Consider the following 54,642-nt stretch of genomic DNA (forward strand, 5'->3'; position numbering starts at 1 on the left):
CGCGGTTTCCGGCTGCTCGTGGCACAACGCGCCAATCAGCATCGCCCGGGTGTAATCGTATTCGAGCCAGCTCGGATCAGCCGTGAACACGCAGCTCTGTTCGATGGCATCACCGAACTCGAGAAAACGGTAATCGGCCACTTCCAGCACGCGAATCACGCCGAACTCATCCTGTACCTCGGCGAGCAGATGCTCGACGCGCTCCTCAGTCATTTCGTCTCCTGATCGTCGCCGTACCCGGCAACGTACTAAAACCGCGGAGTGGCGCGGCAAAAGCGCGATTGTCCGCGAAGCGACGGGAACAGGTCACGCACTAATTGCTGATAACATGACCGTCCGAGCGTAAAACACTAGAGACCGTGATGAGCCAACCCTGGAGCCCTGACAGCTGGCGCGCCCTGCCGATCCAGCAACAACCCCATTACCCCGACGCAGCGCATTTGCTGCACGTCGAGCAAACGCTGGCCAGTTATCCGCCGCTGGTGTTTGCCGGTGAAGCCCGGGAGTTGCGCCGTCAGTTTGCCGAAGTGACCCAGGGCCGCGCGTTTCTGCTGCAGGGCGGCGACTGCGCCGAAAGCTTCGCCGAGTTCTCCGCCGCGAAAATCCGCGACACTTTTAAAGTCCTGCTGCAAATGGCGATCGTCATGACCTTCGCCGCCGGTTGCCCGGTGGTCAAGGTCGGGCGCATGGCCGGGCAGTTCGCCAAGCCACGTTCGGCCAACGATGAAACCATCGACGGCGTCACCCTGCCGGCCTACCGTGGCGACATCGTCAACGGCATTGGCTTCGACGAAAAAAGCCGCGTGCCGGACCCGGAACGCCTGCTGCAGTCCTACCACCAGTCCACTGCAACCCTGAACCTGCTGCGCGCCTTCGCCCAAGGCGGTTTCGCCGACCTGCATCAGGTGCACAAGTGGAACCTGGACTTCATCGCCAACTCGGCGCTGGCGGAAAAATACAGCCACCTGGCCGATCGCATCGATGAAACCCTGGCGTTCATGCGCGCCTGCGGCATGGACAGTTCGCCGCAACTGCGCGAAACCAGTTTCTTCACCGCCCACGAAGCGCTGCTGCTGAACTACGAAGAAGCCTTTGTGCGTCGCGACAGCCTGACCAACGATTACTACGATTGCTCGGCGCACATGCTGTGGATCGGCGACCGCACCCGCCAGCTCGACGGCGCACACGTCGAGTTCCTGCGGGGCGTGAACAATCCAATCGGGGTCAAAGTCGGCCCCAGCATGAACCCCGAAGACCTGATTCGCCTGATCGACGTGCTCAACCCGGACAACGATCCGGGCCGTCTGAACCTGATTGCGCGGATGGGTGCGAACAAGGTCGGCGATCACCTGCCGCAACTGATCCGTGCTGTACAGCGCGAAGGCAAGCAAGTGCTGTGGAGTTGCGACCCGATGCACGGCAACACCATCAAGGCCAGCAGCGGCTACAAGACCCGCGACTTTGCGCAGATTCTTGGTGAGGTGAAGCAATTCTTCCAGGTTCACGAAGCCGAAGGCACGTATGCCGGCGGCATCCACATCGAGATGACCGGGCAGAATGTCACTGAGTGCATTGGTGGGGCGCGGCCGATTACCGAAGACGGGTTGTCGGATCGGTATCACACCCATTGCGACCCGCGGATGAATGCCGATCAGTCGCTGGAGTTGGCGTTTCTTATTGCCGAGACGCTGAAGCAAGTCCGACGCTAAATGATCGTTCCCACGCTCTGCGTGGGAATGCAGCCCGTGACGCTCCGCGCCACTGGACGCGGAGCGTCCCTAGAGGCATTCCCATGCAGAGCGTGGGAACGATCGGTGTTCAAAGCTGTGCCAATGCCACCCGCAACCGCGCCGCACTCGCCCGCGGACAATTCAACTGAACCTGCTCAAGCCCCAACCAATCCGCCATTCGCCGCAGATTGACCGCCAACGCCAGCATCCCCTCGTCATCCAGCCCCGGCTCTTCCTCATGCACCGCGTGCACCGCAAGCCTGCCCTGCGCCCGTTCGGCGCGCAGATCCACCCGCGCGGCAATCCGTTCATTGTGCAAAAACGGCAATACGTAGTAGCCGTAGACCCGCTTGTCCTGCGGCGTATAGATCTCCAACCGATAGCGAAAATCGAACAGGCGCTCGGTGCGACTGCGCTCCCAGATCAGTGAATCGAAGGGTGAAAGCAAGGCGCTGGCTTCGACCTTGCGCGGCACTTTCGGCTCAGGCAGACAATAGGCCGGTTGCCGCCAGCCCTGGACTTCACACGCCAGCAATTCACCCGCCTCCACCAGTTCCGCCAGGCGCGGACGGGCATCACCGGGACTCAGGCGAAAGTAATCGCGCAGGTCTTTTTCTGTTCCGACGCCCAACGCTGTCGCGGCATGCAGCAACAGGCCACGCTGGGCCTCGGCTTCACTCAGCAGCGGCTGCGCAAGAATCGCCGAAGGAATCACCCGCTCCGGCAGATCATAAAGCCGCTCGAACCCGCGCCGCCCGGCCACGGTCACTTCACCGGCGGCGAACAACCATTCCAGCGCATGCTTTTCCGCGCTCCAGTCCCACCAGGGCCCTGCCCGTTCCTGACGGGTCGACAGGCTGCCGGCCCCCAGCGCGCCAAGCTCCTGAACCGAGGCCAGAACCCGGCGAATCGTGTCCTGCCGCTCCTGACCGAAACGCACCAGTTGCTGATAGATATCTTCGCCACGGGTCGCGCGCAGCATGCGCCAGCGCATCAACGGGTACATCGCCAAGGGCAGCAACGAGGCTTCGTGCCCCCAATACTCGAAGAGCGTGCGCCGCCGGCCCGAACTCCAGGCAGCCTGGTCGAGCAAGTCGGATGAGTAATTGCCGAGGCGGGAAAACAAGGGAAGGTAGTGCGAACGCACCAATGCATTGACCGAATCGATCTGCAGAATGCCCAGCCGCTCGATCAGACGATTGAGCTGAACCGGTTTGATCGCCGCTGGCGGCTGGCGCCCGTTGAACCCTTGGGCGGCCAGCGCCAGACGTCGAGCCTGTTTGATGGAAAAGGACAGTGTTGCGCGCATGAGCATCTCCTTGTCTGCTCGCAACCTACCTCACCGGGAGACGGTTTGTGTAGTTGTGTATGACTCATTTGTGCATCGGGTCATCCCAGAATGGGCGGATGGCCTCGTGCTCGACATCCGCACGACTCAACCCGATGTCCTTCAACGCTTCATCACTCATGCCCGCCAACATTTCACGTTCACGGTGCAGTTCGTACCAGCGATTGAATTTGTGCAGCAAATCAGAGATCAGGTGCACCGAGTGTTTTTCTACGTCGACATAACCTTTTTGACCTTTCATCTTGTTGCCCTCCGTTTGGATGGCTCAAGTGTCGCGCCGGGACTAAGATCAATCCAACGAATGTTTCTGATGTAACACATCTCGGAGATTGATGAATGTCCGCCTTCCCAAGTATCGACACCGAAGTGCTGCGCACCTTTGTCGCCATCGCCGACCAGGGCGGTTTTACCCGCGCCGGCGAATTGGTCAATCGCACTCAGTCCGCCGTGAGCATGCAGATGAAGCGGCTGGAAGAGGATGTGTTGCAGCGTCAATTGTTCCAGCGCGACGGACGGCAGGTGCGGCTGACGGCTGAAGGTCAGGTGTTGCTGGGCTATGCCCGGCGCATCCTCAAACTGCACAGCGAGGTGTTCAATACGTTGCGCGAGCCGCACATGGTCGGCATGGTGCGCATCGGCACGCCGGACGATTACGTGATGCGTTTTTTGCCGGGGATTCTGCGGCGATTTGCCCAGACGTATCCGCTGATTCAGATCGAAGTGCACTGCGAATCATCAAAACAATTGCTGCTGCGCCAGGACCTCGACTTGACCATCGTCACCCGCGAGCCGGGCAACGAAATCGGCCAGTTACTGCGCAAGGAGCATTTTGTCTGGGCCGAGGCACAGTGTTTCAGCGCCCATGAGCAAACACCGTTGCCACTGGCGATGTTCAACAGTGATTGCTTCTGCCGCATATGGGCCTGCAATGCGCTGGACGCCATGGGTTGCGATTATCGCGTGGCGTACAACAGCGACAGCCTGTCGGCGATCATGGCGGTGGTCAGTGCCGGACTGGCTGTCACTGCGCAACTGGAAAGCCTGATCACGCCCGACATGCGCATTCTCGGTGAAGCCGAAGGCCTGCCCATACTGCCCGAAGCCAGCATCATGCTGGTGCGCAACCTGCACAACCCGTCGCCGATCACTGAGTGCCTGGCCGAACACATCGTCGAAGGTTTCAAACTTTAAGGGCGAGCATCACCGCACAGAACACCAGGAACCCACAGAACAACCCGCGCAGCAGTCGCTCTGGCAGTGCGTGGGCAATCCTCACGCCCCAACTGATGCTCATCAGACCGCCAACCGCCAAAGGCAGGCCGATCATCCAGTCCACCTGATGATGCACCGCGTAAGTCACCAGCGTGACGCCAGTACTGGGCAGCGCCAATGCCAGCGACAACCCCTGGGCAACCACCTGACTGGTGCCGAACAAACTGGTCAGCACTGGCGTTGCCACCACCGCCCCGCCCACGCCAAACAACCCGCCCATGGTGCCGGAGGCGGCGCCGAGCACGCCCAGCCATGGCCATGAGTAATTCATCTGCGCCGACACTGGCGCGTTGGCGCAGAACATTCGGATCAGGTTGTAGGCCGACAGAGCAATCAGGAACGCGACAAACCCGACGCGCATGGTTTGTGCATCGATGCCCACTGCCCAGATCGAACCGATCCAGGCAAAACAGAACCCCATCGAGGCCAATGGCAGCGCGTGGCGCAATTCAATGCGATTACGCTGGTGGTAACGCCACAGCGCCAGCATCACGTTGGGCACCACCATGACCAGCGCCGTGCCCTGGGCAATCTGCTGATCGAGGCCAAACAACACGCCCAGCAACGGGATCGCAATCAAACCACCGCCAATGCCGAACAACCCACCGAGGGTTCCCAGAGCGGCGCCAAACACCAGGTACATCAAAAACTCAATCACAGGCGATTTTCCCTTCACGTCAGGCTATTCATCCTACGCAGTCGGCACTGGCGGGGAAACGCACAGCAACGCACAATGGCTGTGCCAACTTCGCACAAGCGCTGACACCACCATGAACCCTGATCAATTGACCGAACAGCTGGGTCTGTTCCTCGACGTGCTGGAAACCGGCAGTTTTTCCGCCGCTTCCCGCCGTCATCCACTGACCCCTTCAGCCGTGGCCCGGCGCATCGACAGCCTGGAAAACGCCGTCGGCAGCCAGTTGTTCATTCGCAGCACCCACGCCGTGCGCGCCACCCCGGCGGGTTTGGCATTTGCCGAGCGCGCCCGACGGATCGTGGCTGAACTGCGGCTGGCTCGGGCTGAGGCGGTATCCTTGAGCAGCGCACCGGAGGGCTTGATTCGGATCGATGCACCGGCAGCCTTCGGACGGCGGCATCTGGCGCCGGTGATTGCCGACTTTCTGATGCTCTACCCCGGCCTCGACGTGCAGTTGCACCTGATCGACAGTTTCGTCGACATGCAGGGTTTGAATCTGGGCAAGGTCGATCTGGTGCTGCGCGCCGGGCAAATGGCCGATACCCGGCTGGTGGCCACGCCGCTGGCGAGCATGGTGCGCATCGCCTGCGCCAGCCCGGAGTATTTGCAACGGCGTGGTGTGCCGACCGATCCGGCGCAGTTGATTGAGCATGATGGCCTCGACTGGGATGGCCTGGCTCCTCCGTTCGCCTGGCGCTTCGAACGCAACGGGCAGATGCACTTGCACCGCCCGGCGCGCATCCGCATGGGTGCCAACAATGCCGAGGCGTTAGTCTGCGGCGCATTGGCCGGGCTGGGTATCGCACACTTGCCCACCTGGTTGACCAGCGAATACCTGTTACGCGGTGAATTGCTTCCGCTGTTCTGCGAACACGGCCTGCCACCACCGGAAACCACCGGCATTTATGCCTTGCGTCTTGAGCAACAACCCAATCCCCGTAGTCGCTTACTGCTGGAATACCTGAAAACCCGTTTCAGCCCGATCCCGCCGTGGGATCTGGCCCTGCAAAGCACCCTCGACCGGCACTAGGCTAGAATTATCTGGTGCATTAAAGATTCGCCCGCTAGATTTATGACGATCACTGATCAAGGCTTCGAAATGACCACCGAGCGCGACACCCCGGATAACTGCGACGACCTGCTGCTGGATAATCAGGCCTGCTTCGCCCTGCACTCCACCTCGCTGCTGATGACCAAGGTGTACAAGCCGCTGCTGCAAGCACTGGGCCTGACCTATCCGCAATACCTGGCGATGATGGTGTTGTGGGAACAGGACGGTTTGACCGTAGGCGAAATCAGCACGCGCCTGCTGACCGATCCAGGCTCACTGACGCCATTGCTCAAACGCCTGGAAGTCGAAGGTTTACTCAGCCGCACCCGCAGTCGTGAAGACGAACGGGTGGTGATTGTCGAACTTACCGAGCAGGGTCGTGCCTTGCGGGAACAAGCCCGCAGTATCCCCCGGTGCATCCTCGGCGCCAGCGGGATGACTCTGGAGCGGCTGCAGAAATTACAAGCGGAGCTGCAAGCGCTGCGCAGTAATCTGCAGAACAGTCTCTAACCTCCAAACCACCAAAATCCCCCTGTGGGAGCGGGCTTGCTCGCGAATGCGGTGTGTCAGACAACATTGATCTTGACTGACACACCGCATTCGCGAGCAAGCCCGCTCCCACAGGGGATGGATGGTGTGCCTTCTGCCTCATTTCCCCGTAAAAAAATTCCTCGCTGAAAAATCCTGCCGCGACCGCTCTAGCTCAACACATCCAATCAGCGCCCACTTCTTAAACCAACCTCTCTTCGAAAATATATCTTGCGCGATAAATATTTGCGCGATACATTCATCTCGCACTTACTTAGCGCGCAAACATTTAGCGCAAAACATCAAACCCGAATGAGGCTCACACCATGCAAACTCTCTACACCGCTATCGCAACTTCCACCGGCGGCCGTGACGGTCGTGCGGTTTCCAGCGACAACATCCTCGACGTCAAACTCGCCACGCCCAAAGAACTCGGTGGTGCCGGCGGTGCAGCGACCAACCCTGAGCAACTGTTCGCAGCCGGTTACTCCGCCTGCTTCATCGGCGCGCTGAAATTCGTCGCCAGCCAGACCAAACGCAAGATCCCGGACGACGCTTCGATCACCGCCCATGTCGGCATCGGCCAGATCCCTGGCGGTTTCGGCCTGGACATCGACCTGCACATCAGCTTGCCGGGGCTTGAACAAGCCGATGCACAAAGCCTTGTCGACGCTGCACACCAGGTCTGCCCGTACTCCAACGCCACCCGTGGCAACATCGATGTGCGTTTGCACGTCACCGTCTAACCGCTGATTCCCAGGCCCGAACCAGGAAACGAACATGCGCACTTTCAGTAAAGTCTTGACCGGCACCCTTCTCGCCTTGTCCATCCACAGCGCGTTCGCGGGCGACGGGGTTGAACACAACACCCAAGCGTTCCTCGATGTTCTGAACGCCGGCACCGGCAAACCGATGGAACAACTCACCCCTGAAGAAGCCCGCGCGGTGCTGGTCGGCGCGCAGGCTGGGGTGAAACTGACGCTGCCAAAAGCCGATGTCAGCGAGAAGACTATTCAAGTCAACGGCCAGCCGCTCAGCCTGACCATCGTTCGACCGGCCGGGGTCAAAGGTGAGCTGCCAGTGTTCATGTTCTTCCACGGCGGCGGCTGGGTGCTGGGGGATTTCCCGACCCACGAACGTCTGGTTCGGGACTTGGTCACCGGTTCGGGGGCGGCGGCGGTGTTCGTCAATTACACGCCTTCGCCGGAAGCGCATTACCCGGTGGCGATCAACCAGGCTTACGCCGCAACCCGATGGGTGGCTGAGCACGGTAAAGAGATCAACGTCGACGGCAAACGTCTGGCCGTGGTCGGTAACAGCGTCGGCGGCAACATGGCAGCGGTGGTTGCGCTGATGGCCAAAGACAAGGGCACGCCGGCGATCAGGTTCCAGGCGCTGCTGTGGCCGGTGACTGACGCCAGCTTCGAGACGGCGTCCTACAACCAGTTTGCCGAGGGGCACTTCCTCACCAAAAACATGATGAAGTGGTTCTGGGACAACTACACCACCGACGCCAAACAGCGTAACGAGATCTATGCCTCGCCGCTGCGGGCGACGACTGCTCAACTCAAGGGTCTGCCACCCGCGCTGGTGCAGACGGCGAGCGCCGATGTCCTGCGCGATGAGGGTGAAGCCTACGCTCGCAAACTCGACGAAGCCGGGGTGCCGGTTACCTCGGTTCGTTACAACGGCATGATCCACGACTACGGCTTGCTCAATGTGGTGAGCCAGGTGCCTGCGGTGCGTTCAGCGATGCTTCAAGCGTCCGAAGAGCTCAAGCAACACCTGAAGTAAGCGCATTTCAAATGGGTTCATTGTTGAACCTGAAATGCGCTCACAAAAAAGCCCGACTCAATGGTCGGGCTTTTCATTCCTGAAGCAGTGCTTACTTAGCACGGCCTTTGTAGGAACCGCCTTCGCGGGTATCGATTTCGATCCTGTCACCGATTTCGATGAAGTCAGCAACTTGCAGCTCAGTGCCGTTGCTCAGCTTGGCAGGCTTCATCACCTTGCCGGAAGTGTCACCGCGAGCCGAACCTTCGGTGTAGTCAACTACGCGCACGATGGTGGTCGGCAGTTCTACGGAAACCAGACGCTCTTCGAAGAAGATCGCTTCGCAAACATCGGTCATGCCTTCTTCAACGAAAGGCAGAACGGCTTCGATGTCTTCAGCGTTCAGCTCGTACATGGTGTAGTCGGTGGTGTCCATGAACGTGTAGGTGTCGCCGCTGATGAAGGACAGGGTCGCTTCTTTGCGGTCGAGGATTACGTCGTCCAGCTTGTCGTCAGCGCTGTAAACGATCTCGGTCTTGTAACCGGTCAGCAGGTTTTTCAGCTTGGTCTTCATGATCGCGCTGTTACGACCAGACTTGGTGAATTCAGCTTTCTGAACCAGCCAAGGATCGTTTTCGAGACGGATCACGGTACCGGGTTTCAGTTCTTTACCAGTTTTCATTGCGAATATCCGAATTTGGATGGGATTTACAAAAATCTAGGCCGCGTATCATATCCAATTTACATAAAACTGTACCAGCGCTGCGGCAAGATCTGCCTGCAAAGCTTGTTCCAGACACCACGCTTCGGCGTGTTTTTGCAGTTCGGGCCAGTGTTTGCGGGTCGATTGCCAGTGCACGGTCATATTGTCACCCGCATTCCACGCTCGCCAAAGACCGCTGATCGCCTCGCGGGCAGGCTCGGACAGGCCTTTGGTGTACAGCGCGAGGAAGGCGTCGAGCTTGTCCAGATGTATGTCTTCGTCCTGCTGATAGATGTGCCAGAGCAGTGGCCGGCCCGCCCATTGGGCGCGAACAAAAGAATCTTCACCGCGCACGGCATTGAAATCGCAGCACCAGAGCAGGTGATCGTATTGATCCTGTCGGACGAACGGCAGCACTTGCACGGTCAATTCACCACGCACATGCACCGCGCCGGCCACCAGACCGTCCACCCCGAGCCAACGTTCGACATCCCCAAGAATCCGGCCTTCGGGCACCAGCAGATGAGTGGGCGTCGAGTCGGCAACCATTGCCTCGAGCCAGCTGGCCAGCCCTTTATTTTCGTAGGCAAACAGCGAGATCAACTGCGCACCTTGCGCAGGATCGATCCCCAAGCCTTGGAGGAATTCTCGCTGAGCCTCGGGGTTTTGCTGAAACTGCTGACGACGCTCAAGCAATCCGCTTTCACGCAACAAGCCACCGGTGCCCTTTTGAAACCCCGGGAAGAAGAAGAATTTTTGTACGCTCTTGTACTTCACCGACGGCAAGCCGTGGCAGCCGACGACCCAGTCCTCGGCACTCAGGTAGTCGAGATTCATCCACAGCGGCGGTTTTTCCCGCTCGGCCATGGCCTCCATGTAGGCACTCGGCAACTGGCAGGCGAACGCTGCAATCACCACATCAGCGGCTTCAGTGGGCTGCCAGTCGGCCGTCCACTGACGCACTTCGACGCCCTGCTGCCATTGCTGTGAGGCATTGATGTCGATGTCCGGGCACAAACGCTCGAAGGCGCGCAAATCATCGACCCACAAGCGCACCGCCACCGAATGTTCGGCCACCAGTTGTCGGGCCAGACGCCAGGTCACGCCGATGTCACCAAAGTTGTCGACCACGGCGCAAAAAATATCCCAGCGCCAGCAGTTTTTTACTTGAGGCATTTCAGGCATTCCAGGCTCCCGTTGGCAAAGGCGCCGATTGTCCTCATAAATTACCCCGTGCAGAAGAGCCGACGGCGATTAATCTTCATGCGACAATCGCCACTCGCCCGCGACCACCCGCCAGGAGGCAGCCATGCCCAACCGTCCCAATCCGCGCCGCCCGCTGCTGATCCAGCTCAGCGCCTTGCAACTGACGGGCAGCATTGCCCTGGGAATGTGGCTGGGGTTTATCGCGATCGCGCTGACGTGCTGGCTCGCCTCTCGACTGTTGTTCAGCGAACAACTGGCGCCCGTGGCTGAAGCCGTGCAGCAACTGGCCAAACCACCGGTGGTGGCGCAACCGGTGCCGGACATTCCACCGCAGAGCCCATTATTCGATCAGTACGAAGAAAACCTGCGCAAGAACGAGCAGCAGCAACGTATGGATCAGGCTCGCAGCACCGGACGCAATCTGTCCAACCCAAAATGCCAGTTCTGGTTGCAACAAGACCAGACTGCGCCGAGCGAAAAAAGCCGCGCCAACGTCCTGCAGTTCTGCGATTGATCAAGAAGTCCTCTATGCACAAGCCGACCGTCCACCAACTGATTCTCGACAAGCTGCGGATCGACCTCGACATCGCCGAGCGCGCCGCACAAACCGCTTACGAAACCGCGACCCACGAAGAAAACATCGCTGAGAACAAGTACGACACGCTGGGTCTGGAGGCGTCTTACCTGGCAGCTGGGCAGGCCAAACGTGTGGAGGAAATCCGGCAGTCACTGACACTTTGCCAGAACCTGACGCTGCGACCTTACGACGATCAGCGTGGCATCGAAGTGGGCGCCCTGCTCGGTCTGGAAGATGAAAAGGGTCGTGAGCAATGGTTGTTTCTGGCACCTGACGCGGCCGGGCTGAAGGTTGATCTGGTGGGGCAATGGATTACCGTCATCACCCCTCGCTCACCGCTGGGCAAGAGTCTGCTGGGCAAGTTCGAAGGGGACGAGGTGGAGATTCTGGTGGCGGGTGCTCGGCAACAGTTTTCTGTTACCGAGGTGGTCTGACGCGGGAGATTAATGCACCGGCAATTCGACGCCGTCGAACAGCTCTTCCAGTTCCTGTTTGTTGTGGCACTGGATCGCCTTGGCCATGACTTCGCGGGTCAGGTGCGGGGCGAACTTCTCGATGAAGTCGCACATGAAGCCACGCAGGAACGTGCCGCGGCGGAAACCGATTTTAGTAATGCTGGATTCGAACAAGTCGCTGGCATCAAGCATGACCAGATCGCTATCGAGTTTGGCATCGACCGCCATCTTCGCCACGATACCCACGCCCAGCCCCAGGCGAACATACGTCTTGATCACGTCGGCGTCGGCGGCGGTAAACACCACTTTCGGTGTCAGGCCGCGATGGCTGAACGCTTCGTCGAGCTTCGAGCGACCGGTGAAACCGAATACGTACGTCACGATCGGGTATTCGGCCAAGGCTTCGAGGGTCAGCTTCGACAGCTTGGTCAGCGGGTGGCCCTGAGGCACGACCACGCAGCGGTTCCAGCGATAGCACGGCATCATCACCAGATCACCGAACAGCTCCAGCGCTTCGGTGGCGATGGCGAAATCGACGGTGCCGTCAGCGGCCATTTCAGCGATCTGCATCGGCGAACCCTGGTGCATGTGCAGGGCAACGTCCGGGTATTGCTTGATGAAATTACTGATCACCGGTGGCAACGCATAACGCGCCTGGGTGTGCGTGGTGGCGATCGACAGGGTGCCTTTCTTCTCGTTGGAGAATTCCTGGGCGATCTGCTTGATGCTTTCAACTTTGCGCAGGATCTCGCCGGCGGTGGTGATAATGCGCTCGCCGGCCGGGGTGACGCGGGTCAGGTGCTTGCCGCTGCGGGCGAAAACCTCAACCCCCAATTCGTCTTCCAGCAGACGGATCTGCTTACTGATGCCCGGTTGCGACGTGTAAAGGCTTTGGGCTGTAGCGGAAACGTTGAGGTCGTGGTGCGCCACTTCCCAGATGTAGCGCAGTTGTTGAAGCTTCATATGAATCCCTCAAAGCAGGTAGACGCCACGGGCATCAGCGACGGTATATAACTATATTAATGGTTTGAAGAATAAATCTAGAACTTTTTTATCAAACTGCCACTATTCGTGTTCTGGTGTCCTGCCCCGTGAATGCGAGGCAGGAACACTAACGATCCCCTTGCCGACGACGTTCCACCAGCGGCACCAGATAGACCGGTACCCGCGACAGTTGCAACACCCGCGCCGCAGTCCGCCCCAAAGGCGTTTCCGCGCCAGCACCATGGCTATGACTTCCTACGATCAACAAATCCACGGAGAGTTTCTGCGCCTGGTCGAGAATCACCTGGGACGGATCGCCCTGAAGCACCCGTACTGCTTTGATCCGCTCAAGGTCCTGCTCCCCTTCATCCCCCAACTCTTCACGAAAGCTATCGAGCACCCGATGCTCGATATTGGCGATCACCGTATTCAGGCCCTGACTGTGAAACTCGTTCAACGACTGCTCATCGAGGTAACTCTGAAGCACCGACTCGGCGAACAGCCCCATCGGTTCAACGGCATGCACTACGTAGAGATCGGCATTGAATGTGCGCGCCAGCGCCAAGGCATGCTGCATGACCAAAGGCGCGTACAAGCCGAGGTCAGTGGCGTACAGCATCGAATGAATCATATGACCTCCTCGAGTGCCGACATGGCGGAGATTGATTCAGCTTAGCAGTGCCTTGGCGAGTGCGGCGTTTCGCGCAACGCGTTGAAGCGTGGGCTTAAACCTTTTGCTCGTTGCTTATGCCGTGCGGCACATGTCCGGTGGCGACCACCTCGCGGGCCAACTCGCAATGACCCGCCTGATCGTCGAAAAACACGTCGGCGGCAAAGGCTTCGAGAAACGCCGACTTGGTCAGGCCGCCGAGAAACAGCGACTCGTCCAGACGAATGTCCCATTCGCGCAAGGTACGAATCACTCGCTCATGGGCCGGCGCCGACCGCGCGGTCACCAGTGCGGTGCGGATCGGACAGGCGTCTTCCGGGAACTCGCGTTGCAACAGATTGAGGGCGGCGAGGAAGCCTTTGAACGGCCCGCCGCGCAGGGGCTCGCGGGCAGCCTCACGCTCGCTGGCCTGAAACGCTTCCAGGCCGCCGGACTGATAGACGCGCTCCGATTCGTCGGAAAACAGCACCGCGTCACCATCGAAAGCAATGCGCAATTCATCACTGGCCGCACGGCTGGCGCCACCCGACAGAATGGTCGCCGCGGCGAACCCGGCATCCAGCGCACTGCGCACGTCTTCGGCATGCGTCGATAAAAACAGGTCACAGCCGAAGGCCTTGAGGTACGGATAAGGACTTCGTCCGCCGACAAACGCCGCGCGGGAAATCGCCAGGCCATAGTGGTGGATCGAATTGAAAACCCGCAGGCCGGTGTCGGCACTGTTGCGCGACACCAGGATCACCTCGACCCGGGCGCGGCCAAGGCTGGCGTTCAAGTTGAGGAGTTTCTGTACCAAGGGAAATGCATCACCGGGCTCGAGGATTTCGTCCTCGTGTTCGATCTGATATTGCCGATAGGCTTCGACGCCGCTCGACAGATAGACCTTGTGGCTTTCGCTCAGGTCGAACAGCGCACGCGAAGAAATCGCCAGCACCAGTTTGTCGTCGATAGTCTTTGCCATGCCCTTCCCCCTCAGGTTGATCGACTCAGGTGTTACGTCGATCGATAAAACTCAAACTGCGATACAAGGCTTCGATTCGCGGCAACTCGCACCCTGCGGCCTTCGCTGCCGCCAGCGGCCGGGCGTAAATGGCCTCCAGCTCAAGCGGTCGTTTGTGCAGAAAGTCGTGGTACATGCTCGGCCAATAGTCCGGCATTTTCTCGGTCATCATGAACAGATGATCGGCATAACCGGCCGGTACGTCGTGACCACAGGCGATTGCGCCCTGAACCACTTCAGCCATCAGCGCCTTGATCAATTCCCGACTGTCGGCATCGGCCATCAACGGCGTGGTACTGGCCCCGAGCAGCACCGACAGACCGTTGTAGGGGATATTCCAGACCAGTTTTTGCCAGCGCGCCTGATGCAGGTTCGCCATGGCCTGGGAGTCGATGCCCGCGGCGCGGAACAGTCCGGCACCCTCCTCGACAATCGCCATGCGCGCCTGCTGGTCGGTTGCTGGGCCGCTGTGATAGCCGACATTGACCGCGCCGAGCGCCTGATGAGTGATGACGCCTGGTCCGTCGCGATGGACGCAGATATAGCAGAGCCCACCGAGCACGTGCAGCGACTCGGGGAGCAACGCTCGCAGGCTGTCTTCAACGTCCAGGCCATTTTGCATCAGCAGCACTTTGGCATTCGGTGCCGCGGCTTGAATGATTGTCGGTGCCAGTTGGGCGTTGTTGGTGGTTTTCGCGCCCACCAGCAACCAGTCACAGGGCGGCATGTCTTCGGCACTCGAATACGCCTGAACCGGATTCAATGTCAGCGCGCCGTGCACTGCACTGTTGAGCCGCAATCCGCGCTCGGCCACCGCCGAAAACTCACTGCGCAACAGAAAATGCACATCGAAACCGGCACGCGCCAGCATCAATCCGTAAAAACCGCCGATCGCACCGGTGCCGATAATACCGATTGTCGGTTTGGTCACTGCCCCCATCATGGCAACTCCTCTGCAATTCGACTCAACGCCTGAGCCACGGCTGCATTGAGCTCCGTGCGGGTCAGGCGCGATTTTAATACCCCGAAAAATTCACCGTCGCGCACCACAAACAGCGCCGGCAAATAGAAAACCTGGTAACGCTCGACCACCCCGCCATTGTTCCCGGCATCGATCCAGCAAAGCCGATCGACATCCAGATCGAGTCGCGGCAATTGCTCACGGGCAAAACGGCAACTGGCGCAGCCGACGCTGGTGAAAATGACCAGCGACACACCGCTCATCGCCAGCAGCCGTTGGTCGGCGTCGAAATCAGTCAGTTCCGATTCGACCACTATACTGGGTGGAACAATGTCAGATGGCCGACACATGGAGTCCGTGTTCATGGGACGTTTTATTCCTCACCCTGACGATGTGCCCGTCGAATTAACGTTGCTCAAACCTGAGTGTATTTCACGGCAACAGCTGCACACTATCAGCCTCGGGGGCATGGCTTGCAATTATCACCGGGCGTGGCGCCACGGTACGGCGCTGGAAATTCGCATGCCGACGTTGAACCCCGACATGCGTTTTCTGGGCTATGTTGCGTGGTGCCTGCGACGCAAGCGCGGTTATCTGGTAGGCATCGCCTTCGTTGACGAACAGATGATGTTCAGCGCCCGGATGGGCGAGCAGGTGTGCCAGATCGAACGTTACTGCCGTCTGCATGACGCGCATCACGACCTGCAGGAAACGCAGGCCCTGGCCCTCGAATGGGTCCAGGAACATGCCGAAGAATTCTCTCACGACTCGGTTCGCAAGGCATTTGCACAGGTCCTGCTGGATTAGCAGGAGCATTCTCAATGGGGTTTCCCCGCGAAAACTAATTGAGAATGCCCCTTAAACCGGTGTCTGCCCATTGTCGAGCCACGGTGTAACGCGCTAAGGTTCTGCTCCCCGACGCGCTTAATTTGCTGTGCTCCGCCGCGCGGGTTCGCTGGCGGCCGGCACCCGTGACCTGACGAGTAAACGATGGCTGATTTACCGATCAACGACCTAAACGTCGCTTCCAACGAGACGCTGATCACTCCCGATCAGCTCAAGCGTGACATCCCTTTGAGCGACGCTGCCCTGCGCACTGTCACCAAGGGCCGCGAAGTCATTCGCAATATTCTTGATGGCACCGACCACCGCCTGTTTGTTGTCATCGGGCCTTGCTCGATCCACGACATCAAGGCTGCCCACGAATACGCCGAGCGCCTGAAGGCGCTTGCGGCTGAAGTGTCCGATACCCTGTATCTGGTCATGCGCGTGTATTTCGAGAAGCCACGCACCACCGTCGGCTGGAAAGGTTTGATCAACGATCCGTACCTGGACGACTCCTTCAAGATTCAGGACGGTCTGCACATCGGTCGTCAATTGTTGCTGGACCTGGCCGAGATGGGCCTGCCGACCGCAACTGAAGCCCTCGACCCGATCTCCCCGCAGTACTTGCAGGACCTGATCAGCTGGTCGGCAATCGGTGCGCGCACCACAGAATCCCAAACCCACCGTGAAATGGCCTCCGGCCTGTCCTCGGCAGTCGGCTTCAAGAACGGCACCGACGGCGGCCTGACGGTCGCTATCAACGCCCTGCAATCGGTTTCCAGCCCTCACCGCTTCCTGGGTATCAACCAGGAAGGTGGCGTGTCGATCGTCACCACCAAGGGCAATGCCTACGGTCACGTGGTACTGCGCGGTGGCAACGGCAAGCCGAACTACGATTCGGTCAGCGTCGCACTCTGCGAGCAAGCGCTGAACAAAGCGAAGATCAAGCCGAACATCATGGTCGATTGCAGCCACGCCAACTCCAACAAGGACCCGGCCTTGCAACCGCTGGTGATGGAGAACGTCGCCAACCAGATTCTCGAAGGCAACCAGTCGATCATCGGCCTGATGGTCGAAAGTCACCTGAACTGGGGCTGCCAGGCGATCCCGAAAGACCTCGCCGACCTGCAATACGGCGTATCGATCACCGATGCCTGCATCGACTGGACCGCCACCGAAAACACCTTGCGCAGCATGCATGCCAAGCTCAAGGATGTGCTGCCAAAACGCGATCGCAGCTGATCACTTTTCGCCGTACAAAAAAACGCCGGGCTTAACCCGGCGTTTTTTATGCGTTCGATTCTTTGAAAGGTTACTGGCTCAGCTTGGCTGCATGCCGCTGGTGGCGCTCCATGTAGCGTTCCACGTAGGAACACGATGGAATGACGGTGTAACCCATTTCCTCAGCGTACTCCAACGCCTTCTCGGTCAAGGCTGCCGCAATGCCGCGGCCACGCAGCGCGTTGGGCACGAAGGTGCGATAGATATCCAGGGTCTGTTTCCCCAGATCCATATAGGTCAGGTAGGCACGATGACCGTCCACATTGGTCTCGAACTGATGACCAGCCTGGTCATGGTGGATGGACAACGCCTCGCTCATCACTACTCCTCGCGGGTCTGGAATTCTGACCCCTACCTTACCGATGTTTTTCCGGCGAAGGAACATCTACGCCACCCCGTGCCTGAATGGACACCGAGAAGAACTGCACCCATCTCGCGCAACCGAGCACATATCAAATAGTAGGCACCATTGGCAGAAATGCTCAAGGTACGCTCGTCATCACGCTAAGTGCGGGGGTACTGCTCCGGGTTACGCAGAGACGGCTCGACCAGGATCTCTGAAGATCGACAGCCTGAACATTGCCGGATGTTGAGACTTAAGACGAGCGCCCTTTGTTAAAGTCACCTCAACATGGAGAAAGATATGAGAGGCGCCACGCAGAATCCGAACAAAAGTGTGGACGAATCCATCTAGACAGACTTTGGCCAAGATTCGGAAAAGAGCCGTGGCGCCCGGAACTTTTCTTCGGCGGCTCGCTCAGCTCGGGCCTCCCAGCTGGGTATTTTTTAAACAATGCAGTTAAAAGTTGCTCGAAAAAGAATCAACGCCTACAATTTTTTTGGCTTCTTGCTTTACGTCAGTTTACTTACGACAAGTAATGGGTAGTATGTACGCCGGCTATTTCCTCACTCTGAGGAGACAGCTAACTTAATAGAAAGTCCTTGAAGGGGAACACGATGAACAACGTTCTGAAATTCTCTGCTCTGGCTCTGGCCGCAGTTCTGGCTACCGGTTGCAGCAGCGTATCGAAAGAAACCGAAGCACGTCTGACCGCTACTGAAGACGCAGCTGCTCGCTCCCAGGCTCGTGCAGACGAAGCTTACCGTAAAGCTGATGAAGCTCTGGCTGCTGCTCAAAAAGCACAACAGACTGCTGACGAAGCTAACGAGCGTGCACTGCGCATGCTGGACAAAGCTAGCCGCAAGTAATAGTCCCTCGGGATTGTTATCAAGCCGACCCATTTTTTGGGTCGGCTTTTTTATTGCCCGCTATTTCATACCGGCAATAAAAAACCCGCCGACGCAGTCAGCATCGGCGGGTTCCTTTCATTGCATTACTGCAGCGGGTCGAGCGGCGCAGTCGTCACCATCGGTGCCGAGGCATTCGGCACTCCGATTTCCACCGGCAAACCATCTTCGGCCGCAACCACGTCGCGGACCACATCCCAGTCCATGCGCAGGTTGTTGGTGATGTCCTCACGCTTGAGCATCGCGTTGATCACCGCGGTGTGTTTGTCGACCACAGAGGGGTTGCCCTTGTCGTCCAGCGGCGTGTGTGCTTCCAGATACACCTTGCCGCCACTGACACCGAACTTGTACGGGTCGCTGATAATGCGCACCGACGTGCCTACCGGCACCATGCTCGCCATTTCCAGCACGTTGTTGTTGAACATGCGGAAGCAACCGTGGCTGGTGCGCATGCCGATGCCGAACTTCTTGTTCGAACCGTGGATCAGGTAGCCCGGCGTGCCCAACGTGAACTTGAACGGCCCCAGCGGGTTGTCCGGGCCGGCCGGCACCACGTTCGGCAACGGGTCGCCATCGGCGGCGTGTTCGGCCTTGATCGACGCTGGAGGGGTCCAGGTCGGGTTCGGCGTCTTGGCGATGATGCTGGTATGGGCAATCGGCGAACCCCAGCCTTCACGGCCGATACCCAGCGGGAAGGTGTACACCACGTTCCGGCCTTTGGGGAAGTAATAGAGGCGGTACTCGGCCAGGTTAATGACGATGCCTTCACGCGGGCCAGGTGGCAGGATGAAACGCGTCGGCAGCACCACTTCGGTGCCAGCGCCCGGCAGCCATGGATCGACGCCTGGGTTGGCCGCGACCATTTCCGAATAGCCCAGATCGTAGGTGGTACCAAGGTCGGCGAAGGTATCTTCGTACTTGGCCTTGATCACCTGGACCTGACCGATGATGTCTTCACCGGGCGGTGGCAGGGGCAGCTCCAATGCTGCTACGGGACCCGCCACACAGAGGGCGGCGAGAGACAGGTAGCGGGTGACGGCAGGAAAGCGCGGCAACATCCGGAAAATCCTTCGCATGATCGACAAGGGTATAAAAACGGGATTGTACACCGGCATCTGGAAATTCGGGGAGTTGACCGATAGCAAGCAATCTATCGGATTCTAAAGCTCGAAACGCAGTTCCGGCCAGATCGGCGAGGTGCCGCGTTTTTGCGATTCCAGAATGGCCCGGCACAGCGAGCACAGACGCTGGTCCTGGAACACACGGCGATCGACGCTCGACCAGCGCGGTTGTGCTGGCAACAGGCTGCCGCACAAGGTCCGGTCCGCCGAGCCGCCCAACTCCAGCTGACGGGTCACCAGATGTACCCGCACTTCCTGGCAGGCAAACAGATCCAGCTGTTCGTCAGGCTCGATCAGTTGGTAGGCAAAAAGTGACCAGGCAGGACGCGGCATCGGGGGCTCCAAATCGGGGGCGCCACCTTAGCCGAAACACCGCCGCTAGAAAAGCGTCAAAGCAGCGGTTTCAGTGTAGGCCAGACATTTTCCAGCAACTTGCCCTGAGCCCCGACAGTCGGGTGCAGGCCGTCGGCTTGCATCAAGTCTGGATGACCGCCTACGCCGTCGAGAAAAAACGGCACCAGGGGGATCTTTTTCTCCTCGGCCAACGTGCTGTAGACCTTCGCGAAGGCCTCGGTATAACGAACGCCGTAGTTGGGTGGCAATTGCATGCCGAGTAGCAGCACCTTGGCGCCACTGGCGCGGGAGCTGTCGATCATTGCTGCAAGGTTTTGTTGCAATTGTGTTGGCAGCAATCCGCGCAGGCCATCGTTACCGCCCAACTCGAGGATTACCAGCTCAGGCTTATGCTCTGCAAGCAGCGCGGGCAGGCGCGCCCGGCCTCCGGCGCTGGTGTCGCCGCCAATGGACGCATTGACTACCTTATCGTCGAAACCTTCGCGCTTGAGCCGGTCCTCAAGTAGGGATACCCACCCCAACCGGGTATCCAGCCCGAAACCCGCGCTGATACTATCGCCAACGATCAGGACAGTACCCGCCGCTGCGCTCTGGGCCATGCACATCAAGGCCAGGCCAGCACTCAAAAACCACACACGCATCGGATTCTCCATGGGCGCAAGCATTCTCACCGCGAAGAACCTCAGCAAAGTGGTTCCCAGCGCGGAAGGTGAACTGACTATCCTGCACGAACTGAGCCTGAAACTGAACAAGGGCGACAGTCTGGCCATCGTCGGTGCCTCCGGTTCGGGCAAATCCACCCTTCTGGGCCTGCTCGCCGGTCTCGATCTGCCGAGCAGCGGTGAAGTCACGCTCGCGGGTCAAGCCCTGAGCAATCTCGATGAAGACCAACGGGCGCGCATCCGCGCCGAGCATGTGGGTTTTGTCTTTCAATCGTTCCAGTTGCTGGACAGCCTCAACGCTCTCGAAAACGTGATGCTGCCGCTGGAACTCGATGGCCGCAAGGACGCCCGTGCGCGTGCCACCGAACTGCTGCAACGCGTCGGGCTGGGCCAACGCCTGACCCATTCGCCCCGCCAGCTCTCCGGCGGGGAACAACAGCGCGTGGCGATTGCCCGAGCCTTTGCCGCCGAGCCCGATGTGCTGTTTGCCGACGAACCCACCGGCAACCTCGACAGCCATACCGGCGAGCGCATCAGCGATCTGCTGTTCGAACTCAATCAGGAACGTGGCACGACCCTGGTGCTGGTGACCCACGATGAACGCCTGGCACATCGTTGCCGACGCCTGATCCGCCTTGACGCCGGCCTGCTCGTCCCGCCTCTGGAGGTTTAATGGCACGCCTGCCGCTGTTGCGCCTGTTCAGTCTTGCCATCCGCCAACTGCTGCGCGACGCCCGCGCCGGTGAGTTGCGCGTGTTGTTCTTTGCCTTGCTGGTGGCTGTGGCGGCGAGTACCGCCATCGGCTACTTCGGCGCCCGCCTGAACGGCGCCATGATGCTGCGTGCCACCGAGTTTCTCGGGGCCGACTTGCTGCTTGAAGGTAGCTCTCCCGCACGCCCCGAACAAATTAAAAGCGGCACGGAGCTGGACCTCGAACACGCTCAAGTGGTGGAGTTTTCCAGCGTCATCGCCACTGACAATGGCATTCAGTTGTCCAGTATCAAAGCTGCCGACGACGTCTACCCATTGCGCGGCGAACTGAAAAGCGCCCCTGAGCCCTTCACCCCGGAAGAATCCGGTGGCGGACCGAAACCCGGTGAGGCCTGGGTCGAAGCACGACTGTTGACGGCGCTGGACCTGAAGATCGGCGACAGCATCGACGTCGGCATGCGAACCCTCAAACTGGCGCGAGTGCTGACCTATGAGCCGGACCGCGCCGGCAACTTCTACAGCCTGACGCCACGGGTGCTGATCAACCTCAGCGACCTCGCCGCGACCGGCGTGGTGCAACCCGGCAGCCGGGTCAGTTACCGCGAACTCTGGCGCGGTAAAGCCGAGGCGCTGGAAACCTATCGTCAATTGATCAAACCCGGCCTGGCCGCCAACCAGCGCCTGCAGGATGCCCGCGATGGCAACCGACAGATCGGCGGCGCCCTGGGCAAGGCCGAGCGTTACTTGAATATGGCCAGCTTGGTGGCGGTTCTGCTATCCGGTGTGGCGGTGGCGTTGTCGGCGACACGCTTCGCTACCCGCCGATTCGATGCCAGTGCATTGCTGCGTTGCCTGGGTCTGTCTCGGCGGGAAACCATGGTGCTGTTCAGTTTGCAGCTGACAGTACTCGGACTGCTCGCCAGTTTCTGCGGCGCCCTCATCGGCTGGTTCGCGCAGCTGGGGCTGTTCGCGCTGCTGCATGATTTATTACCGACCGACGTTCCACCGGGCGGTCTGTTTCCCGCCATTGCCGGGATTGGCACCGGATTGGTCGCGCTGGCAGGGTTTGCCTTGCCACCACTGGCGGCACTGGGCCGGGTTCCACCATTGCGGGTGTTGCGTCGGGACATGTTGCCGATCCCTTCCAGCACCTGGATGGTGTACGGCGCGGCATTGGGCGCTCTTGGGCTGATCATGTGGCGTCTGAGCCTGGATCTGCTGCTGACGTTCGCCCTGCTTGGTGGTGGCGTGATCGCAGCGCTGATCCTTGGCGGCTTGTTGTTGCTGCTTCTGAAGAGTCTGCGCCGAATGCTGGCGCGCGCCTCTTTGCCGTGGCGCCTCGGGCTGGGCCAATTGCTGCGTCATCCACTGGCGGCCGCCGGTCAATCCCTTGCCTTTGGCTTGATTCTGCTGTCGATGGCGTTGATCGCTCTGCTGCGTGGCGAGTTGCTGGACACCTGGCAGAACCAGCTGCCGAAAAACGCGCCCAACTACTTCGCGCTGAACATCCTGCCGGCGGACAAACAGGCGTTTACCGATCGCCTGATCGAACTGTCGGCACAATCGGCGCCGCTCTATCCGGTGGTACCTGGACGGCTGATCAGCGTCAACGGTGAGCCGGTTCAGGAAATCGTCAGCAAGGACTCGGCCGGTGATAGAGCGATCCAGCGCGACCTGAGCCTGACATGGGCGGCGGATTTGCCGACGGGCAACAAACTCACTGCGGGTAACTGGTGGGCCGAACAGCCCCCGGATGAAATTCCCGGCGTATCGGTGGAAGGCAAAGTTGCCGAAAGCCTGAAGCTCAAGCTCGGCGATCACATGGTGTTTACCGTGGGTGGCGTCAATCGCGAAGCAACGGTCACCAGCCTGCGGGAGGTCAACTGGGACAACTTCCAGCCTAACTTCTTCATGATCTTCCAGCCCGGCACACTGAAGGATCTGCCGGCGACCTACCTGACCAGTTTTTATCTGGCGGCCGGTCATGATCAGCAGATCGTGGATCTGTCCCGAGCGTTTCCGGCGGTGACCATCTTGCAAGTCGAAGCCTTGCTCGAACAGCTGCGCAGCATCCTCGCCCAAGTCACCCTGGCGGTGGAATACGTGCTGTTGTTCGTGTTGGCGGCGGGGATGGCGGTGTTGTTTTCAGGCTTGCAGGCGACGCTCGATGAACGCATTCGCCAAGGCGCCTTGTTGCGAGCGCTAGGGGCCGAGCGCCAACTGTTGGTCAAGGCCCGGCGGATTGAATTCGGTTTGCTTGGAGCGGTCAGCGGATTGTTGGCAGCGCTGGGTTCGGAACTGGTGAGTATGGTGCTCTACCGCTACGCCTTCGACCTGCCGTGGCATCCGCATCCGTGGTTATTGGTGCTGCCACTGATCGGTGCTGTGCTGATCGGGGGTGCCGGTGTGTTTGGTACGCGCCGTGCGCTGAACGCCAGCCCCCTGACAGTCTTGCGCGAGGGTTGATAGACTCAAGCTCTCTCTACCACAAGAAGTTGCCATGAGCCGTTATCGCCCTCCCCGCCCCGCTGGCACCGCGCTGATCACCCCCGAAGGTGAAGCGCGAATGCGGGCCGAGTTTCATGAGCTCTGGCATGTTCGGCGGCCCCAGGTGACACAGTCAGTCAGCGAGGCCGCGGCACAGGGCGATCGCTCGGAAAACGCCGAATACACCTACGGCAAAAAGATGCTGCGCGAAATCGACAGTCGCGTACGTTTTCTCACCAAGCGGCTGGAAGCGCTCAAAGTCGTCAGTGAAAAACCGAGCGATCCGAACAAAGTCTATTTTGGCGCCTGGGTCACGATCGAAGACGAGGACGGCAAAGAGGCGCGCTACCGTATCGTCGGGCCGGATGAACTGGATTTGAAACTGGGCCTGATCAGCATCGATTCGCCGCTGGCCCGCGCCCTGATCGGCAAGGCGCTGGACGCAGAGGTTCGGGTTCAGACACCGACCGGTGAACAGTGCGTCTATATCGTGGCTATCGATTATCTTTGAGCCGCAGCGCTCTAAACCTCAACGGCGGGTAATCAACCCCTGTCGGGCAACGCGAGTCAGTTGCTTGATCACTTCGGGGGCGTCCTCGAGGCTGGGCGATTGAATCACCGCCAGATCGAAACTGTCGCTGGCAAATCGAGCCAGCGATTCACCCTCTTCGACAAACTGGATCAGGAAGGCCGCTGGCCCACCGGTGCGACGCGGCCAGCCATCGAGATAACGCAAGAGTGTCGGCTGATGTTTGCCGCCAAGCAGGATTTTTGGATTGCGCTGGGTGAGGTGTGCCGTGATCGGCGCGGGGCGTATAACAGGGCTTAGTGCATTCATTGTGTCGTGTCTCTGCCTCAAAAGTCTGCATGGCAGGTGAGAGGCAACACCGAACCAGCGCTTTAGCGGTATTTCGAAGCCTGTTTCAAGCTTCTATCGGCAACTGAATGAGTCACCTGGCGCCCCGCAAGTAGCTGTTTAAATCGGCGCATGGGCAGCATCCTAGAGAAGCTGACCGGACAGTGTCAAGAATGACGAGCAACAAAAAGGCCCGCGCAATGCGGGCCTTTTCATTGAGCCAGAGCGGTCAGCCGGCGATAGCGCGGTCAGCCGAGAGCTTGCCGGCGCCTTCGATCAGCACCGCGATGCTGCCGCCGAGTAGCGCCAGGGCAAATTCATAACCGTTGTTGGCCATGAACAGACCGTTAGGAAGGTGAACCGAGAAGATTGCCACCAGCGAGAGGAAGGTCAGGCCGAAGGCCGCCGGGCGAACCAGCAAGCCAATGATCAATGCCAGGCCGGCGAAGAACTCGGTACCTCCGGCCAGCGTCGCCATCAGGTAGCCCGGCGCCAGGCCGATGCTTTCCATGTATTGCGCGGTGCCCGCCAGACCGTAACCACCGAACGCCCCAAAAAGTTTCTGCGAGCCGTGGGCAGCGAAGATGATGCCGACGAAAATCCGCAAGACAGTCAGGCCGTAGCCGGCGCGGGTAAACATTACCTTGTTGATCAGTGTGCTCATGCTGTGTCATCCGTTGTCAGTGTGTGTTGGTTGGCCGCTATATTAATCAGTAAATCACATGTTAAAAGCGCAATTAATCCGCCATAACAATCAGTTTATTCGATTATTTGCGTGAGGCAACTTTCTGCCCTTGGGGCTCCAACGACTCCCGCTCCCGATCGAACGCCAGGTAATACTTGTTCACGCTATTAACATAGCTGACGGCACCCATACCCACCTGCTCCATGGCGATGCGTTCAACCTGGAAGAACCACTGATTGGGATTCAAACCACGCCGACGAGCCTCGGCACGCATGCCCTGAACCCGTTCCGGCCCCATGTTGTAGGCCGCGAGCACGAACGCCATGCGCTCGCGCTCGTTGAGTTTGGGACTGGCAAAGAACTTGCGACGAATCATCGCCAGGTACTTGGCCCCGGCCTTCACATTGGCATCGAGATTCTGAATGTTGTCGACCCCCACCCGTTGGGCGGCGGACGGGGTAATCTGCATCAGCCCGGTAGGGCCGCTGCCACTGCGGGCATTGGGTTGCAGGGCCGATTCCTTGAATGCCAGGGCCGCCAGATTCAACCAGTCCATGCCTTGGGCTTCGGCGTGTTTTTGCAGCACCGGTCGAAGTTTCTCGAGACGCTGTCGATCAGCTTTGGCCAATGGATAGTGCACTTGATACAGACGTCGATAGATCCGCAGGAACGCGGCATCCTGATCCGATGGTTTTTTGTAACCGGTCAGGAAGCGATCAATGCTCGCGCGCAACATTGAGGCGTCACGGCGCACGAACCAGAACTCTTCGCCCGGTTCACTGATGAGCACCTGCCGATCGAAACGCAACTTGGGCAGGATCTTGCCCCAGCGCTCGGCAATGGGTTGCTCGACGATCGTCAGGTGAAAGATTCCGCCCTGGACCATTTCCAGCACGTCCTCGACTGCCAGACTGGGATCGACCCACTCGATGGTCACCGGTGGCAGCTTGAGCAACGCGAGCTTTTGATTGATCTGGCTGACCGCATCCCCGGCGGCACTGCCGGTGGGCAACGCCAGGGTTTTGCCAGAGAGTTGTTCGAGACGGGTGTAACGTCGCTCGCCTTTGATCCCGACCAATATCATCGGGATGTTGCTGGCAATCCGTTTACTGGTGCTGACCGCATGGCCAGGTTGCAGGTCCAGCAGCTCCCCCGGCGCGACCAGATCACCCTCACCGCGCTGCAAAGCACCGATCAGTTGATCCTTGCCCTTGGGAATGATCTTGAGAGTAATTTCCTGACCGTCACGGGCGTGACCGTTGAGGTATTGCTCGAAGGCTCGCAAGCGGTGGTATTCAACACCGATGGCCTGACCCTGGACTTCACCGGAGCTGTTGCGGCTCTGGTTGACCAGCACCCGCAACACCCGACTGCTGCGGATTTCCGCCAAGTCGCGGACTTTGGTCGCAGGCACGGCTTGCAGCGGTCCGGCCAGACGCGCAACCGCCGGCATCGGCAGCAGCAACGAACAACACAGCAGTAGCAAAACCGAGGGACGTGTCATCCACTCTCCAGAAAGAATACTGGGCCGATTTCAAGAATTTTCATGAAATCGAACGACAGAAACAGAGCGCCGTGAGCGCTGGCAAAGTGCGAAAGACTGGCGCAGCGATGGCACCACGGCCACCCTGACCTGTCTCGCGGCATCAAGAGACAGCTTTAACTCATTGTAGTTCTTGGCTTTTCTTATAAATCTACAGCTCTGATATGCTTTCCGGCCTTTGGTCCGAGGTAGCACCATGCAACTCATCGATATCGGCGTCAACCTGACCAATCCCAGTTTTGCCGACAAACACCAGGCTGTACTCGACCGCGCCTACGCGGCCGGGGTCTGCCAATTGGTGCTCACCGGCACCAGTGTCGAGGGCAGCGAGCAAGCGCTGGAACTGTGCCGGCACCTGGACGAAACGACTCAACGGCTGTTCGCCACCGCCGGGATTCATCCCCACAGCGCCAGCGACTGGAACGCCGACAGCGCCCAGCGCCTGCGCAGTTTGCTCAAGGAGCCAAACGTCGTGGCGGTCGGCGAATGCGGGCTGGATTTCAATCGTGATTTCTCGCCGCGCCCGCAGCAGGAAAAAGTTTTGGAAAAGCACTTGGAGTTGGCGGTCGAGCTGCAACTGCCGGTGTTCCTCCACGAACGCGACGCCAGCCAGCGCTTGCTGGAAATCCTTCGCGATTATCGTGATCAGTTGCCGGCCGCCGTGGTGCACTGCTTCACGGGCGAAAAGAAGGCGTTGTTCAGTTATCTCGATCTGGATTTGCACATCGGGATCACCGGCTGGATCTGCGACGAGCGCCGGGGCACGCACCTGCATCCGTTAGTGAAAGAGATCAAGCGGGGACGGTTGATGCTGGAGAGCGATGCGCCGTATCTGTTGCCGCGCAGCCTGCGACCCAAGCCGAAAAATGGTCGCAATGAACCGGCGTATCTGACCGAAGTGTTGCGGGAAGTGGCGTTGCATCGCGGGGAGAGCGAAGAAGAGCTGGCGGCTCACAGCACGGCGTGTGCGCGAGCATTCTACGGGTTGCCTGCTGTTGACTGATGCAGCCTCAACGCTATCGCGAGCCTGATCAGGCCCGCGATACAAGCGTCGCGGTCTTGTCTTAGTGACTGCTGCGCATCATCTCTTTCGGTACGTACTTGCCGATCTCGAACTTGCCGATCGCCGCGCGGTGCACTTCGTCGGGGCCGTCGGCCAGGCGCAAGGTGCGTTGCATCGCATACATATAGGCCAGCGGGAAATCGTTGGACACCCCTGCCCCACCATGGATCTGGATCGCCCGGTCGATCACCCGTAAGGCCACGTTCGGTGCGACAACCTTGATCTGAGCGATTTCGCTTTTCGCAACCTTGTTGCCGACGGTGTCCATCATGTACGCCGCTTTTAATGTCAGCAGGCGTGCCATGTCGATTTCCATTCGTGAGTCGGCGATTTTATCGATATTGCCGCCCAGACGTGCCAAAGGCTTACCGAACGCAGTACGGGTTACCGCCCGTTTGCACATCAGTTCCAATGCTCGTTCGGCCATGCCGATTGAACGCATGCAGTGGTGAATCCGCCCTGGGCCAAGGCGACCCTGAGCGATTTCGAAGCCGCGTCCTTCGCCCAACAGGACGTTTTCGTACGGCACACGGACGTTTTCGAACAGCACTTCGGCGTGGCCGTGAGGGGCGTCGTCGTAACCGAACACGGGCAGCGGACGAACGATCTTCACGCCTGGAGCATCCACCGGCACCAGAATCATCGAGTGCTGCGCATGACGCGGCGCGTCAGGATCGCTCAGGCCCATAAAGATCAGAATCTTGCAGCGTGGATCGCAGGCACCTGAAGTCCACCACTTTTTGCCGTTGATCACCCACTCGTCGCCATCACGCACGGCGCGGGCGGCCATGTTAGTGGCATCGGACGAGGCCACGTCCGGTTCAGTCATGGCGAACGCCGAGCGGATCTCGCCGCGCAGTAACGGTTCGAGCCAGCGCTGCTTCTGCTCTTCGTTGGCGTAACGCACCAGCACTTCCATGTTGCCGGTGTCTGGCGCGGAGCAGTTGAACGGCTCGGGGCCCAGCAGCGAACGGCCCATGATTTCGGCCAGCGGCGCGTACTCAAGGTTGGTCAGGCCGGCGCCGAGTTCGGACTCAGGCAGAAACAAATTCCACAAACCTTCAGCCTTGGCCTTGAGTTTGAGCTCCTCCATGATTGCCGTCGGCTGCCAGCGATCGCCTTCGGCGACCTGGCGCTCGAACACCGCTTCAGCGGGATAAACGTAGGTATCCATGAACGCGGTCACGCGCTCACGCAGTTCTTGCACCTTGGGCGAATAAGCGAAATCCATGGGCAGCTCTACCTTTTGACTGAGGGTTTTGATGAGTTGTTCAGGTCATGCAATCGATGCTAGAACAGCTACGAAAATTTACCTAGCCTATTCTCGGCGTGTATTAACATTCATCACCGATATATGATCGGCTGATCGAGAGCCCAACAATAAGAGTGCAGCGCAATGAATCTGAGCAAGGTCGACCTCAACCTTTTCATCGTCTTCGACGCGATCTACACCGAAGCCAACCTCACCCGCGCCGGGCAGATTGTCGGCATTACTCAACCGGCGGTCTCGAACGCCCTGGCCCGTCTGCGCGAGACCTTCAATGACCCGTTGTTCGTGCGCACCGCTCAGGGCATGGTCCCGACGCCCATGGCGCAGAACATTATCGGGCCGGTGCGCAACGCCCTCTCCCTGCTGCGGGTGTCGGTGCAGGAAAGCCGTATTTTCAACCCGTTGCAGGCGGTCAAGACCTACCGCATCAGCATGACCGACCTCACTGAAGCGGTAATCCTGCCGCCGCTGTTCCAGCGCCTGCGTCGCCTGGCACCGACGGTGATCATCGAAAGCTTCCTGTCCAAGCGCCGCGAGACCACCAAGGAACTGGCGGCCGGGCGTCTTGATTTCGCTGTCGACGCGCCGCTCAATACAGACCCGCAAGTGCGCCACGTCAAGTTGATGGAAGACCGTTATGTGTGCGCCATGCGCAAGGGCCATCCGCTGGCAGGCAAAGAAAAGTTCACCCTCGACGATTACCTGTCGCTGACCCATATCCATATCTCCAGCCGCCGTAGCGGTCTGGGCCATGTCGACCTGGCCTTGGGCAAAATGGGCATCCAGCGCAAGATCGCCCTGCGATCCCAGCATTACTTGATGGCATCCCAGGTGTTGCAGCAGACCGACATGGTGATGACCGTGCCGGAACGCTTTGCCCGTCGCCATGATTTGTACTCGGTGAACCTGCCGGTCAACGATGTGCCGCCGGTGGAAACCCACCTCTATTGGCACGAAAGCACCGACCAGGACCCGGCCAACCGCTGGATGCGCGAGCAGATGATCGAGTTGTGCCAGCAGGTGACGGCACATGAGAAGAAGCTCGATAAGGTGTAGGACTTTTGACCGAGGCGCCCCCATCGCGAGCAGGCTCACTCCCACATTTACCCCGGTTCTTTCAGAAAGAATGCGGTCGAATGTAGGAGCGAACCTGCTCGCGATGGGGCCGGCACTGACAGCAAAAATCCACGCCCCTTGACGTAAACGTCAACCTGCCATTAGCTTAGCGCCATGACCTTTTTCGAGCGCTTCCATGAGCAGCCAGACCTATAGCATTTCCGACCTCGCCCGCGAGCTCGACATCACCACCCGGGCCATTCGCTTTTATGAAGAGCAAGGCCTGCTCAGCCCCGAGCGGCGCGGTCAGGAGCGTATCTACTCGCCCCGTGACAAAGTCAGCCTGAAGCTGATCCTGCGGGGCAAGCGCATTGGTTTCTCCCTTGCCGAATGCCGCGAGCTGATCGAACTCTACGACCCCACCGGTGGCAATCAGAAACAGCTGCAAACCATGCTGACCAAAATCGCCGAACGCCGCGAACAGCTGGAGCAGCAGATGCTCGACATCGAACAGATGAAGCTGGAGCTGGACACCGCGCAGGAGCGTTGCACCCAGGCGCTGGAACAGACGATCAAAAACCAGCAGGTCATTCAGTAGGTCTACACAAATCTAATGTGGGAGCGGGCTTGCTCGCGAAGGCGATCAGTCAGCCAACATCAATGTTGAATGTAAGTCGGCTTTCGCGAGCAAGCCCGCTCCCACATTTGAACAGTGTTCGTCCATAACAATAGGTCAATCCCATGTCCCTACCCACTCACGTACGCCTGGTCGAAGTCGGCCCACGCGACGGTCTGCAAAACGAAGCCCAACCCATCAGCGTTGCGGACAAGGTGCAACTGGTCGACGCGCTGACCGCCGCCGGGCTCGGCTATATAGAAGTCGGCAGTTTCGTGTCGCCCAAATGGGTGCCGCAAATGGCCGGTTCCGCCGACGTCTTTGCTCAGATCCAGCGCAAGCCTGGGGTGACGTATGGTGCACTCGCCCCCAACCTGCGCGGGTTTGAAGACGCCATCGCAGCCGGGGTCAAGGAAGTCGCGGTCTTCGCTGCCGCGTCGGAATCGTTTTCCCAGCGCAACATCAACTGCTCGATCAGTGAAAGCCTGGAGCGCTTCGTGCCGATCATGGACGCCGCCAGGCAACACGGTGTCAGCGTGCGTGGTTACGTGTCCTGTGTGCTGGGCTGCCCTTACGAAGGTGACGTCGCGCCCGAGCAAGTTGCGCGGGTCGCTCGTGAGCTCTACGCGATGGGCTGCTATGAAGTTTCCCTTGGCGACACCATCGGCACCGGCACCGCTGGCGCGACCCGCAAGATGTTCGACGTGGTGTCGGCCGATGTACCCCGTGAAAAACTCGCCGGGCACTTCCACGACACCTATGGCCAGGCCATGGCCAACATTTATGCCAGCCTGCTGGAAGGTATCTCGGTGTTCGACAGCTCCATCGCCGGCCTCGGCGGCTGCCCCTACGCCAAGGGCGCCAGCGGTAACGTCGCGACCGAAGATGTGGTTTACCTGCTCAACGGCCTGGGTATCGAAACCGGTATCGACCTGGACGCGTTGATTCTGGCCGGTCAGCAGATTTGCACGGTGCTGGGGCGAGCGACCGGTTCGCGCGTGGCCAAGGCTCGTAGCGCACAGTGAGTGGGCGGATGTGTCCGGGTGTTACCGCTGCGTCTGAAACGTGGGGGGCAAGCGAGTAACACGGAAACAAATCGTTGGGTTTTGCCAGAACGAAAAATCCTATAAATTCACAACTAATTGTTTTTAAAGGACTTTTAAAAGTTGGCACGGCTTCTGCTATCTCTATGGCATAACAAGAACAAAAAAAGCGGCAAACCTAATAAAAATAAGACGTAACGACTCTGACATAACAAAAACAACACGGCAGAGACGCAGCTAACAGATTTTTTTGGAGAGGATGTGCTTTTCAGGGTGCTTTTCGGAGTAACCCGCAACCGGGCAGAGAACAATAAAACTACCTTCAGGTAGCTCCCGAACTGGTTGGATCGCTTGGCGAAAAAGTAGATCAGCGCTCAAAAAAATACGTTTGCTCTTGATCCCGGATGGGGATCGACAAAAACAGCGGTAAAGGGTCACGGTTTCCAAAAACAACAACAGACCGCCCCTCAATAATAAAAAAAGAGCACGTAACGACAAAATTAAAGGGGAGCTTCGGCTCCCCTTTGTGCTTTCTGGTGTTTGCCATTTCCGCTGCCCCCCCTGCGGGAGCGAGCCTGCTCGCGATAGCGGTGGTTCAGTCGACATCTATATTGGATGTGCTGCCGTCATCGCGAGCAGGCTCGCTCCCACAAGGAATGGTGGTCAGGCGTGATTACCGCGCAATTCCTCGATACTGATTTCCCGCATCCGAAACTTCTGGATCTTCCCGGTCACGGTCATCGGAAACTCATCGACGAATTTGAAGTAACGCGGTGTCTTGAAGTGCGCGATGCGTTCCTTGCACCACGCTTGCAGCTCCTGCTCGGTAGCACTGTGGCCCGGATGGAATTTGATCCAGGCGACAATCTCTTCGCCATACCGCGAGCACGGAATCCCGATCACTTGCACATCCGCCACCGCCGGGTGGGTAAAGAAGAATTCTTCCAGCTCCCGCGGGTAAACATTCTCACCGCCGCGGATGATCATGTCCTTGTTGCGTCCGGCAATGCATACGTAGCCTTCGTCGTTCATGCTCGCCAGATCACCCGTGTGCATCCAGCCGGCCTGATCGATGGCCTCGGCGGTGCCTTGCGGATTGTTCCAGTAACCGAGCATCACGCTGTAGCCGCGGGTGCACAGCTCACCGATAGTGCCGCGCGGCACCAGGTTGCCCGCTTCGTCGATGATCTTGCTTTCCAATTGCGGCTGGGTGCGGCCGACGGTGGTAACACGCAATTCCAGTTCGTCTGACGGACCAGTCTGCAATGACACCGGACTTGTTTCCGTCATGCCGTAGGCAATCTGCACTTCGCTCATGTGCATTTCACTGATGACCCGACGCATCACTTCGATCGGACAGGTCGCCCCGGCCATGATCCCGGTGCGCAGACTCGACAGATCGAACTCAGCACGCTTTGGCTGATCGAGCATGGCAATGAACATGGTCGGTACGCCGTAAAGCGCGGTGGCCTTTTCTTCGGCGACGGTGGTCAGGGTCAGCAGTGGATCGAACGCATCGTTGGGGTAAATCATGGTGCTGCCGTGCGTCATGCAACCGAGGTTGCCCATGACCATGCCGAAGCAGTGATACAGCGGCACCGGGATGACCAGACGATCACTCGCGGTCAGGCCGAGGCTTTCGCCGACCATGTAACCGTTATTGAGAATGTTGTAGTGACTGAGGGTCGCGCCCTTGGGGAAGCCGGTGGTGCCGGAGGTGTACTGGATGTTTACCGCCTGGTCGAAATGCAGGCTGTTTTGACGTTCGCTCAACTGCTGCGCCGACACGCTTCCCGCAAGATCGGTCAATTGCGACCACGGCAGGAAACCCGATGGCGGCTGAGCATCAAGGCTGATGACACCGCGCAGCTCTGGCAAGCGTTCGCTCTGCAATTTTCCGATGGATTGCTCAGCCAGTTCGGGAACGAGGCCCTGCAGCATCCCGTGATAGTCGGAGGTCTTGAAGGCACCGGCGCAAACCAGCCATTGGCAACCGGATTGCTTCAATACGTACTCGAGTTCGGAGCTGCGGTAGGCCGGGTTGATGTTGACCAGAATTACGCCGATTTTCGCGCTGGCGAACTGGCTGATACACCATTGCGCACAGTTCGGTGCCCAGATACCCAGACGATCACCGGCCTGCAAGCCCAGCGCCAACAGCGCTTTGGCATGCAGATCCACGGCTTCGGCCAGTTGCTGCCAGGTGTAGCGCAACTGTTGATGGCGCACGACCAGCGCCTCCCCGGTCGGGTATTGCGCGACGGTGTTATCGAACGCCTGGCCGATGGTCATCGCCAGCAAGGCTTTGTCCTGGGAACCACGGGTGTAACTACGCTGCGGGCTTGCACTGGGTTGATCCATGACGACCCCTATTGTCTTTATTAGTGGGTGTTACGGCGCCCCCCAGTGGGAGCGACCTGTCGCGAGGGGATTTATCCCCGTTGGGTCGCGAAGCGGCCCCAAATCGCTGATTACGGTGTGTCAGAGAAGCCGTATTCACCGGGTTTGCGACTGCTTCGCAGCCGAACGGGGATAAATCCCCTCGCCACAGGTGCTCCCACAGAGGTTGGTTCGCCTTCTATGAACTGGCTCTACTCTCGCTCAAGTTGACGTTAACGTAAAGGGTGATTGACAGCCATTCGTCACAGGCTTACGTTAACGTAAAGGTGAGAACCAAATCACGGCCCTCCCGACCCTACAAAAAAGCCAAAAGGTGACCCATGAGCTACCCATCCCTGAACTTTGCCCTCGGTGAAACCATCGACATGCTGCGCGATCAGGTTCAGTCCTTCGTCGCCAAAGAGATCGCGCCGCGCGCCGCTCAGATCGACATCGACAACCTGTTCCCCGCCGACCTGTGGCGCAAATTCGGCGACATGGGCCTGCTGGGTGTGACCGTTCCAGAAGAATACGGCGGTGCTGGCCTGGGTTACCTGGCCCACGTGGTGATCATGGAGGAAATCAGCCGCGGTTCGGCCTCGGTCGCCCTGTCCTACGGCGCGCACTCCAACCTCTGCGTCAACCAGATCAACCGCAACGGCAATCACGAACAGAAAAGCAAATACCTGCCCAAGCTGATCAGCGGCGAGCACATCGGCGCCTTGGCCATGAGCGAACCGAATGCCGGTTCCGACGTGGTGTCGATGAAACTGCGCGCCGATAAACGCGGCGACCACTACGTCCTCAATGGCAGCAAAACCTGGATCACCAACGGCCCTGACGCCAACACCTACGTGATCTACGCCAAGACCGACCTGGAAAAAGGCCCTCACGGCATCACCGCGTTCATCGTAGAACGTGATTCCAAAGGCTTCAGCCGCAGCAACAAATTCGACAAGCTCGGCATGCGCGGCTCCAACACCTGCGAGCTGTTCTTCGATGACGTCGAGGTGCCGGAAGAAAACATCCTCGGCGTGCTCAATGGCGGCGTGAAGGTGCTGATGAGCGGCCTCGACTACGAGCGCGTTGTGCTCTCGGGTGGTCCAACCGGGATCATGCAGGCCTGCATGGACCTGATCGTGCCGTACATCCACGACCGCAAGCAGTTCGGCCAAAGCATCGGCGAATTCCAGCTGATCCAGGGCAAGGTCGCCGACATGTACACCCAACTCAACGCCAGCCGCGCCTACCTCTATGCGGTAGCGCAAGCGTGCGAACGCGGCGAAACCGCCCGCAAGGACGCCGCCGGAGTCATCCTCTACAGCGCCGAATGCGCAACCCGAATGGCCCTCGACGCGATCCAGATTCTCGGTGGCAATGGCTACATCAACGAATTCCCGGCCGGTCGTCTGCTGCGTGACGCCAAGCTGTACGAAATCGGTGCCGGCACCAGTGAGATCCGTCGCATGCTGATCGGTCGCGAACTGTTCAACGAAACCCGCTAAACGGAGCTGTCCATGGCTATCCTGCATACCCAGCTCAACCCCCGTTCGGCGGAGTTCGCGGCCAACAGCGCGGCGATGCTCAAACAGGTCGACGACTTGCACACCCTGCTCGCCAAAGTGCAGCAAGGTGGCGGCCCGAAGGCGCAAGAGCGCCACACCTCTCGGGGCAAACTGTTGCCTCGTGAACGGATCAATCGCCTGCTCGATCCGGGTTCGCCGTTTCTCGAGATCAGCCAATTGGCGGCTTACGAGGTGTATGGCGAAGACGTTCCGGCCGCTGGCGTGATTGCCGGGATCGGCCGTGTGGAAGGCGTCGAATGCATGATCGTCGCCAACGACGCCACCGTAAAAGGCGGTTCGTATTACCCGCTGACCGTGAAAAAACACCTGCGCGCCCAAACCATCGCCCAGCAGAACCGTTTGCCGTGCATTTATCTGGTGGACTCTGGCGGCGCCAACCTGCCACGTCAGGATGAAGTGTTCCCGGACCGTGAACACTTCGGACGGATCTTCTTCAACCAGGCCAACATGAGCGCCATGGGCATCCCGCAAATCGCGGTGGTCATGGGTTCCTGCACCGCCGGTGGCGCGTACGTGCCGGCCATGGCCGACGAAGCGATCATGGTGCGCGAACAAGCGACGATCTTCCTCGCCGGCCCGCCGCTGGTGAAAGCCGCGACCGGTGAAGTAGTCAGCGCCGAAGACCTCGGCGGGGCCGATGTGCACTGCAAGATTTCCGGGGTGGCCGACCATTACGCCGAGAGCGACGAACACGCCTTGGCCATTGCACGACGCAGCATCGCCAACCTCAACTGGCGAAAACTCGGTGAACTGCAACAGCGCACACCCATCGCCCCGCTCTATAACAGCGACGAGTTGTACGGCGTGGTGTCGGCGGATGCCAAGCAGCCGTTCGACGTGCGTGAAGTGATTGCGCGGTTGGTGGACGGTTCGGTGTTCGACGAATTCAAAGCGTTGTTCGGGACGACCCTGGTGTGCGGCTTTGCCCACTTGCACGGTTACCCGATCGCGATCCTCGCCAACAACGGCATTCTGTTCGCCGAAGCCGCGCAGAAAGGCGCGCACTTCATCGAGCTGGCCTGTCAGCGTGGCATTCCGTTGCTGTTCCTGCAAAACATCACCGGTTTCATGGTCGGCCAAAAGTACGAGGCCGCCGGCATCGCCAAGCACGGCGCGAAACTGGTGACCGCGGTGGCGTGCGCCAAGGTGCCGAAATTTACCGTGATCATCGGCGGCAGTTTCGGCGCCGGTAACTACGGCATGTGTGGGCGAGCTTACGATCCACGTTTCTTGTGGATGTGGCCGAACGCACGCATCGGCGTGATGGGCGCCGAGCAGGCGGCGGGTGTTTTGGTGCAGGTCAAACGCGAGCAGGCCGAACGCAGTGGTCACGGTTTCAGCGCCGAGCAGGAAGCCGAGATCAAGCAACCGATCCTCGATCAATACGAAGAGCAGGGTCATCCCTACTACTCAAGCGCCCGGTTGTGGGACGACGGCGTCATCGACCCGGCGCAAACCCGGGATGTATTGGCCCTGGCCTTGTCGGCGTCGCTGAATGCGCCAATCGAACCGAGCCGCTTCGGCGTGTTCCGGATGTGATCGGGAGAAAATCATGAGCGACTTCAATACCCTCGAACTGCTGACCGACCCGCGTGGTTTTGCGACCCTGTGGCTCAGCCGTGAAGAAAAGAACAACGCCTTCAACGCCGAAATGATCCGCGAACTGATCCTCGCCCTGGACAAAGTGTCGAGCGACGCCAGCCTGCGTTTTCTGCTGGTGCGTGGACGCGGCAAGCATTTCAGCGCTGGTGCAGATCTGGCCTGGATGCAGCAATCGGCCGAACTCGATTACCACACCAACCTCGACGACGCCCGGGAACTGGCGGAGTTGATGTACAACCTCGCCAAGCTGAAAATCCCGACGCTGGCGGTGGTGCAAGGCGCTGCATTCGGTGGTGCGCTGGGCCTGATCAGTTGCTGCGACATGGCCATCGGCGCCGATGACGCGCAGTTCTGCCTGTCGGAAGTGCGCATCGGCCTGGCCCCGGCGGTGATCAGCCCGTTCGTGGTGCAAGCCATCGGTGAACGCGCGGCACGTCGCTACGCGCTGACTGCCGAGCGTTTCGGCGGACAACGCGCGCGGGAAATCGGCTTGTTGTCGGAGAGTTATCCGATCGCTGAGCTGGAACAGAAAGTCGAACAGTGGATCGACAACCTGCTGCTCAACAGTCCGGCCGCCCTGCGCGCCAGCAAGGACTTGCTGCGCGAAGTCGGCCACGGCGCGCTGACTCCGGCACTACGCCGCTACACCGAAAACGCCATCGCCCGCATCCGCGTCAGCCCCGAAGGTCAGGAAGGCCTGCGGGCCTTTCTGCAAAAACGTCCGCCGAGCTGGCAAGCCGAAACCACCACCAAGGAGCCGCGTTGATGAGCGCACCTGTTCTCACCACCCTGCTGGTGGCCAACCGCGGCGAAATCGCTTGCCGGGTGATGCGCACCGCCAAAGCCCTGGGCCTGACCACCGTCGCCGTGCACAGCGCCACCGACCGTGAAGCCCGACACAGCCGCGAAGCGGATATCCGCGTCGACCTCGGTGGCAGCAAAGCCGCCGACAGTTACTTGCAAATCGACAAACTGATCGCCGCCGCCAAGGCCAGTGGCGCTCAGGCGATTCATCCCGGTTATGGCTTTCTTTCCGAAAACGCCGGGTTCGCCCGCGCCATCGAAGAAGCGGGACTGATTTTCCTCGGCCCGCCCGCCTCGGCCATCGATGCGATGGGCAGCAAATCCGCGGCCAAAGCCTTGATGGAAACCGCCGGCGTGCCATTGGTGCCCGGCTATCACGGTGAAGCGCAGGACTTCGACACGTTCCGCGACGCCTGCGCACGCATCGGTTATCCAGTGCTGCTCAAGGCCACCGCAGGCGGCGGCGGCAAAGGCATGAAAGTGGTCGAGGACGTCAGTCAGTTGGCCGAAGCCCTGGCCTCGGCCCAACGTGAAGCGAAATCCTCGTTCGGTGATTCGCGGATGCTGGTGGAAAAGTACCTGCTCAAACCGCGTCACGTGGAAATCCAGGTTTTCGCCGACCAGCACGGCAATTGCCTGTACCTCAACGAACGTGATTGTTCGATCCAGCGTCGCCACCAAAAAGTCGTTGAAGAAGCACCCGCTCCAGGCTTGAGCCCGGAGCTGCGTCGCGCCATGGGTGAGGCCGCCGTGCGTTCGGCACAGGCCATCGGTTATGTCGGTGCCGGCACCGTGGAATTTCTGTTGGATTCGCGGGGTGAGTTCTTCTTCATGGAGATGAACACTCGCCTGCAAGTCGAACACCCGGTCACCGAAGCCATCACCGGCCTCGATCTGGTGGCCTGGCAGATTCGCGTGGCCCGCGGCGAAGCGCTGCCGATGACTCAAGATCAGGTTCCGCTGATCGGCCATGCCATCGAAGTGCGCTTGTATGCCGAAGACCCGGGCAACGATTTCCTGCCGGCGACCGGTCGACTGGAGCTGTATCGCGAATCCACGCAAGGTCCGGGACGGCGGGTAGACAGCGGCGTCGAGGAAGGCGATGAAATTTCACCGTTCTACGACCCAATGCTCGGCAAACTGATTGCCTGGGGCGAGGATCGTGAACAGGCGCGACTGCGGCTGCTGAGCATGCTCGATGAGTTCGCCATTGGCGGACTCAAGACCAACATCAACTTCCTGCGCCGGATCGTCGGCCATCCGGCGTTTGCTGCGGCCGAACTGGATACCGGGTTCATTCCGCGTTATCAGGAAGAGCTGCTGCCAGTCGCCTCGGACCTCAGTGACGAGTTCTGGCAAGCCGCCGCCCAGGCTTTTACCCAAAGCCAGCCGAGGACAACTCGTGCCGATGACCCGGTTTCGCCTTGGGCCAACAGCAATGGTTTCCGTGCTGGACTGCCGACAGAAATCACCCTGCATTTGAGTTGTGAAGACCAGGATCGCGCGCTGACGTTGGGCGACGCCGACGCCCACACCGCTCAACTCAAGGGTGAGCAACTGCTGACCGAGCACAACGGCCTGCGCCGCCAGCATCGGGCAATCCGCCGGGGCGAGGTGCTGTATCTGCAATGGGAAGGTGAACTGCGCCGCATCGAGTCCTACGACCCGATCAGCGCCATCGAGGCCAGCCACAGCCATCACGGCGGGCTGACCGCGCCCATGAATGGCAGCATCGTGCGGGTATTGGTGGAAGCCGGGCAAACGGTCGAAGCCGGGGCGCAGTTGGTGGTGCTGGAGGCGATGAAGATGGAACACAGCATTCGTGCACCACACGCCGGGGTGATCAAGGCGCTGTATTGCCAGGAAGGCGAGATGGTCAGCGAAGGCAGTGCGTTGGTCGAATTTGAAGACGCATGAAATGAAGATCGGTCCTACGCCTTGCGAGGACCGATCTGATTAGAACCTGGCGGTCGCCTGAACCACCACGCCGATAATTCGGCACTCTTCGGTGTAAAGGGCTTTCGGATACGTCGGATTGAGCGGGACCAGGTAACGCTGCCCGCCCTCTTCTATCAGTTTGCGGAAAACCGCCTCGGTGCTGTCCGGCCAGTGGGCAATCACCAACTTTCCGGGTTCCGGCACGATGGCCGGGTCCACCAGGATCATCATGCCCTCGGCAACGCTGATGCCCGTGGGTGCGGTCATCGCATCGCCGACCACCACCAGCCAGAATGCCGGGCCCTGGGCGTGGTAATCGGTCAGTTCGAAACGTGGCTTGCCATACACCGGCAGTTCACCGTCGCGGACCTCGACAGGCGCCCGCCAGTCACTGACCGGGTAGCGGAAATAGGGGTTGTACTTTTGTGTCAGGGAAATCTCGTTGTCCTGTGGGACTAAAGGCTCCCGGATCACAATCGCCACTTCCAGAAAATCCATCCCGAGCGCCCGCAAGACACGGTTCATGTCTTCGATGCTCGGCTGACGGCGTTTATTCAGCCAGTGACCCACGCCGCCCTGGGACATCCCGAGACGGTCGGCGAGTATGTCTTGAGTGACTTTGAGTTCACTCATCTTGGCCTTGACCAATTCAATCCATTTATCCATGTGCGGCACGATACGTGGACGCCTCCGGCCATCAAAACACAAATTGTAGTATTTAATCTCTCGTCATAAATACAGTTCGTACTAGGATTGGTTCACGGATCTGAATCTATCACGGAGTTTGCCATCGCCATGTCCATCCCCTGCAACGACCTGCCCGACATGCAAATCGACACTTCCCTCACCTCGCCAAAAGGCTCTGCTGCCGCGCAACGAGCGCTGGACTATTACTTGAAACCAGCTGTTTCAGAGGAAGTGGTCGAAGAACGTTTCTTTGACGTAAACCGCAATATCAGCTGCGAGGAGGCGCTGGTCCATGCCACGGATTTGCTGCGTTGTGCCGCCGCCATCGCGTACGAGTCAGCCAGCAATCTGCAAGGCGCACATCGGGACCTGGCGTTTTCGGCGGTGCACATGATCGACATGGCCAGGGCGATGGTGGATCGATCCCTGGAGGGCGATCAGAATGGATGAGACGCGGGTGCTGAGAAGGAGGACGGGAAAAGAACTTTCCTATCGCGCAGATAAAAACATTTGACTTGCAAACGAGAATGATTATTATTGCATGCAGCTGGTCGCGAGATCGGTCGATTGTCCAAGTGACCTTAGGTCGGTCGCCTGGACTATCTCCTCATCAGGCTAATCACGGTTTTTGACCCGGCTTTTTGCCGGGTCTTTTTTTTGCCAGTTATTCTGGCTTTACCTTCAGGCTAATGAAGTCTTTAAGTGCTGCAAATTCGAATGGCGCGGATGATATCAAAAGAATATCCCATGGCAACAGAAGCCCGGCATCATTGGCCCAAACTAATCAAAAATAGCGCTTGAGAATCAATCGCACAGTCTCTAAGCTTCGTCGGCGTCATGGAGGACGCCCCCCCGCTCAACCCAGAATTCCCCCCGGTTTTTCCCTTCCCAACGTGTAAAGTAACAGCCATAAAATCATATTCAGGAATCGACTATGACCGTGGCCAAATCCTCATTCGACATCAGTGCCAACTTCGACAGTGGCAACATTGAAGTGCTGGACATCAGCAATCCGTTGCAAGCCCTGCTGGCGATCAAGCCAGACACCCGCAGCCCGCACTTTCAGTGGTTCCACTTCAAGGCCAGCGGTCTGCACGTCGGTCAGGAACACTGGTTTCGCCTGAACAATGCCAGCAAGTCCTCCTACAACAAAGCCTGGGATGGTTATCAGGCGGTGGCGTCCTACGACCACGTCAACTGGTTCCGAGTGCCGACCATTTTCGAAGGTGACTGCCTGCGCTTCAGCCTTGAAGCCACCGCCACCCACGCCTGGTTCGCTTACTTCGAACCCTACAGCCGTGGCCGTCACGACTGGCTGATCGAGCAAGCGCTGACCAAGGCTGGCACCGAACTGCTGGCCACCGGCAAAAGCGTCGAAGGTCGAGACATCCAGCTGCTGCGGAAAGGCACGGGCGCCGAAGGTCAACGCAAGGTCTGGATCATCGCCCAGCAACACCCCGGTGAACACATGGCCGAATGGTTCATGGAAGGCGTGATCGAACGCCTGGAAAACCACGACGATCCGATATTGAACAAACTGCTGACCCGCGCCGATCTGTATTTGGTGCCGAACATGAACCCGGACGGCGCTTTCCACGGTCACCTGCGCACCAACGCCATGGGCCAGGACCTGAACCGCGCCTGGCAGAGCGCCAGCCAGGAAATCAGTCCGGAAGTGCTGTTCGTTCAGCAGCAAATGGAAAAGTACGGCGTGGACCTGTTCCTCGACATCCATGGCGATGAAGAAATCCCTTACGTATTCACCGCCGGCTGCGAAGGCAACCCGGGCTACACGCCCCGGATCGAAAAACTCGAAGAGCACTTTCGCAGTCATCTGAAGCGCCAGACCAAAGACTTCCAGACCAAGCACGGCTACACCCGGGACGAACCGGGCAAAGCCAACATGACCTTGGCGTGCAACAGCGTTGGCGAGAAGTTCGACTGCCTGTCGCTGACCCTGGAAATGCCGTTCAAGGACAACAACGATGCGCCGAACGCGCTGACCGGCTGGTCTGGCAAACGCTCGAAGCAATTGGGCAAGGATGTGCTGACGACCGTGGCTGAGATGGTCGATACCTTGCGCTGATCACGCTCGATGGCTGCATGTCCGACATGCAGCCAGCCTCACTCGGCAGCGATCCGCAGGCAATCCTCAGGTCCCAGCAAGCGCCCATCCTCGGCACGTAATTCCAGCGTCTGCACCGGTCGGCCGTTCTGTCGGTCAACCACCCGCGAATGCGTCTCCCCTGCCTCATAGAAAAACGCCTCGCCCCATTGGCGCAATCCGATGATCAACGGGAACAGGCCTTTGCCCTTCTCGGTCAGCACATATTCCTGATACGCACTGCCGTCCGACGCCGGCACCAGGTCGAAAATGCCGTGGGCCACCAGGGTGCGCAGCCGCGCAGACAAAATATTCTTGGCCATGCCCAAATTGCGCTGAAACTCCCCGAACCGGCGTATGCCATCAAATGCATCGCGCACGATCAGCAATGACCACCCATCACCAACGGCATTCAGGGAACGGGCAACCGGGCATTCGGTGTTTTCCATGCTTGTTCGTTTTGCCATGAGCGCGTTCACCTCAATCAAATGTAGTTGCAATATAAAACCAGCTTCCTTACCGTACAACTGGTTTCACTTTGAAACCACACAAGGAAGACTGCGATGAAACCTGAACATCCATTGAGCGGCGCCGTGGTGCTGCTGTTTGCCATCGCCTGCGGCCTGGCCGTCGGCAATGTTTACTACGCACAACCGCTGCTCGATGCCATGGCCGAGGCTTTCGCCATGGCCCCCGCAACCATCGGCATCGTCGTCACGTTGACTCAAGTCGGTTACGGCGCAGGTTTGGTGTTGCTGGTGCCGCTGGGTGACCTGCTCAATCGCCGTCGCCTGATCGTCACGCAAACTGTGCTGTCGGCGCTGGCCTTGCTCACGATCGCACTGGCACCTGACAACATTTGGCTGCTAATCGGCATGACATTGACCGGGTTATTGGCCGTCGTGACACAAGTGTTGGTGGCTTACGCCGCGACATTGGCCATCCCGAAACAGCGAGGGCGTGTGGTCGGTGTGGTCACCAGCGGCATCGTCGTCGGGATTCTGCTCGCCCGGACAGTGGCCGGCGGCATGGCCGACCTCGCCGGTTGGCGTTCGATTTATCTGTTGTCGGCGGGTTTGACGCTGGTGATGGCGTTGCTGCTGTTTCGTGTGTTGCCCAAACATGAAGCTGCGCAACCCGCCAGTTCCTACGGCGCGTTGCTGGGCTCGGTATTCACGCTGTTCAAGGAAGAACCGGTGCTGCGCCAGCGTGCGGTGCTCGCGCTACTGACCTTCGCCAGTGCCATGGTGTTGTGGACGCCCATGGTGCTACCGCTGAGCGCCCCGCCGCTGTCGTTGTCCCACACACAAATCGGATTATTCGGACTGGCAGGTGCCGCCGGTGCATTGGCCGCCGCTCGTGCCGGGCATCTGGCTGATCGTGGCCTCGGACAATGGACCAGCGGTTTGTCACTCTTGTTGATGCTGGTTTCCTGGCTGCCGATCGCCTTCACCCAGTCCTCGTTGTGGGCGTTGCTGCTTGGCGTGATTACCCTGGATCTGGGTTTACAGGCCGTGCACGTCACCAGCCAGAGCATGATCTACAGCGTGCGCCCCGAAGCGCAAAGCCGACTCACCGCCGGCTACATGCTGTTCTATTCGATTGGCAGCGCCTTGGGGTCGATCGGTTCGACGGCGATGTACGCGTGGGCCGGGTGGCTCGGCGTATGCCTGCTGGGCGCAGGCATCAATGCTGTGGCGTTGATCTATTGGTGGCTGACACTCGTCCCCCAGACACTTGAATCCTGTGGCGAGGGAGCTTGCTCCCGCTCGGCTGCGTAGCAGGCGCAAAACCTGCACCCGCGTAGTTTCCGACACTACTGTGTTGCAATTGATGGGGCTGCTTCGCAGCCCAGCGGGAGCAAGCTCCCTCGCCACAATGTTGTGCCAACCTTTAGATCAGCCGCGATCCTTGCCCCGCAACATGCTGTCCAGCACGTCATCGCGGCGCACCCAGCCGTGAAACAGCGCCGCCGCCAAATGCACCAGCACGGTCAGGAACAGCAAGTACGCCAGATACCCGTGAGCCTTGCGCAGGAACGCAAACACCTGCGCATTCGCCGGTACGATCGACGGCAACTGCAGCGAGCTGCTGAGCATCACCGGATCCCCCGCCGCCGAAATCATCGCCCAACCCAGCAGCGGCAGGATCAGCATCAACGCGTACAGCAAAACATGCGAAGCCTTGGCCGCCAGCGCTTGCCAACCCGGCAGATCCGCCGGCAGCGGTGGCTGTCGAGTGGAAAAGCGCACGCCCAGGCGCACGATCACCAACAGCAGAATCGCGACGCCCAAGGGTTTGTGCAGATGAATCAGCCACTCATGACGCTCGGACACCGAAGCGGCCATGCCCGCGCCGATAAACAGCATGGCAATGATCATCAGCGCCATCAGCCAGTGCAGCAATCGCGCTAACGGCGCGAAGTGGTTCGGTTGAGCGCTCATTGACGAGACTCCTGTTTATTGGCAGAGGGCAACTGGCTGACTTCGCTGGTACGACGCAAGTAGGAAGTGGCGTACCCGGCTGAACGAGCGGCGAGCAATGGGTCGTCGGAACCTTCTATGCCGGCAGGCAGTACCAGCGGGTCGTAGTTGATATCGCGGCATTCACCATTGAGTTGCGGCTGGGTGCTTTCGAGCACCAGGGTGCCAGCGTTCAACACTTTGCGACCCTCGGGCCAGGCTTTGCTGGCGTCGTTGACCGGATCGCCAGGGTTGGCCAGCGTGATGTTCAACTGCCAACGCAGCGGCCCTGCGGAAATGCGCTGAACCAGGTCTTTCTCCAGGAATTCCCCCCCTTCAGGCGCCGTAGCACCCGCGGCATCCTGAGCGACGGGCACCATGCTCCAGCGCACCGCTTGCCGTTGCCCGGCCGCGTTCACCAGGTAAAACGCATTGACGCTGTTGTAGGTTTCCGTCACGTAACTGGCCGACGGCTTGGCGGTTTTGATCCAGGCCAGGAACGGTGCAGCTTCTGGATGTGAACCGAAGAACGCTGGCACGGCAGCCGGGTTCGGCTTGCCGGTGGCCGGGTCAGGCGACTGGGCTTGTTGCAATTGATAGAACGCCTCGGGCGTACCCACCGGGAACACCGGCATGCTGTTCATCCCGGTGCGCCACTGCTGGCCGTTAGCCTGGGTGAATCGCAAGGCCAGGCTGCGGATCGGCACACTGTTGTCCGGCGCATAAGGATTACCGGCCGGCAAGGCGAAACGCCCGACCACCGGGGTCCGCGCTGCATTGAACACCTGAGCGTTGGAATAGCTGCGCGCCTCACCGCTGCTTTCGAAATGTCCGATCACGCACACGCCTTTGGAGTGGTTACGCCGGAACCCCGGGTGCACGCCGTTGTTGGTCTCCAGCACATTGATCAGCTTTTTCGGCGTCAGGCGCTGTGGGTCGAAGGTGCCGTTGACGTAGGCAAAAGCCCCGGCCACTGCGGCAACCACCACAGCAATACCGGCCAGACGTAACGTCAGGCTCGCGGCACTCAAGGGTGGCCGGGGTGGCGGTGATGAGCGATCTACCATGAAAGACTCCAGGGCCATCGGCCACAAGTGAGAAGGATCAAGCAGACGAACCCCACAGCGGTTTATTCCATCGCGCCGTATTTATTTTTTCAGGCGTGGAATAACCTCGACTGCCGGGCGTCTTCCTAGTCCACAGCGTAGTGACTAGCCAGAACTTCATGAACGATATCGACGAACAGCTGAGAGAAATCATTCCCAGATTGCGCCGGTTTGCCGTGTCGTTGACGCGCAATCCCAGCAGCGCCGACGACCTGGTGCAGTCTTGCCTTGAGCGCGCGCTGTCGAGTTGGGGCGACAAACGCCCCGAGGGCGACTTGCGCGCCTGGCTGTTTTCGATTCTGTATCGACAGTTTCTCGATGCTCACCGGCGCTCCCGGCGTTATGCGCGGATGCTCGAATTCTTTACCGGGCGTGACGACTCACAGCCGTCGGTGGAGCGCACCGTGATCGCCCAATCAACCCTGAAAGCCTTCGATCAACTCACCACCGAACAACGCGCCCTGCTGCTCTGGGTCTCGGTCGAAGGCTTGAGTTATAAAGAGGTCGCCGAGATTCTCGACGTCCCCACCGGCACTGTGATGTCCCGCCTGTCCCGTGCCCGCCAGGCCTTGCGCCAGTTGAGCGACGGCGAAATCACCCGCCCTTCCCTGCGGAGACTCAAATGATCAGCATGCCCCCAAGCGAGCGTGACCTGCACGCCTACGTCGACCAGCAACTCAGCGAGGCCGACCGACGTCTGGTGGAGACTTTTCTGGCCAGCAACGCGGAGGTGGCTGCACAAGTGCGTGCCTGGCAGCAGGACGCCCAGCAATTGCGCGCGGCATTGAGCGGTGCCCTGCAGCAACCGGCCAATCCGGACCTCGACCCGGCGCGGATTCGCCAACGCCTCAAACGACAATCTCGCCGTCACCTGGCCAGTGCCGCCGTGTTGCTGATCGCGGTCAGCGTCGGCGGATTCAGCGGCTGGCAAGCCCGGGAGATGACGCTCGTCAGTGCCCAACTGCCGATGACCGATGCCCTGCAGGCCTACCGACTGATTGCCCAGCAAGGCATCCTGCCGGCCGATTACACAGTCAGCGACGACGGTGATATGCAGGGTTGGCTCGACCGCTATTTCACTCAGTCCAATCGCTTGCCTGACCTCTCGGGCACCGGTTTCAAACCGGTCAGCGGACGCTTGCTCAGCACCGAGCAAGGGCCAGCAGCGATGGTGGTTTACGAGGATCAAAGCGGCCATAAAGTCAGTTTCTACGTCCGCCCACCAGGACCGAAAAACTACCTGTTGCCGAGGGGCAGTCGCAGCGATGGCGAGTTGCAGGCCGAGTACTGGTCGGGGGGCGGGTACAACTATGCGATGGTCAGCCCGACGGATACGCCGGCGGCGCAGATGCTCAAGAAAACCGTCCAGTTCTGACCACACCACCAATCAAATGTGGGAGCGGGCTTGCTCGCGAATGCGGTGTGTCAGATAAATCAATGTCGCCTGACACTCCGCTTTCGCGAGCAAGCCCGCTCCCACAGGGGAGTTGTGGCGGTTTCAGCCCTGCCCGAACACTTGCGAAGGCCTACGCAGCAACGGGTCGAACGGATTGATCCGCGGTCCGATCAGCGCCGCTTCGCGCTTGAGCATTTCCACCACCGTCGGCAATCGATCCGGCCCCAGCCGATCACTCACGGTCGCCACGCTCAGTGCCGCGACCGCCCGCCCTTCACGATCCAGAATCGGCACCGCCACCCCGGCCATGCCCTGCAACACGCCGGTGTTGCGCCCGGCATAACCGAGCTTGCGCACGTTCTCGACTTCCGAGCGCAGGAACACCTCGTCGTACAGGTGGAAATCCTTGAGCCTCGGCAAGTTGTAGTGAATCACCGTGTCGCGCTCTTCTTCCGGCAGGAACGCCAGAATCGCCAGGCTGCCCTGCCCCACGCCCAGCGCCACCCGCCCGCCGATGTCACCGGTAAAGGTGCGGATCGGAAACGGCCCTTCGCTGCGATCCAGGCAAATCGCATCAAAACCACTGCGCGCCAGCAAGAACAACGAATCCCCCAACGACGCCGACAGCCGCAGCAACGCCGGACGCACCAGTTCGCGCAGGTTTCCGGTGTTCCCGGCACGGGCCGCCAGGGCAAAAAACTCCAGACTCAAGCGATAGCGTTTGCTGCGCGCATCCTGCTCGACCATCCCTTCATCCATCAAACTACGCAGCAATCGGTGCGTGGTCGGTTGTGACAAGCCAATGCGCTGGGCCAGTTGCGTCACCCGCTCCCCGCCCTCGACGGTGTCACCCAGACTGCGCAGCACGGCAAACAGTCTGGATACCGCGCCGACACCGACATCACTTTTGCTTTCATTCCGCTCAATGGAATCTGTCATGGGTTTTCTCGAGTATTAATTTACTCACCGAATGAAACTGAAAATAGTCATCGTCTCAGTGAAATAGGCCATTGAGCCAATCCTATTCTTCGTCCTACTCTGCGTCCAGACAGGGGCGATTCGAACAACAGCGGCAGCCGACAGAAGTCGAGCGCCAACGCACCCCGCAAGACCTTTTCGTATCTGCCCATACAAAAAAGCGCGCCTTCGGGCGATGCATAACAATCTCAGGTGGAGCGCAGTTATGGCTTTTGTGCAACTTGAAGGACTCGGCAAACGCTACGGTGAGATCGACGCCGTCGTGGCCACCAACCTCTCGGTCGAGAAAGGCGAGTTCGTCTCGCTGCTCGGCCCCTCCGGCTGCGGTAAAACCACCACTCTGCAAATGATCGCCGGCTTCGTCGAAGTCAGCAGCGGACGCATTGTGCTGGACGGTCGCGACATCACCCACGCCAAACCCGCCAGCCGTGGTTTGGGCGTGGTGTTCCAGAGTTACGCGCTGTTCCCGCACATGACCGTGAAAGACAACGTCGCCTTCGGCCTGCGCATGCGCAAAGTGGCCGGTGCCGAGTTGCAGCAGCGAGTGGATCGAGTGCTGAAACTGGTGCGCCTCAACCAGCATGCCGAGCGTTATCCGCGAGAGCTTTCCGGCGGCCAGCGTCAGCGTGTTGCGTTGGCTCGAGCTTTGGTGATCGAGCCGCCGGTGCTGCTGCTCGATGAGCCGCTGTCCAACCTCGACGCCAACCTGCGCGAAGAGATGCAGTACGAGATCCGCCGCATCCAGCGCGAAGTCGGGATCACCACGCTGATGGTCACCCATGACCAGTCCGAAGCGCTGTCCATCAGCGACCGGGTGGTGGTGATGCAGGCCGGGCGCATCACCCAGATCGACGCGCCCTACACCCTCTACGAACACCCGCGCACCGAGTTCATTTCCGGGTTCGTCGGCAAGGCCAATCTGCTGCCGGGCGAGCGTGATGGCGCCGGTGTGGTCCAGGTCCGCAGTGGCGGCGAATTGATCCTCAGCCTGCGCCCGGAAAAAATCGATCTGCGGGACAAAGGCCAGGGCCGCCTGCAAGGCAACATCGTCAGCCGCTTCTTTCTCGGCAGCCAATGGTTGTACGGCGTATCGACAACCTTGGGCGAACTCAGCGTGGTGCGCCGCAACGACGGTTCGGCACCGCTGACTGAAGGCACGGCAGTCGGGCTCGATTGGGACGCAACGTTGCTGCGGGTGCTGACCGTCGACGAGGTGCCGGCATGAGTACGCTTGTCGCCATTCGCCACGGACGCCAGGGTTACTGGCTGTCGGCACCGGCCCTGGCCTTGTACCTCGGCCTGCTGGTTATCCCGCTGCTGCTGACCTTGGTCCTGTCGTTCAACGTCTTCGACTACAGCTCGGGGATCAACGGCGACGCCTACACCCTTGATCACTACAGCAGCTTGCTGGGCGATCCGTACTTCTACGAAATCTTTCTGCGCACGATGTGGATCAGCGCCCTGACCACCCTGCTCTGCGTGGTGATCGGCGTGCCCGAGGCTTACATCCTCAGCCGCATGGGCGCGCCGTGGCGCTCGATCTTCCTGATTCTGATCCTCACCCCGCTGCTGATTTCGGTGGTGGTGCGCGCCTTCGGCTGGAGCCTGTTGCTGGGTGCCGACGGACTGGTCAACCAGACCCTGCAAGCCTTTGGCGGCTCGCCGATGAAGCTGCTCTACACGCCGTTCGCGGTGGTGATTGCGTTGGTCCACGTGATGCTGCCGTTCATGATCATTCCGGTCTGGACCTCGCTGCAAAAACTCGACCCGGCCGCCGAGCAGGCCGCGATGTCCCTCGGTGCCAGCCACTTCACCGTGATGCGCCAAGTGGTGCTGCCGCAGATCATGCCCGGCGTGCTCTCCGGCACCTTGATCGTGTTCGGCCTCGCCGCCAGCTCCTTCGCGATTCCCGGCCTGCTCGGCGGACGCCGGATAAAAATGGTCGCCACGCTGATCTACGACCAGTACCTGTCGGAGCTCAACTGGCCGATGGGCGCGGCCATCGCCGTGGCGCTGCTGTTGCTCAACCTGCTGATCATGCTGTCGTGGAACCGGATGATCGAAGGCCGCTACAAGAAGTCATTGGGATAACTCGTCATGTCCAAGAACGGTCCTTTCGCCCTGCTGTTCCATACCCTGGTGGTGCTGTTCATGCTGGCGCCGCTGGTGGTGGTCTGCCTCGTGGCCTTCACCCCGGAAAACACCCTGAGCCTGCCGACCACCGAGTTTTCCCTGCGCTGGTTCCGCGCGGTATTCGAGCGTGCTGACTTTGTCGATGCGTTCTACAACAGCCTGATCCTGGCGTTTTGCGCGGCCAGTCTGGCGACGCTGATTGCGGTGCCGGCGGCGCTGGCGATCACCCGCTTTGAGTTTCCCGGCCGCGACTTTCTCAACGGTCTGTTCCTGTCGCCGATCATCATTCCGCACTTGGTGCTGGGTGTGGCGTTGCTGCGGTTGTTTGCGCTGATGGGGGTCAACGGTAGCTTCGCCTGGTTGATCTTCGCCCACGTGCTAGTGATCACACCGTACGTGCTGCGACTGGTGTTGGCGTCGGCCATCGGCCTGGATCGCAGTGCCGAACACGCCGCGCAATCGCTCGGTGCCGGGCGCTTCACGCTGTTCCGGGAAATCACCTTGCCGATGATTCTGCCGGGGGTCGCCGGTGGCTGGCTGCTGGCGTTCATCAACAGTTTCGATGAGGTCACGCTGTCGATTTTCGTCACCTCGCCGGCCACGCAAACCTTGCCGGTGCGGATGTACGTGTACGCCACCGAATCCATCGATCCGATGATGGCGGCGGTGTCGGCACTGGTGATTGGGTTGACCGCGTTGACGATGATTTTGCTCGACCGGGTCTACGGCCTCGATCGGGTTCTGGTGGGCAAACAATGAGGGCGCCATGGCTCTGCTGAAACGACTGGCCGAAGGCGACCGCCCGGCCCTGGACTTTACCCTCGACGGCACGCCGGCCACCGGCCTGCTCGGCGACACTTTGCTGACGGCGGTGCTGACCTGCAGCGAACACTTGCGCGGCAGTGACTTCAGCGCCGAACCCCGTGCCGGGTTTTGCATGATGGGTGCCTGTCAGGATTGCTGGGTTCGACTGGGCGATGGCCGACGCGTGCGCGCCTGCTCGACGCTGCTCGAAGCCGGACAGCAGATCAGTCGCGAACCAGGACGCTCCCTATGAACACCTTTTCAATCTGCCGAAACCGGATCCCCTGTGGGAGCGAGCCTGCTCGCGATAGCAATCTGTCAGCCAGCATTAATGTTGAATGTACCGCCGTCATCGCGAGCAGGCTCGCTCCCACAAGGGATCTGCGTCGCTCACACATGAGGTGGGTATGAATTCGGTGGTCATCATTGGTGCCGGTCCGGCCGGCATTCGGGCAGCGCAGACGCTGGTTGCGCATGGACTTCGCCCGGTGCTGCTGGACGAAGCAGCACGCGGTGGCGGGCAGATTTATCGGCGCCAACCGGCAAACTTCAAGCGTTCGCCGGTCAAGCTGTATGGCTTCGAAGCCGGCAAGGCCAACGCGCTGCATCGGACGATTGACGCGCTGCGCGAGCAACTCGATTACCGTCCCGAGACGTTGGTGTGGAACGCCGAGGATGGCGCGCTCGACACCTTGCATGAAGGCCGCGCCGCGCGGTTGGCGTTCTCCCGCGTGATTGTCGCCACGGGCGCCACCGACCGGATTCTGCCGGTGCCAGGCTGGACCCTTCCCGGGGTTTACAGCCTCGGCGCGGCGCAGATCGCCCTCAAGTTTCAAGGCTGCGCCATCGGTGAGCGCGTGGTGTTCGCTGGCAGCGGCCCGTTGCTGTACCTGGTGGCGTATCAATACGCCAAGGCCGGCGCCAAGGTGGTCGCGGTGCTCGACAGCTCGCCGTTCAGCGCTCAGGCCCGCGCCTTGCCCGGCCTGCTCTCGCAACCGGCCACCCTGGCCAAAGGCATCTATTACCGCAGTTGGTTGACCGCCCACGGCATCCCGGTGCATCAGGGCGCCAGCCTCTCAGGCATCAACGGCGAACAGCGTGTGCAATCGCTGACCTGGCGCAACGCCAAGGGCGATCAGCATCTGGAATGCGACGCCGTCGCCTTCGCCCACGGCCTGCGCAGTGAAACCCAACTCGCCGACCTGCTCGGCTGTGAATTCGCCTGGAACCCGCTCAACCGCGCCTGGCTGCCGCAACGTGACAGCGCCGGTCGCAGCAGTGTCGCCGAGGTTTACCTGGCCGGTGACGGCGCCGGCATCATGGGCGCTGACGCGGCGGAAATGGCCGGCGAGCGCGCGGCCCTGGCGTTGCTCGAAGACATCGGTTACCTGATCCCGCCGCAACGTGGGGCGCAATTGGAGCAGGCGCTGGGACGGATCGATACCTTCCGCCAAGGTCTGGAGCGAGCCTTCGTCTTTCCCGAACATTGGGCCGCCGATGCCCCGAATGAAGTGATGATCTGCCGCTGCGAAGAAGTGCGCGCTGGCGACATCCGCCAGGTTGTGCGCGAGGGTCATTGGGAGATCAACCGGGTCAAGGCGCATTGCCGGATCGGCATGGGCCGCTGCCAGGGACGGATGTGCGGCGCCGCCGCAGCGGAAATCATTGCCTGCGAAAGCCAGCGCGCCATCTCCGACATTGGTCGCCTGAGGGCACAAGCCCCCATCAAACCCCTGCCGTTTGGTCTGGAGGTCGAGTCATGATCGAAGTCGATGCCGTCATCATTGGCGGCGGAATTGTCGGCGCCTCCGCCGCGCTGTTTCTGAGCAAGGCCGGGCGTCGCGTGGCGCTACTGGAGCGGGACTTCTGTGGCTCGCATTCCAGCGGCGTGAACTACGGCGGCGTGCGGCGCCAGGGGCGACCACTCTCGCAACTGCCACTGTCGCAGCGGGCCCACGACATCTGGGGACAACTGCCGCAGCTGATTGGCATCGACGGTGAGTATCAGCGCAGCGGTCACCTGAAACTGGCCCGCAGCCTCAACGATCTACACGCCTTGCAAGACTATGCCGCCAGCAGTCGGGGTTTTGGCCTCGACTTGCAGGTACTCGATCGCAGTGAATTACACGCACGTTTTCCGTGGGTCGGCGAGGTGGCGGTCGGTGCTTCGTTTTGCCCCGATGACGGTCACGCCAACCCACGACTGGTGTCCCCGGCGTTTGCCCGGGCGGCGCGGCGACATGGCGCGCAGGTCCATGAACAATGCGCGGTGACGGCGGTGGAACACGACGGCCAAGGTTTTCGTATCAGCACGCAAACCGGTCTCGACCTGCACGCGCCCTGGCTTTTGAACTGCGCCGGAGCCTGGGCCGGCAGCCTGGCATCACAGTTCGGTGAGGCGGTGCCGATGCACGCCGGGCACCCGGCGATGCTGGTCACCGAACCGTTGCCGCTGGTGATGAATGCCAGCACCGGGGTCGAGGGCGGCGGTATCTATGCCCGTCAGGTCGCGCGCGGCAATTGCGTGTTGGGTGGCGGTCAGGGTTTTGCCCTCGACGGCGCCCGCGCCCGGCCGGGCCAGAACGCCGTGATCGAGATCCTGCGTCAGGCGGTCGAGCTTTATCCGTTTCTTGAAGGCGCCCAGGCGATTCGCACCTGGAGCGGCACCGAAGGTTACCTGCCCGATCGCCAACCGGTGATCGGCCACAGCGGCACTCAACCCGGTCTGTTGCACGCATTCGGCTTTGCCGGTGCGGGCTTTCAGATCGGCCCCGCGGTGGGCCAGGCGCTCACCGAAATCATCTGCAGCGGCGCCTCAAAAACGTCGCTGGATGCGTTTTCCATCACCCGGTTTCACTCCATCTCCGTTGCTTGATAGAGGAAGGTC

General features: G+C 59.9%; 58 protein-coding genes (1 of these 58 cut by a window edge). 33 read left to right on the top strand and 25 right to left on the bottom strand.

All coding sequences use genetic code 11. The features are described 5' to 3' along the window. Positions 1–213 carry the 5' end (the start) of a spermidine synthase gene (locus PFAS1_RS01715; protein WP_076027973.1) on the bottom strand. It extends 543 nt beyond the left edge of the window, so 213 of the gene's 756 nt are visible here — the first part of the coding sequence; its start codon is at positions 211–213; its stop codon lies off the left edge, out of view. Positions 214–362: 149 nt separating this feature from the next. Between PFAS1_RS01715 and PFAS1_RS01720 the strand changes: the two genes are divergently transcribed. Beyond that, the gene (locus PFAS1_RS01720) at positions 363–1,709 is read left to right on the top strand and encodes a class II 3-deoxy-7-phosphoheptulonate synthase (RefSeq protein ID WP_076027974.1); all 1,347 of its coding nucleotides are present in this window, start codon (positions 363–365) and stop codon (positions 1,707–1,709) included. 109 nt (positions 1,710–1,818) lie between these two features. Here the strand turns inward: PFAS1_RS01720 and PFAS1_RS01725 are convergent, their stop codons facing one another. Both PFAS1_RS01725 and PFAS1_RS01730 read right to left on the bottom strand, forming a co-directional pair. After that, entirely contained in the window at positions 1,819–3,039 is a 1,221-nt protein-coding gene (locus PFAS1_RS01725) for a winged helix-turn-helix domain-containing protein (protein ID WP_076027975.1), read from the bottom strand. A 64-nt stretch (positions 3,040–3,103) separates the two neighbouring features. Next, the gene (locus tag PFAS1_RS01730; protein ID WP_074878333.1) at positions 3,104–3,319 is read right to left on the bottom strand and encodes a DUF1127 domain-containing protein; all 216 of its coding nucleotides are present in this window, start codon (positions 3,317–3,319) and stop codon (positions 3,104–3,106) included. A gap of 95 nt (positions 3,320–3,414) precedes the next feature. Between PFAS1_RS01730 and PFAS1_RS01735 the strand changes: the two genes are divergently transcribed. Further along, a complete protein-coding gene (locus tag PFAS1_RS01735; protein WP_076027976.1) occupies positions 3,415–4,269 on the top strand; it encodes a LysR family transcriptional regulator in 855 nt (284 codons plus the stop codon). On the opposite strand, the gene PFAS1_RS01740 is transcribed toward PFAS1_RS01735, so the two are convergent. Next, positions 4,259–5,008: a sulfite exporter TauE/SafE family protein gene (locus PFAS1_RS01740; protein WP_076027977.1), complete on the bottom strand. Its 750-nt coding sequence runs from the start codon at positions 5,006–5,008 to the stop codon at positions 4,259–4,261. The genes PFAS1_RS01735 and PFAS1_RS01740 overlap by 11 nt on opposite strands. Before the next feature lie 112 nt (positions 5,009–5,120). On the opposite strand from PFAS1_RS01740, the gene PFAS1_RS01745 reads away from it, so the two are divergent. From PFAS1_RS01745 to PFAS1_RS01760, 4 genes are all read left to right on the top strand, one after another. Continuing rightward, positions 5,121–6,077, top strand: a complete 957-nt coding sequence (locus PFAS1_RS01745; protein ID WP_076027978.1) for a LysR family transcriptional regulator — start codon at positions 5,121–5,123, stop codon at positions 6,075–6,077. 69 nt (positions 6,078–6,146) lie between these two features. Then, positions 6,147–6,608 carry a MarR family winged helix-turn-helix transcriptional regulator gene (locus tag PFAS1_RS01750; protein ID WP_076031484.1) on the top strand — a complete coding sequence of 154 codons (462 nt, stop codon included), beginning with the start codon at positions 6,147–6,149 and terminating at the stop codon, positions 6,606–6,608. 344 nt (positions 6,609–6,952) lie between these two features. After that, a complete protein-coding gene (locus PFAS1_RS01755) occupies positions 6,953–7,372 on the top strand; it encodes an organic hydroperoxide resistance protein (protein ID WP_076027979.1) in 420 nt (139 codons plus the stop codon). Positions 7,373–7,406: 34 nt separating this feature from the next. Beyond that, the gene (locus PFAS1_RS01760; protein WP_076027980.1) at positions 7,407–8,420 is read left to right on the top strand and encodes an alpha/beta hydrolase; all 1,014 of its coding nucleotides are present in this window, start codon (positions 7,407–7,409) and stop codon (positions 8,418–8,420) included. A 91-nt stretch (positions 8,421–8,511) separates the two neighbouring features. Here the strand turns inward: PFAS1_RS01760 and PFAS1_RS01765 are convergent, their stop codons facing one another. Beyond that, positions 8,512–9,081 (bottom strand): elongation factor P, encoded by a 570-nt coding sequence (locus PFAS1_RS01765; RefSeq protein ID WP_032626910.1) that lies wholly within the window; start codon positions 9,079–9,081, stop codon positions 8,512–8,514. 48 nt (positions 9,082–9,129) lie between these two features. Then, positions 9,130–10,287, bottom strand: coding sequence for an elongation factor P maturation arginine rhamnosyltransferase EarP (gene earP / locus PFAS1_RS01770; protein ID WP_076027981.1), 1,158 nt, complete (start codon positions 10,285–10,287; stop codon positions 9,130–9,132). Between the two features lie 124 nt (positions 10,288–10,411). Here earP and PFAS1_RS01775 point away from each other — a divergent pair, with 124 nt between their 5' ends. Together PFAS1_RS01775 and PFAS1_RS01780 are read left to right on the top strand one after the other, a co-directional pair. After that, positions 10,412–10,822, top strand: a complete 411-nt coding sequence (locus PFAS1_RS01775) for a hypothetical protein (RefSeq protein ID WP_076027982.1) — start codon at positions 10,412–10,414, stop codon at positions 10,820–10,822. 14 nt (positions 10,823–10,836) lie between these two features. Continuing rightward, positions 10,837–11,319, top strand: coding sequence for a GreA/GreB family elongation factor (locus PFAS1_RS01780; RefSeq protein WP_056740335.1), 483 nt, complete (start codon positions 10,837–10,839; stop codon positions 11,317–11,319). A 9-nt stretch (positions 11,320–11,328) separates the two neighbouring features. Here PFAS1_RS01780 and cysB read toward each other — a convergent pair whose 3' ends face one another. From cysB to PFAS1_RS01805, 5 genes are all read right to left on the bottom strand, one after another. Then, a complete protein-coding gene (gene cysB, locus PFAS1_RS01785) occupies positions 11,329–12,303 on the bottom strand; it encodes an HTH-type transcriptional regulator CysB (RefSeq protein ID WP_008148549.1) in 975 nt (324 codons plus the stop codon). Positions 12,304–12,451: 148 nt separating this feature from the next. Further along, positions 12,452–12,955, bottom strand: a complete 504-nt coding sequence (locus tag PFAS1_RS01790) for a universal stress protein (protein ID WP_074878347.1) — start codon at positions 12,953–12,955, stop codon at positions 12,452–12,454. Positions 12,956–13,049: 94 nt separating this feature from the next. Then, complete coding sequence (locus PFAS1_RS01795) at positions 13,050–13,955, bottom strand: 5'-nucleotidase (protein WP_074878349.1); 906 nt, start codon at positions 13,953–13,955, stop codon at positions 13,050–13,052. Between the two features lie 25 nt (positions 13,956–13,980). Continuing rightward, positions 13,981–14,937, bottom strand: coding sequence for a putative 2-dehydropantoate 2-reductase (locus PFAS1_RS01800; RefSeq protein ID WP_076027983.1), 957 nt, complete (start codon positions 14,935–14,937; stop codon positions 13,981–13,983). Further along, positions 14,934–15,320, bottom strand: a complete 387-nt coding sequence (locus PFAS1_RS01805; protein WP_076027984.1) for a thioredoxin family protein — start codon at positions 15,318–15,320, stop codon at positions 14,934–14,936. The genes PFAS1_RS01800 and PFAS1_RS01805 overlap by 4 nt, the downstream gene beginning before the upstream one ends. Between PFAS1_RS01805 and PFAS1_RS01810 the strand changes: the two genes are divergently transcribed. After that, positions 15,319–15,762, top strand: coding sequence for a PilZ domain-containing protein (locus PFAS1_RS01810; protein ID WP_076027985.1), 444 nt, complete (start codon positions 15,319–15,321; stop codon positions 15,760–15,762). The genes PFAS1_RS01805 and PFAS1_RS01810 overlap by 2 nt on opposite strands. A 183-nt stretch (positions 15,763–15,945) precedes the next feature. Continuing rightward, positions 15,946–17,022 (top strand): 3-deoxy-7-phosphoheptulonate synthase, encoded by a 1,077-nt coding sequence (locus PFAS1_RS01815; RefSeq protein ID WP_007899930.1) that lies wholly within the window; start codon positions 15,946–15,948, stop codon positions 17,020–17,022. A gap of 70 nt (positions 17,023–17,092) precedes the next feature. Here PFAS1_RS01815 and PFAS1_RS01820 read toward each other — a convergent pair whose 3' ends face one another. After that, entirely contained in the window at positions 17,093–17,380 is a 288-nt protein-coding gene (locus tag PFAS1_RS01820) for a GNAT family N-acetyltransferase (RefSeq protein ID WP_008057026.1), read from the bottom strand. Between the two features lie 638 nt (positions 17,381–18,018). Here PFAS1_RS01820 and oprI point away from each other — a divergent pair. Then, the gene (oprI, locus tag PFAS1_RS01825; protein ID WP_002553018.1) at positions 18,019–18,270 is read left to right on the top strand and encodes an outer membrane lipoprotei OprI; all 252 of its coding nucleotides are present in this window, start codon (positions 18,019–18,021) and stop codon (positions 18,268–18,270) included. 125 nt (positions 18,271–18,395) lie between these two features. On the opposite strand, the gene PFAS1_RS01830 is transcribed toward oprI, so the two are convergent. The 3 genes from PFAS1_RS01830 to PFAS1_RS01840 all read right to left on the bottom strand — a co-directional run bounded on the left by PFAS1_RS01830 (position 18,396) and on the right by PFAS1_RS01840 (position 20,425). Next, entirely contained in the window at positions 18,396–19,367 is a 972-nt protein-coding gene (locus PFAS1_RS01830) for a L,D-transpeptidase family protein (protein WP_076027986.1), read from the bottom strand. Between the two features lie 102 nt (positions 19,368–19,469). Next, a complete protein-coding gene (locus tag PFAS1_RS01835; RefSeq protein ID WP_003226812.1) occupies positions 19,470–19,763 on the bottom strand; it encodes a hypothetical protein in 294 nt (97 codons plus the stop codon). Between the two features lie 56 nt (positions 19,764–19,819). Continuing rightward, positions 19,820–20,425, bottom strand: a complete 606-nt coding sequence (locus tag PFAS1_RS01840) for an arylesterase (RefSeq protein ID WP_074878360.1) — start codon at positions 20,423–20,425, stop codon at positions 19,820–19,822. Between the two features lie 10 nt (positions 20,426–20,435). Between PFAS1_RS01840 and PFAS1_RS01845 the strand changes: the two genes are divergently transcribed. The 3 genes from PFAS1_RS01845 to greB are packed head-to-tail and all read left to right on the top strand — an operon-like array spanning position 20,436 to position 24,155. Beyond that, on the top strand, positions 20,436–21,119 hold the full coding sequence (locus PFAS1_RS01845; protein ID WP_074878361.1) for an ABC transporter ATP-binding protein: 684 nt from the start codon (positions 20,436–20,438) through the stop codon (positions 21,117–21,119). Then, positions 21,119–23,623, top strand: coding sequence for an ABC transporter permease (locus PFAS1_RS01850; RefSeq protein WP_076027987.1), 2,505 nt, complete (start codon positions 21,119–21,121; stop codon positions 23,621–23,623). Before PFAS1_RS01845 ends, PFAS1_RS01850 begins: the two co-directional genes overlap by 1 nt. A 34-nt stretch (positions 23,624–23,657) precedes the next feature. Further along, positions 23,658–24,155, top strand: coding sequence for a transcription elongation factor GreB (gene greB / locus PFAS1_RS01855; RefSeq protein WP_076027988.1), 498 nt, complete (start codon positions 23,658–23,660; stop codon positions 24,153–24,155). 18 nt (positions 24,156–24,173) lie between these two features. Here greB and PFAS1_RS01860 read toward each other — a convergent pair whose 3' ends face one another. The 3 genes from PFAS1_RS01860 to PFAS1_RS01870 all read right to left on the bottom strand — a co-directional run bounded on the left by PFAS1_RS01860 (position 24,174) and on the right by PFAS1_RS01870 (position 26,689). Next, positions 24,174–24,482 (bottom strand): hypothetical protein, encoded by a 309-nt coding sequence (locus tag PFAS1_RS01860; RefSeq protein WP_046056997.1) that lies wholly within the window; start codon positions 24,480–24,482, stop codon positions 24,174–24,176. Positions 24,483–24,729: 247 nt separating this feature from the next. Further along, complete coding sequence (locus PFAS1_RS01865) at positions 24,730–25,164, bottom strand: DoxX family protein (RefSeq protein WP_074878368.1); 435 nt, start codon at positions 25,162–25,164, stop codon at positions 24,730–24,732. Between the two features lie 103 nt (positions 25,165–25,267). Next, positions 25,268–26,689 carry an MltF family protein gene (locus tag PFAS1_RS01870; RefSeq protein WP_076027989.1) on the bottom strand — a complete coding sequence of 474 codons (1,422 nt, stop codon included), beginning with the start codon at positions 26,687–26,689 and terminating at the stop codon, positions 25,268–25,270. A gap of 235 nt (positions 26,690–26,924) precedes the next feature. Here PFAS1_RS01870 and PFAS1_RS01875 point away from each other — a divergent pair, with 235 nt between their 5' ends. After that, positions 26,925–27,731 (top strand): TatD family hydrolase, encoded by an 807-nt coding sequence (locus tag PFAS1_RS01875; protein ID WP_076027990.1) that lies wholly within the window; start codon positions 26,925–26,927, stop codon positions 27,729–27,731. A 61-nt stretch (positions 27,732–27,792) separates the two neighbouring features. On the opposite strand, the gene PFAS1_RS01880 is transcribed toward PFAS1_RS01875, so the two are convergent. Then, positions 27,793–29,022, bottom strand: coding sequence for an acyl-CoA dehydrogenase (locus PFAS1_RS01880; RefSeq protein WP_076027991.1), 1,230 nt, complete (start codon positions 29,020–29,022; stop codon positions 27,793–27,795). Positions 29,023–29,187: 165 nt separating this feature from the next. Between PFAS1_RS01880 and PFAS1_RS01885 the strand changes: the two genes are divergently transcribed. The 3 genes from PFAS1_RS01885 (at position 29,188) to PFAS1_RS01895 (ending at position 31,758) form a co-directional block, all read left to right on the top strand. Next, a complete protein-coding gene (locus tag PFAS1_RS01885; protein WP_008148497.1) occupies positions 29,188–30,117 on the top strand; it encodes a LysR family transcriptional regulator in 930 nt (309 codons plus the stop codon). Between the two features lie 196 nt (positions 30,118–30,313). After that, entirely contained in the window at positions 30,314–30,715 is a 402-nt protein-coding gene (locus tag PFAS1_RS01890; protein WP_076027992.1) for a MerR family transcriptional regulator, read from the top strand. 143 nt (positions 30,716–30,858) lie between these two features. Continuing rightward, positions 30,859–31,758 carry a hydroxymethylglutaryl-CoA lyase gene (locus tag PFAS1_RS01895; protein WP_076027993.1) on the top strand — a complete coding sequence of 300 codons (900 nt, stop codon included), beginning with the start codon at positions 30,859–30,861 and terminating at the stop codon, positions 31,756–31,758. A 681-nt stretch (positions 31,759–32,439) separates the two neighbouring features. Here the strand turns inward: PFAS1_RS01895 and PFAS1_RS01900 are convergent. Next, the gene (locus tag PFAS1_RS01900; RefSeq protein WP_076027994.1) at positions 32,440–34,137 is read right to left on the bottom strand and encodes an AMP-binding protein; all 1,698 of its coding nucleotides are present in this window, start codon (positions 34,135–34,137) and stop codon (positions 32,440–32,442) included. 359 nt (positions 34,138–34,496) lie between these two features. Between PFAS1_RS01900 and PFAS1_RS01905 the strand changes: the two genes are divergently transcribed. From PFAS1_RS01905 to PFAS1_RS01920, 4 genes are read left to right on the top strand one after another with little or no spacing between them, the layout of a single operon-like run. Beyond that, positions 34,497–35,660 (top strand): isovaleryl-CoA dehydrogenase, encoded by a 1,164-nt coding sequence (locus PFAS1_RS01905; RefSeq protein WP_076027995.1) that lies wholly within the window; start codon positions 34,497–34,499, stop codon positions 35,658–35,660. A 12-nt stretch (positions 35,661–35,672) separates the two neighbouring features. Continuing rightward, positions 35,673–37,280 carry a carboxyl transferase domain-containing protein gene (locus PFAS1_RS01910; protein ID WP_076027996.1) on the top strand — a complete coding sequence of 536 codons (1,608 nt, stop codon included), beginning with the start codon at positions 35,673–35,675 and terminating at the stop codon, positions 37,278–37,280. Positions 37,281–37,293: 13 nt separating this feature from the next. After that, entirely contained in the window at positions 37,294–38,109 is an 816-nt protein-coding gene (locus PFAS1_RS01915) for a gamma-carboxygeranoyl-CoA hydratase (protein ID WP_076027997.1), read from the top strand. Continuing rightward, positions 38,109–40,064, top strand: a complete 1,956-nt coding sequence (locus tag PFAS1_RS01920; RefSeq protein ID WP_076027998.1) for an acetyl/propionyl/methylcrotonyl-CoA carboxylase subunit alpha — start codon at positions 38,109–38,111, stop codon at positions 40,062–40,064. Before PFAS1_RS01915 ends, PFAS1_RS01920 begins: the two co-directional genes overlap by 1 nt. A 39-nt stretch (positions 40,065–40,103) precedes the next feature. Here the strand turns inward: PFAS1_RS01920 and PFAS1_RS01925 are convergent, their stop codons facing one another. After that, positions 40,104–40,751 carry a LexA family protein gene (locus PFAS1_RS01925; RefSeq protein ID WP_076027999.1) on the bottom strand — a complete coding sequence of 216 codons (648 nt, stop codon included), beginning with the start codon at positions 40,749–40,751 and terminating at the stop codon, positions 40,104–40,106. A 129-nt stretch (positions 40,752–40,880) separates the two neighbouring features. On the opposite strand from PFAS1_RS01925, the gene PFAS1_RS01930 reads away from it, so the two are divergent. Next, complete coding sequence (locus PFAS1_RS01930) at positions 40,881–41,222, top strand: DUF6124 family protein (protein ID WP_076028000.1); 342 nt, start codon at positions 40,881–40,883, stop codon at positions 41,220–41,222. A 484-nt stretch (positions 41,223–41,706) separates the two neighbouring features. Then, positions 41,707–42,858, top strand: coding sequence for a M14 family metallopeptidase (locus PFAS1_RS01935; RefSeq protein WP_076028001.1), 1,152 nt, complete (start codon positions 41,707–41,709; stop codon positions 42,856–42,858). Positions 42,859–42,896: 38 nt separating this feature from the next. Here the strand turns inward: PFAS1_RS01935 and PFAS1_RS01940 are convergent, their stop codons facing one another. Further along, entirely contained in the window at positions 42,897–43,343 is a 447-nt protein-coding gene (locus PFAS1_RS01940) for a winged helix-turn-helix transcriptional regulator (protein WP_076031485.1), read from the bottom strand. A 96-nt stretch (positions 43,344–43,439) separates the two neighbouring features. Here PFAS1_RS01940 and PFAS1_RS01945 point away from each other — a divergent pair, with 96 nt between their 5' ends. Beyond that, positions 43,440–44,657, top strand: a complete 1,218-nt coding sequence (locus tag PFAS1_RS01945; protein ID WP_076028002.1) for an MFS transporter — start codon at positions 43,440–43,442, stop codon at positions 44,655–44,657. Between the two features lie 117 nt (positions 44,658–44,774). Here PFAS1_RS01945 and PFAS1_RS01950 read toward each other — a convergent pair whose 3' ends face one another. Continuing rightward, positions 44,775–45,320 (bottom strand): cytochrome b, encoded by a 546-nt coding sequence (locus PFAS1_RS01950; RefSeq protein WP_076028003.1) that lies wholly within the window; start codon positions 45,318–45,320, stop codon positions 44,775–44,777. Next, a complete protein-coding gene (locus PFAS1_RS01955) occupies positions 45,317–46,405 on the bottom strand; it encodes a catalase family peroxidase (protein WP_076028004.1) in 1,089 nt (362 codons plus the stop codon). The genes PFAS1_RS01950 and PFAS1_RS01955 overlap by 4 nt, the downstream gene beginning before the upstream one ends. Positions 46,406–46,563: 158 nt before the next feature. Here PFAS1_RS01955 and PFAS1_RS01960 point away from each other — a divergent pair, with 158 nt between their 5' ends. Together PFAS1_RS01960 and PFAS1_RS01965 are read left to right on the top strand one after the other, a co-directional pair. Further along, positions 46,564–47,070: an RNA polymerase sigma factor gene (locus tag PFAS1_RS01960; RefSeq protein WP_076028005.1), complete on the top strand. Its 507-nt coding sequence runs from the start codon at positions 46,564–46,566 to the stop codon at positions 47,068–47,070. After that, a complete protein-coding gene (locus PFAS1_RS01965) occupies positions 47,067–47,819 on the top strand; it encodes an anti-sigma factor family protein (protein ID WP_076028006.1) in 753 nt (250 codons plus the stop codon). Before PFAS1_RS01960 ends, PFAS1_RS01965 begins: the two co-directional genes overlap by 4 nt. A 123-nt stretch (positions 47,820–47,942) precedes the next feature. Here PFAS1_RS01965 and PFAS1_RS01970 read toward each other — a convergent pair whose 3' ends face one another. After that, a complete protein-coding gene (locus PFAS1_RS01970; protein ID WP_008148459.1) occupies positions 47,943–48,779 on the bottom strand; it encodes an IclR family transcriptional regulator in 837 nt (278 codons plus the stop codon). 244 nt (positions 48,780–49,023) lie between these two features. Between PFAS1_RS01970 and PFAS1_RS01975 the strand changes: the two genes are divergently transcribed. The 6 genes from PFAS1_RS01975 (at position 49,024) to PFAS1_RS02000 (ending at position 54,630) form a co-directional block, all read left to right on the top strand. Beyond that, entirely contained in the window at positions 49,024–50,043 is a 1,020-nt protein-coding gene (locus tag PFAS1_RS01975; RefSeq protein ID WP_076028007.1) for an ABC transporter ATP-binding protein, read from the top strand. Further along, positions 50,040–50,909 carry an ABC transporter permease gene (locus tag PFAS1_RS01980; protein WP_074878410.1) on the top strand — a complete coding sequence of 290 codons (870 nt, stop codon included), beginning with the start codon at positions 50,040–50,042 and terminating at the stop codon, positions 50,907–50,909. Before PFAS1_RS01975 ends, PFAS1_RS01980 begins: the two co-directional genes overlap by 4 nt. 6 nt (positions 50,910–50,915) lie before the next feature. Then, positions 50,916–51,710 carry an ABC transporter permease gene (locus PFAS1_RS01985; RefSeq protein ID WP_008148452.1) on the top strand — a complete coding sequence of 265 codons (795 nt, stop codon included), beginning with the start codon at positions 50,916–50,918 and terminating at the stop codon, positions 51,708–51,710. Positions 51,711–51,717: 7 nt separating this feature from the next. Beyond that, positions 51,718–52,008, top strand: coding sequence for a (2Fe-2S)-binding protein (locus PFAS1_RS01990; RefSeq protein ID WP_008148449.1), 291 nt, complete (start codon positions 51,718–51,720; stop codon positions 52,006–52,008). A gap of 154 nt (positions 52,009–52,162) precedes the next feature. Continuing rightward, the gene (locus PFAS1_RS01995; RefSeq protein ID WP_076028008.1) at positions 52,163–53,518 is read left to right on the top strand and encodes an FAD/NAD(P)-dependent oxidoreductase; all 1,356 of its coding nucleotides are present in this window, start codon (positions 52,163–52,165) and stop codon (positions 53,516–53,518) included. Further along, complete coding sequence (locus PFAS1_RS02000) at positions 53,515–54,630, top strand: NAD(P)/FAD-dependent oxidoreductase (RefSeq protein ID WP_076028009.1); 1,116 nt, start codon at positions 53,515–53,517, stop codon at positions 54,628–54,630. Before PFAS1_RS01995 ends, PFAS1_RS02000 begins: the two co-directional genes overlap by 4 nt. Positions 54,631–54,642 lie beyond the last annotated feature (12 nt).

Origin of the sequence: Pseudomonas frederiksbergensis (assembly GCF_001952935.1) — a bacterium.
In the GTDB taxonomy this organism is placed as follows: domain Bacteria; phylum Pseudomonadota; class Gammaproteobacteria; order Pseudomonadales; family Pseudomonadaceae; genus Aquipseudomonas; species Aquipseudomonas frederiksbergensis.

What these genes read in the sequence shown, in the direction of transcription:
- PFAS1_RS01765 (WP_032626910.1), bottom strand. Translation starts at nt 9,081, where the DNA reads ATGAAAACTGGTAAAGAACTGAAACCCGGTACCGTGATCCGTCTCGAA.
- PFAS1_RS01835 (WP_003226812.1), bottom strand. Translation starts at nt 19,763, where the DNA reads ATGCCGCGTCCTGCCTGGTCACTTTTTGCCTACCAACTGATCGAGCCT.
- PFAS1_RS01800 (WP_076027983.1), bottom strand. Translation starts at nt 14,937, where the DNA reads ATGATGGGGGCAGTGACCAAACCGACAATCGGTATTATCGGCACCGGT.
- PFAS1_RS01865 (WP_074878368.1), bottom strand. Translation starts at nt 25,164, where the DNA reads ATGAGCACACTGATCAACAAGGTAATGTTTACCCGCGCCGGCTACGGC.
- PFAS1_RS01720 (WP_076027974.1), top strand. Translation starts at nt 363, where the DNA reads ATGAGCCAACCCTGGAGCCCTGACAGCTGGCGCGCCCTGCCGATCCAG.
- PFAS1_RS01805 (WP_076027984.1), bottom strand. Translation starts at nt 15,320, where the DNA reads ATGAACACGGACTCCATGTGTCGGCCATCTGACATTGTTCCACCCAGT.
- PFAS1_RS01890 (WP_076027992.1), top strand. Translation starts at nt 30,314, where the DNA reads ATGAGCAGCCAGACCTATAGCATTTCCGACCTCGCCCGCGAGCTCGAC.
- oprI (WP_002553018.1), top strand. Translation starts at nt 18,019, where the DNA reads ATGAACAACGTTCTGAAATTCTCTGCTCTGGCTCTGGCCGCAGTTCTG.
- PFAS1_RS01860 (WP_046056997.1), bottom strand. Translation starts at nt 24,482, where the DNA reads ATGAATGCACTAAGCCCTGTTATACGCCCCGCGCCGATCACGGCACAC.
- PFAS1_RS01830 (WP_076027986.1), bottom strand. Translation starts at nt 19,367, where the DNA reads ATGTTGCCGCGCTTTCCTGCCGTCACCCGCTACCTGTCTCTCGCCGCC.
- cysB (WP_008148549.1), bottom strand. Translation starts at nt 12,303, where the DNA reads ATGAAGCTTCAACAACTGCGCTACATCTGGGAAGTGGCGCACCACGAC.
- PFAS1_RS01815 (WP_007899930.1), top strand. Translation starts at nt 15,946, where the DNA reads ATGGCTGATTTACCGATCAACGACCTAAACGTCGCTTCCAACGAGACG.
- greB (WP_076027988.1), top strand. Translation starts at nt 23,658, where the DNA reads ATGAGCCGTTATCGCCCTCCCCGCCCCGCTGGCACCGCGCTGATCACC.
- PFAS1_RS01775 (WP_076027982.1), top strand. Translation starts at nt 10,412, where the DNA reads ATGCCCAACCGTCCCAATCCGCGCCGCCCGCTGCTGATCCAGCTCAGC.
- PFAS1_RS01845 (WP_074878361.1), top strand. Translation starts at nt 20,436, where the DNA reads ATGGGCGCAAGCATTCTCACCGCGAAGAACCTCAGCAAAGTGGTTCCC.
- PFAS1_RS01940 (WP_076031485.1), bottom strand. Translation starts at nt 43,343, where the DNA reads ATGGCAAAACGAACAAGCATGGAAAACACCGAATGCCCGGTTGCCCGT.
- earP (WP_076027981.1), bottom strand. Translation starts at nt 10,287, where the DNA reads ATGCCTGAAATGCCTCAAGTAAAAAACTGCTGGCGCTGGGATATTTTT.
- PFAS1_RS01885 (WP_008148497.1), top strand. Translation starts at nt 29,188, where the DNA reads ATGAATCTGAGCAAGGTCGACCTCAACCTTTTCATCGTCTTCGACGCG.
- PFAS1_RS01725 (WP_076027975.1), bottom strand. Translation starts at nt 3,039, where the DNA reads ATGCGCGCAACACTGTCCTTTTCCATCAAACAGGCTCGACGTCTGGCG.
- PFAS1_RS01795 (WP_074878349.1), bottom strand. Translation starts at nt 13,955, where the DNA reads ATGGCAAAGACTATCGACGACAAACTGGTGCTGGCGATTTCTTCGCGT.
- PFAS1_RS01955 (WP_076028004.1), bottom strand. Translation starts at nt 46,405, where the DNA reads ATGGTAGATCGCTCATCACCGCCACCCCGGCCACCCTTGAGTGCCGCG.
- PFAS1_RS01950 (WP_076028003.1), bottom strand. Translation starts at nt 45,320, where the DNA reads ATGAGCGCTCAACCGAACCACTTCGCGCCGTTAGCGCGATTGCTGCAC.
- PFAS1_RS01900 (WP_076027994.1), bottom strand. Translation starts at nt 34,137, where the DNA reads ATGGATCAACCCAGTGCAAGCCCGCAGCGTAGTTACACCCGTGGTTCC.
- PFAS1_RS01875 (WP_076027990.1), top strand. Translation starts at nt 26,925, where the DNA reads ATGCAACTCATCGATATCGGCGTCAACCTGACCAATCCCAGTTTTGCC.
- PFAS1_RS01735 (WP_076027976.1), top strand. Translation starts at nt 3,415, where the DNA reads ATGTCCGCCTTCCCAAGTATCGACACCGAAGTGCTGCGCACCTTTGTC.
- PFAS1_RS01790 (WP_074878347.1), bottom strand. Translation starts at nt 12,955, where the DNA reads ATGATTCATTCGATGCTGTACGCCACTGACCTCGGCTTGTACGCGCCT.
- PFAS1_RS01945 (WP_076028002.1), top strand. Translation starts at nt 43,440, where the DNA reads ATGAAACCTGAACATCCATTGAGCGGCGCCGTGGTGCTGCTGTTTGCC.
- PFAS1_RS01780 (WP_056740335.1), top strand. Translation starts at nt 10,837, where the DNA reads ATGCACAAGCCGACCGTCCACCAACTGATTCTCGACAAGCTGCGGATC.
- PFAS1_RS01905 (WP_076027995.1), top strand. Translation starts at nt 34,497, where the DNA reads ATGAGCTACCCATCCCTGAACTTTGCCCTCGGTGAAACCATCGACATG.
- PFAS1_RS01925 (WP_076027999.1), bottom strand. Translation starts at nt 40,751, where the DNA reads ATGGATAAATGGATTGAATTGGTCAAGGCCAAGATGAGTGAACTCAAA.
- PFAS1_RS01935 (WP_076028001.1), top strand. Translation starts at nt 41,707, where the DNA reads ATGACCGTGGCCAAATCCTCATTCGACATCAGTGCCAACTTCGACAGT.
- PFAS1_RS01760 (WP_076027980.1), top strand. Translation starts at nt 7,407, where the DNA reads ATGCGCACTTTCAGTAAAGTCTTGACCGGCACCCTTCTCGCCTTGTCC.
- PFAS1_RS01840 (WP_074878360.1), bottom strand. Translation starts at nt 20,425, where the DNA reads ATGCGTGTGTGGTTTTTGAGTGCTGGCCTGGCCTTGATGTGCATGGCC.
- PFAS1_RS01910 (WP_076027996.1), top strand. Translation starts at nt 35,673, where the DNA reads ATGGCTATCCTGCATACCCAGCTCAACCCCCGTTCGGCGGAGTTCGCG.
- PFAS1_RS01850 (WP_076027987.1), top strand. Translation starts at nt 21,119, where the DNA reads ATGGCACGCCTGCCGCTGTTGCGCCTGTTCAGTCTTGCCATCCGCCAA.
- PFAS1_RS01880 (WP_076027991.1), bottom strand. Translation starts at nt 29,022, where the DNA reads ATGGATTTCGCTTATTCGCCCAAGGTGCAAGAACTGCGTGAGCGCGTG.
- PFAS1_RS01930 (WP_076028000.1), top strand. Translation starts at nt 40,881, where the DNA reads ATGTCCATCCCCTGCAACGACCTGCCCGACATGCAAATCGACACTTCC.
- PFAS1_RS01920 (WP_076027998.1), top strand. Translation starts at nt 38,109, where the DNA reads ATGAGCGCACCTGTTCTCACCACCCTGCTGGTGGCCAACCGCGGCGAA.
- PFAS1_RS01755 (WP_076027979.1), top strand. Translation starts at nt 6,953, where the DNA reads ATGCAAACTCTCTACACCGCTATCGCAACTTCCACCGGCGGCCGTGAC.
- PFAS1_RS01915 (WP_076027997.1), top strand. Translation starts at nt 37,294, where the DNA reads ATGAGCGACTTCAATACCCTCGAACTGCTGACCGACCCGCGTGGTTTT.
- PFAS1_RS01990 (WP_008148449.1), top strand. Translation starts at nt 51,718, where the DNA reads ATGGCTCTGCTGAAACGACTGGCCGAAGGCGACCGCCCGGCCCTGGAC.
- PFAS1_RS01980 (WP_074878410.1), top strand. Translation starts at nt 50,040, where the DNA reads ATGAGTACGCTTGTCGCCATTCGCCACGGACGCCAGGGTTACTGGCTG.
- PFAS1_RS01730 (WP_074878333.1), bottom strand. Translation starts at nt 3,319, where the DNA reads ATGAAAGGTCAAAAAGGTTATGTCGACGTAGAAAAACACTCGGTGCAC.
- PFAS1_RS01750 (WP_076031484.1), top strand. Translation starts at nt 6,147, where the DNA reads ATGACCACCGAGCGCGACACCCCGGATAACTGCGACGACCTGCTGCTG.
- PFAS1_RS01745 (WP_076027978.1), top strand. Translation starts at nt 5,121, where the DNA reads ATGAACCCTGATCAATTGACCGAACAGCTGGGTCTGTTCCTCGACGTG.
- PFAS1_RS02000 (WP_076028009.1), top strand. Translation starts at nt 53,515, where the DNA reads ATGATCGAAGTCGATGCCGTCATCATTGGCGGCGGAATTGTCGGCGCC.
- PFAS1_RS01965 (WP_076028006.1), top strand. Translation starts at nt 47,067, where the DNA reads ATGATCAGCATGCCCCCAAGCGAGCGTGACCTGCACGCCTACGTCGAC.
- PFAS1_RS01820 (WP_008057026.1), bottom strand. Translation starts at nt 17,380, where the DNA reads ATGAGCGAGGCGTTGTCCATCCACCATGACCAGGCTGGTCATCAGTTC.
- PFAS1_RS01810 (WP_076027985.1), top strand. Translation starts at nt 15,319, where the DNA reads ATGGGACGTTTTATTCCTCACCCTGACGATGTGCCCGTCGAATTAACG.
- PFAS1_RS01975 (WP_076028007.1), top strand. Translation starts at nt 49,024, where the DNA reads ATGGCTTTTGTGCAACTTGAAGGACTCGGCAAACGCTACGGTGAGATC.
- PFAS1_RS01895 (WP_076027993.1), top strand. Translation starts at nt 30,859, where the DNA reads ATGTCCCTACCCACTCACGTACGCCTGGTCGAAGTCGGCCCACGCGAC.
- PFAS1_RS01870 (WP_076027989.1), bottom strand. Translation starts at nt 26,689, where the DNA reads ATGACACGTCCCTCGGTTTTGCTACTGCTGTGTTGTTCGTTGCTGCTG.
- PFAS1_RS01985 (WP_008148452.1), top strand. Translation starts at nt 50,916, where the DNA reads ATGTCCAAGAACGGTCCTTTCGCCCTGCTGTTCCATACCCTGGTGGTG.
- PFAS1_RS01970 (WP_008148459.1), bottom strand. Translation starts at nt 48,779, where the DNA reads ATGACAGATTCCATTGAGCGGAATGAAAGCAAAAGTGATGTCGGTGTC.
- PFAS1_RS01995 (WP_076028008.1), top strand. Translation starts at nt 52,163, where the DNA reads ATGAATTCGGTGGTCATCATTGGTGCCGGTCCGGCCGGCATTCGGGCA.
- PFAS1_RS01960 (WP_076028005.1), top strand. Translation starts at nt 46,564, where the DNA reads ATGAACGATATCGACGAACAGCTGAGAGAAATCATTCCCAGATTGCGC.